Here is a 56,183-nt window from a genome sequence, read left to right as displayed (position 1 = left end):
GCCGGTGGTGGAATCGGCGTTCTCCGCCGATACCCAGTGGTCTTCCTCCGTCGGCGATGGCATCGGTGATTTCTACTCCCAGCTAAAGCCTGTGGTTGAAGAAGATCATATCTATGCCGCCGCCCGTGATGGTGATGTCACCGCCTTCGATCGCAAGAGTGGCAAGGTGCTGTGGAGCGTGGACTTGGCGGACTTGCCGGTCAACGTCGACAAGCGCAGTGCCCGTCTCTCCGGCGGTCTGGTGTCTCGCTACGGCAAGCTGTTCCTCGGCTCCGAGAACGGGGTAGTCTACGCCCTGAACGAAGCGGACGGGGAAGTGCTGTGGCAGACCAAGGTGCCGGGTGAAGTGGTCGCCAGTCCCGCCGTCGAAGATGGTCGGGTCGTGGTGTTGACCACCTCGGGTCGCCTGATCGCGCTCGATACCGACGAGGGCAAGCAGCAGTGGACCCTGTCTGAAGAGCAGCCGCCGCTGACCCTGCGCAGTGCTGGTGCGCCCGTCATCACCAACGGCGCCGTGCTGTACGGCCGCGCCGATGGCAAGGTCGGCATCGCTCTGCTGAGCAACGGTCAGCCGGTTCGTCAGTCCAAGGTGGCTGATCCACGGGGTGCGACCGAGCTGGATCGCATGGTGGATGTGGATGCCACGCCGCTGATCGCCGGTGATGAGCTCTATGCCATCGCCTACAATGGTCAGTTGATGGCGCGCAAGCTGATGACCGGAGACGAGGTGTGGAAGCGCAAGTATTCCGGCTATCGTGACCTGGCCGTCACCGGCAACGCCATCGTGCTGACCGACAGCCGCAGCCACCTGTTCGCGGTGGACAGGCGCAATGGACTGGAGCTGTGGTCCAATACCCAGCTGGAGAATCGCAGCGTTACCGCCCCGGTCATCTTCGGTGACTATGTGGTGGTGGGCGATGTGGAAGGTTACCTGTATTGGCTGGATCGTACCGACGGTACTATCAAGGCCATGCAGCAGCTCGACAGCAGTGGTCTCTATGCCGCCCCCCTGGTGGACGGTGACACCCTGTATGTGCAGAGCCGTGGTGGTAAGTTGTACGCCCTCGCGCGTCCCTGATCACCCTTCAATGTGAATATCCGGCTCCTGGTCTTCGGACCCGGAGCCTTTGTCGTCTTGAGAATGAGGCTTTTATGACTCCTGTAGTAGCCCTGGTGGGCCGCCCCAATGTGGGGAAATCCACCCTGTTTAACCGCCTGACCCGCACACGGGACGCCCTGGTTGCCGATTTCCCCGGTCTGACCCGCGACCGTAAATACGGCCAGGCGAAGTTGGGCGAGCTGGAATTTATCGTGGTCGATACCGGCGGTATCGATGGCACCGAGGAAGGGATCGAGCTGAAGATGGCGGAGCAATCCCTGCTGGCCATCGAAGAAGCCGATGTGGTGCTGTTCATGGTGGATGCCCGTGCCGGGCTGACCGCCGCGGATCAGGCCATCGCCGAGCACCTGCGCAAGACCCACAAGAAGGTATTCCTGGTCGCCAACAAGACCGACGGCATCGACGGTGATTCCGCCGTGTCCGAGTTCTATGCGCTGGCGCTGGGCGAGGTCTACCAGATCGCGGCGGCCCACGGTCGTGGCGTACTGAGCCTGCTGGAGCTGGCATTGGCTCCCCATCTGGAAGAGCTGGTCGAAGCCGCTGCCGGGGAAGATGCGCAAGAGGAACTGGAAGAGGACTTCGATGAAGAAGCCCTGCTGCGCATGGTAGCCGCCGGTGATCTGGATACCAAGGAAGACACCAAGGAGACCCCGTTCGCCGACTTGCCCATCAAGTTTGCCATCGTCGGTCGCCCCAACGTCGGCAAGTCGACCCTGACCAACCGCATGCTGGGTGAAGACCGGGTCATCGTCTATGACATGCCGGGTACCACCCGCGACTCCGTCTATATCCCGATGGAGCGTGACGAGCAGAAGTACGTGATCATCGATACCGCCGGTGTACGTCGTCGTGGCAAGGTGCATGAGACGGTGGAGAAGTTCTCCGTCATCAAGACCCTCAAGGCCATCGAGGATGCCAACGTCTGTCTGCTGGTGATCGACGCGCGCGAGACCATCACCGATCAGGACCTGAGCATTTTGGGCTTCGTGCTGCACAGTGGCCGCTCCGTGGTGCTGGTGGTGAACAAGTGGGACGGCCTGGATCAGAAGGTCAAAGAGGACGTGAAGAACGAGCTGGACCGACGTCTGGGCTTCATCGACTTCGCCCGGGTGCACTTCATCTCCGCCCTGCACGGCAGCGGTGTCGGCCACCTGTTCGAATCCATCCAGGAGGCTTACCAGTCCGCCACGCGCCGTACCAGCACCGCCATGCTGACCCGCATCATGCAGATGGCGCAGGAAGATCACCAGCCGCCCATGGTGAACGGTCGCCGGGTCAAGCTGAAGTACGCTCACGCCGGTGGTTACAACCCGCCGCGTATCGTGATCCACGGTAACCAGTTGAACGATCTGCCAGATTCCTATAAGCGGTATCTCATCAACTACTTCCGTAAGTCCCTGAAGATCATGGGTACTCCGATCCGGGTCGAATTCCAGGAGTCGGTCAACCCGTTCGAGGGCAGGAAGAATACCCTGACCCTGAGCCAGGAGCGGCAACGTGACCGCCTGCTCAAGGCGCGCACCAAGAGCAAGAAATAAGCCCGAACGGCTGCCCAGGTGGCAGCCGTTTTTTTCAGCTAAAAATGGGGAAGGTCAATGTGCCGTGGGGCCACTCATCGCAGATCGACTTTTGAGAGGAGACGAACATGAGCATGCCAATCTGCCCGACCTGCAGCGCTACGCTTGACAGCCGCAGCAGCGAGACGAGCTGCGCCCAGTGCCAGGCGCATTATCGGATCCGGGCACTGTGTCCGACCTGCCAGCATGAGCTTGAGCGCCTGCGAGCCTGCGGCGCCGTGGATTACTTCTGCAATCACTGCAACAGCCTGGTGTCGAAGCGAGGGGTGATCTTTGAGGTGAGTCCGGCTACGCCGGCATGAGGTATTAAAAAACCCGGCAATTGCCGGGTTTATTCTGTGTGCTCTGCAATCAGCAAGGTGTAGGAGCGATTGCGGCGCCAGATCTTGCGTTTCATGTCGTTGAGCTTGAGCTTGCGTCTGGGGCTCCAGGCACACTTGGTTTTCCTGGCCAGCGTGGCTCTTCTGCGTGTTCTCATTTTGTTTCCTCCCTGGTCATCCTGGCGCTGCTGATGGGCTGTCGCAAGTTGAGGAATAGATTGCGATAAACACCCTTCAGACAGGCTCAGGTCTGGTGGGATGGTAACAGAGAACTCACCCGAAAAACAAACGTGTGCCGGGCTCAGGGGGCGATGATCTGCTTGACCACCTCGGCGATGATGGTGGGGCGTTCCCCACTGGTGACAGGCGCATCATGGGGTTCGCTGCTGTCATCCTCATCCAGTGCCTCGCGACGTTGCGCCTTCTGTTGCTCGTTGTCGAGCCAGAGCAGGCTCTGGTAATACTGGCGCACGTTGTTGACGTAGTTGCGCGCCTCACCACCGCGGGCATAGCCGTAGCGCACCTTGCGGTGCCAGCGGGCCTGTTGCAGCAGCGGCAGCACTTCTTTCACGTCGCTCCAGGCATCGGGATTCTTGCCGAGTTGCTTGGTCAGGCGGCGGGCATCCATCATGTGGCCGTAGCCGATGTTGTAGGCGGTGAGAGCAAACCACACCTTCTCGTCCTCCGGTACCGAGTCCGGCACCTTCTCCATCATCTCCTGCAGGTAACGGGCACCGCCCTTGATGCTCTCCTCCGGATGGGTTCTGTCACTGACCCCCATCGCCTTGGCGGTGGGCTCGGTCAGCATCATCATGCCGCGCACCCCAGTGTAGGAGCGCGCTTCCGGATCCCAGTGGGATTCCTGATAGCTGATGGCTGCCAGCAGACGCCAGTCGATATCCTTGGCGTGGGTCTGGAACAGGTCCTGATATTTGGGCAACCGGCTCTTGGCGCGCTGTAAGAAGGTGCGGGTGTCGACGAAGTCGAAGTTCTGCACGTGGCCGAAATACTTCTCATCGAGCTTGGCGATGGAGCCATCCATGAAACGTTGGCCAAAGAAGTCGATGATGCTGGCATAGAGGCTGTCATCGGGCTGCTTGGTCATGGCCCAGGCGACGGCCTGCTTCTTGGCAAGGGTCATCCCCTCGGTGAGCTCGGGGTAGTAGCGCTGGGCACGAGCCAGCACCGTATCCTGCACCACCGTGTAGTCAATGGTGCCTTCGGCGACTTGCTTGAGCAGCTCTTCTACATCCGCATCCCGATTGGCGCTCCAGTCGAGATTGGGGTTTTGCTTGGCGAGTCGCTTCAGAAGATCTTCACCGGTGGAGCCGGCAGGTACCACGATGGATCCCTTGAGATCGCCGAGATCCTTGGGCTTGGGGGCACCATTGCGATAGACCAGTTTCGGGGCAACCTGATAGAAGCCAGGGCCGAAACGAAACAGCTCGCGCCGCTCCGGGGTCACCACGATGGCGGCTGCGGCGAGATCCAGCTTGCCTTTCTCCAGTAACTCCACCAGTTCGGCGGTGCTGTAGGCGGGAATGATGGTCAGCTTGACGCCGAGCCAGTCGGCATAGTGTTGTGCCAGCTCGTAATCGAACCCCTGCGCGGTGTCGTCGCGCTGGTAATAGGAAGTAGGGCCATAGATAGTGCCAACCCGGATCTCGCCCCGTTGGCGGATCTGTTCCAGTTGGCTGGAGGGGGAATAGAAGTCACAGCCGGCGAGGGCCAGCGTTAACATGATCCCGATAATCAGTCGAAAAATGCAGCGCAAGTAGGTGAGTACCCTTGTTGAAAAAATCGGCATTTGTCAAAAAAGAGGCTCCTTTATACCAGAGAGTGTGGAGCGAGTCACATCGCGCGGGATGAGAAAAACGTTTGTCCGTTGTGAGGCGGATCCCTATAATACGCGCGTCTCAAATCCCCCCACACTCTAAAACTTGGTGAGAAGGTATATGGAAATCTTGCGTGGTGCCCCTGCACTGTCTGAGTTTCGTGTCCACAAGCTGCTGCAAAGCTGCGTGCAGAGAGGAGTAGAGATAGAAAGTGTCTATGCCGAATACGTGCACTTTGCCGAGCTATCGAGCCCGCTGTCGCCCCCCGAGCGAGCGACCTTGGGCCAGCTTCTGCGCTACGGCCCGACCATCCCAGAACACACCCCCAGCGGTCAGCTGTTTCTCGTTACCCCCCGTCCCGGCACTATCTCCCCCTGGTCTTCCAAAGCAACCGACATCGCCCACAACTGCGGCCTGACCCAGGTCAAGCGGTTGGAGCGCGGTATTGCCTACTACCTGCAGCCCAAGCATGTCCTGAATGCCGCCCAGCGCGGCGAGCTGGCGGCCCTGCTGCACGATCGCATGATGGAAGTGGTGTTTGACGAGCTGACCCAGGCGAGTGCCCTGTTTGCGCACCACGCACCACGTCCCTTCACCCAGGTCGACGTACTGGGGGGCGGTCGTGCCGCGCTGGCCGAGGCCAACCTGGCATTGGGTCTGGCGCTGGCCGATGATGAAATCGACTATCTGGTGGAGAATTTCCAGAAACTCGGTCGCAATCCCAACGACATCGAGCTCTACATGTTTGCCCAAGCAAACTCCGAGCACTGCCGCCACAAGATCTTCAACGCCGACTGGACCATCGACGGCGAGCTGCAGCCCAAGTCGCTGTTCAAGATGATCAAGAACACCTTCGCGCAGACGCCGGATCATGTCCTGTCTGCCTATAAAGACAACGCCGCCGTGATGGAAGGCAGCGAGGGTGGCCGCTTCTTCCCAAGCCCCGCCAGCGGTGAATATCAGTATCACCAGGAGCGGGTCGATATCCTGATGAAGGTGGAGACTCACAACCACCCGACCGCCATCTCGCCCTTCCCGGGCGCCGCAACCGGCTCTGGCGGTGAAATTCGCGATGAGGGTGCCACCGGTCGTGGCGCCAAGCCCAAGGCGGGTCTGGTCGGTTTCTCCGTTTCCAACTTGCGCATCCCCGGTTTCGAGCAGCCCTGGGAGCAGGATTTCGGCAAACCGAGCCGTATCGTCAGCGCCTTTGACATCATGCAGGAGGGGCCGCTCGGCGGCGCCGCCTTCAACAACGAATTCGGCCGTCCGGCGATTCTCGGTTACTTCCGTACCTTCGAAGAGAAGGTGCCGAGCCACAATGGCGTCGAAGTGCGCGGCTATCACAAGCCCATCATGCTGGCGGGCGGTATCGGCAACATCCGCACCGAGCACGTCCAGAAGGGGGAGATCCCGGTAGGAGCCGCCCTCATCGTGCTCGGTGGCCCGGCCATGAACATCGGGCTAGGCGGCGGAGCGGCTTCCAGCATGGCCTCCGGCCAGTCTGCCGAGGATCTGGATTTTGCCTCGGTGCAGCGCGACAACCCCGAGATGGAGCGCCGCTGTCAGGAGGTGATCGATCGTTGCTGGCAGCTCGGCGATGACAACCCCATCGTCTTTATTCACGACGTGGGTGCCGGCGGCCTCTCCAACGCCATGCCGGAGCTGGTCAATGACGGCGAGCGCGGCGGCAAGTTCGACCTGCGTGCCATCGCGAGCGACGAGCCGGGCATGAGCCCGCTGGAGATCTGGTGCAACGAATCCCAGGAGCGTTACGTGCTGGCGGTGGCGCAAGACAAGCTGCCGCTGTTCAAGGCACTGTGCGAGCGTGAGCGCGCGCCCTATGCGGTGATTGGCCAGGCCACCGAAGAGAAACATCTGACCCTGTCTGACAGCCACTTCGACAACCAGCCCATCGACCTGCCGCTGGACGTGCTGCTCGGCAAGGCGCCCAAGATGCACCGCGACGTCGCCAGCCTGCCAGCCCAGGGCAAGGCGCTGCAACTGGACGGTGTCACCCTGAGTGAGGCGGCGATGCGCGTGCTGCGTCTGCCGACCGTGGCGGAAAAATCCTTCCTCATCACCATCGGCGATCGCTCCGTCACCGGTCTGGTCAATCGCGATCAGATGGTCGGCCCCTGGCAGATCCCGGTGGCCGATTGCGCCGTGACCGCCGCCACCTATGACGGCTACCACGGCGAGGCCATGTCCCTGGGCGAACGTACTCCGGTGGCACTGTTGTCTCATGCCGCCTCCGCCCGTATGGCGGTGGCCGAGGCGCTGACCAACCTGGCGCCGGTCCATATCGGCTCCCTGAAACGGGTCAAGCTCTCCGCCAACTGGATGGCCGCCGCTGGCCATCCGGGTGAAGATGCCGGTCTCTATGAAGCGGTCAAGGCGGTGGGCGAGGAGCTTTGCCCGGCCCTTGGCATCACCATCCCGGTCGGCAAGGACTCCATGTCCATGAAGACCCGCTGGCAACAAGAGGGTGAGGAGCGCAGCGTCACCTCGCCGCTCTCCCTGCTGATCACCGCCTTCGCCCGGGTGGAAGACGTGCGCAATACTGTCACCCCACAGTTGCGTACCGACTTGGGTGAGACCGATCTCATCCTGATCGATCTGGGTAACGGCAAGCAGCGCCTCGGCGCCTCGGCCCTGGCTCAGGTCTATCGTCAGCTCGGTAACAGCGCGCCGGATCTCGACAATCCGACTCAGCTCAAGGGCTTCTTCAACGCCATCCAGGCGCTGGTGGAAGATCGCAAACTCATCGCCTATCACGACAGATCCGACGGCGGCCTGTTCGTCACGCTGGTTGAGATGGCGTTTGCCGGTCACTGCGGCCTCGACATCCAGCTCGATCGCATCGGTGGCGAGCTGCTGCCGGCGCTGTTCAACGAAGAGCTCGGCGCCGTCATCCAGGTGCGCCGCGATGACAAGGAAGCGGTCATGACCCTGTTGGCTGGCCACGGTCTGGCGGCCTGCTCCCATGTGTTGGGAACCGTATGTGAGGGGGATCTCATCACCCTGCAGCGCGCAGGCTCAGAGGTCTATCGCGCCAGCCGCACTGCCCTTCGTACCGCCTGGGGCGAGACCAGCTGGCAGATGCAGCGCCTGCGTGACAACCCGGAGTGCGCCGATCAGGAACACGCCGCCCGTCAGGATGCGGCCGATCCGGGTCTGCATGCCTCGCTCCGCTTCAACCCGAGCGAAGACGTGGCTGCGCCTTACATCGCTCGTGGCGTGTCGCCGCGGGTGGCGGTGCTACGCGAGCAGGGCGTCAACTCCCACGTGGAGATGGCGGCGGCCTTCGACAGAGCCGGCTTTGCGGCGGTGGATGTGCATATGAGCGACATCCTCGAGGGGCGTATCAAGCTCGACGAGTTCCAGACGCTGGTGGCCTGTGGCGGCTTCTCTTACGGCGACGTGCTGGGGGCGGGGGAAGGCTGGGCCAAGTCCATCCTGTTCAACGACGGGGCCCGTGAGCAGTTCCAGCGCTTCTTCGAGCGGAGCGATACCCTCTCTCTTGGCGTCTGTAACGGCTGCCAGATGATGTCCAACCTGCGCACCCTGATCCCGGGCGCCGAGCTGTGGCCACGCTTCGTGCGCAACCGCTCCGAGCGCTTCGAGGCCCGTTTCAGCCTGGTACAGGTCCAGGAGTCGCCCTCTGCCTTCTTCGCGGGCATGAGCGGCTCGGTCATGCCCATCGCCGTCTCCCACGGGGAAGGGCTGGTGGAGGTGCGTGACGCCGCCCATCTGGCCGCCTTGCAACAGAGCACTCTGGTGGGACTGCGCTTCGTGGACAACCGCGGCCAGGTGACCGAGCAATATCCGGCCAACCCGAACGGCTCGCCGGATGGCATCTGCGCCGTGACGACACAGGACGGCCGCGCGACCATCATGATGCCGCACCCGGAGCGGGTGTTCCGCACCGTGGCGAACTCCTGGCACCCGGACAACTGGGGTGAGGATGGCGCCTGGATGCGGATGTTCCGCAACGCTCGCGTGCGTCTGGGGTAACCTCAGACCCACGCTTCGCAGCAATGAAAACCGGCCCTCGTGGCCGGTTTTTTTATGGATGCAGAAGAGGGGATGAATCATCCTGCCTTGCTGCCTTGCTGCCTTGCTGCCTTGCTGCCTTGCTGCCTTGCTGCCTTGCTGCCTTGCTGCCTTGCTGCCTTGCTACTTCATAGGCTCGCAGACTCATAGTGTCAGCATTCACTTACTCAATGTTTGGGAAGCCGGCAGCTTGATAAACAAGTAGAGGGCGGTGGTGGGAGGGAAGGGGAAGCACTGAGCCGCAGGTCTGCCCGGTCTAAGCAGGGTGAGAGCCCTTTATATCGGGGTATAAAAAAAACCGGCCACGAGGGCCGGTTTTGTATGTCGGGTGACTGCGCTTATCGCAATACCACGTTCTGGAAGCCCTGCACCAGGCTGATGACCGGCTGGGGATAGATACCCAGCGCCACCACCAGAATGGCGGAGAGCAGCACCACCAGGCCCCCGGAGGAGAAGGCCCAGTCGGCCTTGGCATCGCGCAGCTGCATGCCGGGTTCGCGCAGGTAGAGGGTGACCATGACCCGCAGGTAGTAGTAAAGCCCTAAGGCGCTGCCGAGAACTATGGCGCCAGAGAGCCACCACAGCTTGGCATCGACGGTGACGCCGATGAGGTAGAACTTGCCGATGAAGCCCAGGGTCATGGGGATACCAGCGAGAGAGAGCATCATCACCGTCATGACGGCGGTCAGGTAAGGACGGTGCCAGAACAGGCCGCGGTAGCTGTGCAGGGAATCCGCATCCTTGCCGCGGTAAGGGCTGGACATCATGCTGATGACGCCGAAGGCCCCCAGGCTGGTGAACAGGTACATCAGCAGGTAGACGCCGGCCGCTTCTACCGGCATCTGGCCGAGGCGACTCGCCACCACCACCGCCAGCAAGTAGCCGAAGTGGGAGATGGAGGAGTAACCCATCATCCGCTTGATGTTGGTCTGGATCAGCGCCAAGAGGTTGCCGATGACGATAGAAATGACTGCCATGGCCGCCAATAACCAGTGGATCATGGGGTCAGAGGTGGCCGGTACCGCCAGATAGAAGCGCAGCAGCACGCAGAATACGGCGATCTTGCTGACGGTCGCCAGGAAGGTCGCGACCGGTGCAGGGGCACCCTCGTACACGTCCGGGGTCCAGAGGTGGAAGGGAGCCAAGGAGAGCTTGAAGGCGAAGCCGACCAGCATCAGGCCGAGGCCGCCCATCAACAGCGGATGGTGAGCAGGGCTCTGGGCCAGGGTCAGACCGAGATCGCTGAAGCTCAGGCTTCCCGCCTGGGCGTAAAGCAGCGCCATGCCAAACAGCAGGAAGGCGGTGGCGGCGGCGGAGAGCACCATGTACTTGATGCTGGCTTCCAGCGAATGACGCTCGCGGTAGGCATAGCCCACCAGGCCGAACATCGGCAGGGTCAGCATCTCGATCCCGATGAAGAGCGATGCGAGGTGACGCGAGCCCGCCAGCACCAGGCCACCGGCGGTGGCGATCAGCAACAGCAGGTAGAACTCTTCCCGGTTGTCCGGATACCCTTTGAGCCAGGAGCGGCCAAAGGTACAGGTCGCCAGGGCACCGATAAGCACCAGCCCCATGTAGAAGACGGCGTAGCTGTCCACTTGCAGCAGGGGGGTGACCCCTTGGTCCCCTTGCGCCATCACGATGGGCAGGGAGAAGAGGGCCAGGTTCAGACCGGTGATGGTCACCGCGAAGGCGGTGTCATCACAGCGTTTCCAGGCGATGGCCAACATCAGGGCCACCATGGCCCCGGTGGTCAGCAGTAGGGGCAGCAGGGTCAGCAGTTGAGCTGCGGTAAACGTCATGACAGTGCTCCTGACGTGGACAAGGAAGGCGAAAGAGAAGGCATCATCACAGTGCTCCTGTGGCCGGCAGCGCATACCAGTGCAGCACGCTCAGCAGGCTGCTGCTGGCGGTGTCCAGTATGGGTTGGGGATAGAGGCCGAGCAGTACCAGCAGGCCTGCGATGGTCAGCATCATGACCAGCTCGCGGCCGTCCAGACCCTTGAGCACCTTCTCATCCTTGGGCTCACCGAAACAGGCGCGCTGCAACATGATGAGGGAGTAGACCGAGGCCAGTACCAGACCGAAGGTGGCGATGATGGTCATGATCGGCGCAACCTGGAAGCTGCCGATGAGGATCAGGAACTCGCCGATGAAGTTGCCGGTCCCCGGCATCCCCAATGAGGCCACCGAGAAGAACAGCATCACCCCCGGCAGGTAGCGCAGACGGCCCCACAGACCGCCCATCAGGCGCAGGTCCCGGGTGTGCAGGCGCTCGTAGAGCTGGCCACACAGGATGAACAGACCGGCTGCGGAGAGGCCGTGGGCGATCATCTGCACCACGGCGCCTTGCAGCGCCAGCTCGCTACCGGAGTAGATGGCGATCATCACGAAACCCATGTGGGAGATGCTGGTGTAGGCCACCAGTCTCTTGATGTCGGTCTGGGCGAAGGCCAGCAGGGCGCCATAGACGATGCCGATGAGGCCAAGACCCATGGCATAGGGGGCGAACTGGGCGGAGGCCTCGGGGAACAGCGGCAGGGTGAAGCGCAGCAGACCGTAGGCGGCGGTTTTCAGCAAGATCCCCGCCAAATCCACCGAGCCCGCGGTCGGTGCCTGACTGTGGGCATCCGGCAACCAGCCGTGCAAGGGCACCAGCGGCATCTTGACCGCGAAGGCGATGAAGAAGCCCAGCATCAGCAGCCACTGCACACCAATGCTCATCGGGGTGTTGAGCAGGTCGAGGTAGTTGAAGGTGAAGACGCCGGTGGCGGCGTGATGAGTCAGCACCAGCCCGAGGATGGCGACCAGCATGATGAGGCCGCTGGCCTGGGTGTAAATGAAGAACTTGGTGGCTGCGTTGATCCGGGATTTACCGTCGGTGACCGAGTGGCCCCAGAGCGCGATCAGGAAGTACATCGGGACCAGCATCATCTCCCAGAAGAAGAAGAACAGGAACAAGTCCACCGCCATGAAGACGCCGAGTACGCCGCCCAAAATCCACAGCAGGTTCAGGTGGAAGAAGCCGATGCGCTGCACGATCTCCTTCCAGGAACAGAGGATGGCCAGCACGCCAATGAAGCTGGTGAGCATCACCATCAGCAGGGAGAGACCGTCCACCGCAAGGTGCAGGGAGATGCCGAAGCGGGGGATCCAGGGCAACTGCCACTCGGCGGCCCAGACCGGCAGGCCGGGGTTGGCGAGGGAGAAGTCACCACCGAGCCAGATGGCGCCGGAGAGCAACAAGCAGGCACTCATGGACAGCAGGGCTACCCAGCGGACGAACTGTCCACCGAGGCGCTCCATCTGCCAGCAGAGCAAGCCGCCGATAAAAGGAATTAACAAGATCCAGAGTAAGGTCACGATATCAGCTCTCGTCTAGGTTCTAGTTCTAATGGGGCAGGCACCGGGCCTGCCACAGAGTTTGGACTCTCATGTTGAGAACACTCAGCCGAGCAGCAGCAGCGCCAGGATCAGGGCGGCGCCCATCCCCATGGAGGCGGCGTACCAGCGCAGCTTGCCGGTCACCGTCCAGGCCAGCAGCTGGTGGCCTGCCTGGGCCAGCACGGCGGGCAGGTTCATCATCCGATCCATCGGATCCTTGCCCAGCAGCCGGGTGGCCAGCAGGTAGGGCTTGACCCAGAGCTTGTCATACAGCCAGTCAAAGCCCCAGGCGTTGAACCAGAGGGTGCTGAGCAGGCGGCCAGGGGCGCTCTCTGCGATGCTCTTTGCCAGACGACGCTCACCGAGGAACAGGAAGGCGGCCAGCGCGATACCCGCCACGGCGATGAGGCCGGAGAGGATCTCGAGGCTGTGACGACCCTCTTCGATGTGATCGCCAGGGCCCGCCGGCAGCACACCCGCCAGGGGGGGCGTTATCCAGGCGCCGATGGCGGTGGAGAGCACCAGCAGCACCAGCAGCGGCAGCTTGTGAGCCAGGCCGTGACCGGCATGGGCCTCGGTTTGCGGCTTGCCGTGGAACACGATGAAGATCAGGCGGAAGGTGTAGAGGGAGGTCAGGAAGGCCCCCACCAGACCGGCCCACAGCAGGGTGTTCTGGCCACTGGCCTGCACCTGCCAGAGGATGGCGTCCTTACTGTAGAAACCGGCGGTCACCAGCGGCAGCGCGGCCAGTGCCGAGCCCCCGACCAGGAAGCAGGCATAGACCAGCGGCAGGCTCTTGCGCAGGCCCCCCATCTTGAAGATGTTCTGCTCGTGATGGGTCGCGACTATGACGGCACCGGCGGAGAGGAACAACAGCGCCTTGAAGAAGGCGTGGGTCATCAGATGGAAGATGGCCCCGTCCCAGGCACCGACCCCGAGGGCCAGGAACATGTAGCCAATCTGGCTCATGGTGGAGTAAGCCAAGATCCGCTTGATATCGGTCTGTACCAGGGCCGCAAAGCCCGCCAGCACCAGGGTGATGGCACCGACCAGCGCCACCAGATGCAGGATCTCGGGGGCAAGCAGGAACAGGCCGTGGGTACGGGCGATGAGGTAGACACCGGCGGTCACCATGGTGGCCGCGTGGATCAATGCCGAGACCGGGGTCGGGCCCGCCATGGCGTCAGCCAGCCAGGTCTGCAGCGGCAGCTGGGCGGATTTACCGACAGCGCCACCGAGCAGCATCAGGCAGGCGAACGACAGGGCAGGGGAGCCCTCTGCAAACATCGCCGGCGCACGCACCAGCAGCTCGTGGATGTTGAGGGTGCCAAGCTCCCGGTACAGGACGAACAGACCGATGGCGAGGAAGACGTCACCAACCCGGGTCACCACGAATGCCTTGAGGGCGGCGGCGCCGTTGGCCGGGTTGCGGTAGTAGAAGCCGATCAGCAGGTAGCTGCACAGGCCCACGCCTTCCCAGCCGAGGTAGACGAACAGCAAGTCATCGGCCAGCACCAGGAACACCATGCTGGCGATAAACAGGTTGGTGTAGGTGAAGAAGCGTGAATAGCCCTCTTCTCCGCGCATGTACCAGGAGGCGAACAGGTGGATGAAGAAACCCACCCCGGTCACCACGCCCAGCATGGTGAGCGACAGCCCATCCAGCGCCAGGCGGAAGGTGGGGGTGAATTCACCCACCGCCATCCACTGCCACAGGGTCTGGGTGTAGACGCCGCCCACCGGCATGTTGCCGAGAAAATCGATGCCGACCCAGATTGTGGTCAGGGCCGACAGGCCGATACTGCCGACACCGATGAACGCTGAGGTGCGTTCACTGAGGCGGCCAATGGAGAAGGCCAGCACCAGCCATCCCAGCAGCGGGAACAGGAAAGTCAGGAATAGGAGGCTCATCCGCGCATCTCGCTCACAGTGTCCACGTTGAGGGTGTGGTAACGACGATAGAGCAGCAGTAACAGGGCGAGGCCGATACTGGCCTCCGCTGCCGCCAGAGAAATCACCAGTATGTACATGATCTGGCCGTCGGCCTGGGCCCAGCGGCTACCAGCCACCACGAACGCCAGCGCGGACGCATTCATCATGATTTCAATACTCATGAGGATAAACAGCAAGTTACGACGGATCAGCAGGCCGCAAAGACCGATGCAGAACAGGATTGCCGCGAGCAGCAAACCATGTTCCATAGGAATACCACTCATTGCTGACCTCCTTCTTGGTTCGGACGAGGGGCGGTTTTGGGGACGGAGAGCACTTCCCCGCTCTTGTCCTCACGGCCGAGGTGATAGGCGGTGACCAGACCTGCCAGCAGCAGGATGGAGGCGAGCTCCACCGCCAGCACATAAGGACCGAACAGGGCGATGCCGACTTCCTTGGCACTGACGTCGGTCAGACCCAGTTCACCGCCGGTAACCCCGAGGATGCCATAGGCCAGGAAGCCGAGCAGGACGAGAGAGAGCAGGGCAGGGCCGCCCCAGGTGGTGGGGGTGAGCCAGTGACGTTCCTGATCCTGGGAAGAGCCCAGGTTCAGCATCATCACTACGAACACGAACAACACCATGATGGCGCCCGCGTAGACGATCACCTGCAGGGCGCCCGCGAACGAGGCTCCCAGACAGAAGAAGATCATGGCCACGGCGATGAGCGAGATGATGAGGTTGAGCAGCGCGTGCATCGGGTTGCTGGTGCTGATCACCCGCACAGTACTGTAAATGGCGACCAGGGCCGCGGCATAGAATGCCAGTTCCATGATTGACTCCTAGGGCAGCAGGCTCTTGACATCGATGGGCTTGGCTTCGTTCTCGGCATCCCCTTTCGGCTTGCCGTCGATGGCCATCCCGCTCATGCGGTAGAAGTTGTAGTCCGGGTATTTGCCGGGACCGCTGATCAGCAAGTCCTCTTTCTCGTACACCAGATCCTGGCGGCGATACTCGCCCATCTCGAAGTCCGGGGTGAGCTGGATGGCGGTGGTGGGACAGGCTTCCTCGCACAGGCCGCAGAAGATGCAGCGGGAGAAGTTGATGCGGAAAAACTCCGGATACCAGCGACCATCGTCTCGCTCCGCTTTTTGCAGCGAGATGCAACCGACCGGGCAGGCTACGGCGCACAGGTTGCACGCCACGCAGCGCTCGTCACCATCGGGATCCCGGGTCAGTATGATGCGACCGCGAAAACGGGGGGCGGCATAGACCGCCTGCTCCGGGTAGCTCAGGGTCTCGCGAGGGCGCCAGGCATGGGAGAACACCATCCCCAGGCTTCGCAACTGGGTGCCAACACCCTTGATAATGTTCGTAATTTTCATAGGTGCCTCACTGCACATTTATCAGCACTGGCGTCTTGCTGGATCCCGTTCGGGATGGGAGACGTCCTTACAATCTTCATATCCATATCGGCCTTGTTACACATTCATCAGCACCACGGCGCCGGTGACCAGCATATTGAGCAGGGTCAGCGGCAGGCAGACTTTCCAGCCAAAAGACATTACCTGGTCGAAACGCGGGCGGGGCAGGGAGGCCCGCAGCAGGATGAAGAACACCATGAAACAGGCGGTCTTCAGGGCGAACCAGATGAAGGGCGGCAGCCAGGGGCCGTGCCAGCCACCGAAGAACAGGGTCACGATGAGGGAGGAGACCAGCACGATGCCGATGTACTCGCCCACGAAGAACAGACCCCACTTCATGCCCGCATACTCGATGTGATAACCGTCGGCGAGTTCTTGCTCGGCCTCCGGCTGATCGAACGGGTGGCGGTGGGTGACGGCGACACCGGCAAACAGGAAGGTGATGAAGCCCAGGATCTGGGGTACCACGTTCCACAGATCTGCCTGGGCCTCGACGATCTCCCGCAGGTTGAAGCTGCCGGTCTGGATGACGATGCCCATCAATGACAGGCCGAGGAACACCTCATAGGAGAGGGTCTGAGCCGAGGCACGCAGGCTGCCGAGCAAGGAGTACTTGTTGTTGCTAGACCAGCCGGCGAATAGCACGGCGTAAACCGCCAGCCCTGCGATAGCCAGGATGTAGAGCAGGCCCACGTTGAGATCCGCCACGCCCCAGGTGGGGGTGATCGGCACCACCGCAAACGCCAGAATGAAGGCGGTAAAGGCGATGATGGGAGCCAGCACGAATATCCGGCGATCGGCGAACGGTGGGATCCAGTCCTCCTTGAAGAACATCTTGACCATGTCGGCCGCCAACTGCAGCAGGCCGAAGGGGCCCACCCGGTTGGGGCCGTAGCGATCCTGCCAGAGTGCCAGCAGACGGCGCTCGATGAAGCTCATGAAGGCACCGGCCCCCACTATGCCCACCAACACGATCAGGGCCTTGCCTACTTCCAGCAACAGGTCGATCAGCTCATCACTCATGCTATGGCCTCCTGCAGGTTATCGATAAAGGCGTGATGCAGCGCGGTCGGCAAGCCGTTGGCGCCAAGGGGCAGGCCGAGCAGGCCCTGGGCCAGTTGATCACTGACACGCAGGGTCAGCCGCCAGTGGTTGCCACCCCAGGAGAGAGCGACCTGACTGCCGGCACTGAGGGACAGGCGACTGGCGTCGGCCGGGTTCAGCACCAGGGTGGGGTCGCTCATCCGCGCCTGAATGACCGGGCTCTTGGCGGAGAGTTCCTCGCCGCCAAACAGCTGATCGTAACTCACCACCTGCAGCGCCTCCCGAGCCTGGAAGGGCGCGGGGATGCTGTCGAACCAACCCAGGCTATCTTCGCCCGGCTCCAGCAGACGGCGGCCGGGATCTCCGGCGCGCAGGTTGCCACCCACCTCGTCCTGGAACTTGTTCCAGGCAGAAGGGGAGTTCCAGCCCGGCGCCCAGGCAAAAGGCACCTGTTGCAGCGGTTGGCGGGCACCGGCGTAGCCTTCCATGGAGAAGTTGAACGGCGAGTCAGGATCTTGGGCGACCCTGGGCTCGCTCACGTTCTGATCCGCCAGCATGGAGGTGCGGCCGCTGTAGCGGTGCGGCTCGCGAGCGAGCTTCATGCCGCGGATGCGCAAACCCGCGTTGGGGGCGGCTTCGCGCATGGTGGCCAGCAGCGGCGCGCTGGCGGCGCAGGCACTGCTCACCTCATCGAAGTTGTTCCAGCGCAGGGGCTTGCGCTCCAGGGCGCCTTGCAGCGCGGCCAGCCAACGCCAGCTCTCACGCACCTGAATGTCGGCATCGTAGAAGGCGGGGGCATAGACCTGGAAGAAGCGCTGGGCGCGGCCTTCCATGTTGATGAGGGTGCCATCGGCTTCGGCGAAGCTGGCGGCGGGCAGTACCAGGCCGGCCTTCTTGGCGGTGCCGGTATCTTGATGGTCGACCACCAGCAGATGCTGCAGGCGTTCGATGACGGCATCGACCCGGCTACGCGGGGCGCGGCGGTAGAGATCGTTCTCCAGGGTGATGAGCGCGAGCTTTTCCTCCCCTTCGATACGCTCAAAGGCGGCTTCCAGCGGCGCGGCGCCGCCGGCCAGCATGGCCAGACCCAGGCTGTTGGTCTCTTGCGCTACCAGCGCCAGATCCACCGCCTGACCACGGCCCTTGAGGGCGCGGGCGATATTGCTGGCCGCGTCGAGCAAGGCCTGATTGCGGGCACCGGCGCCTGCGATGATGAGCGGCTTCTTGGCGTTGCCAAGCAACTCGGCCCATTGAGCGGCCAGGGCTTGCTGTTCGCTTGAGAGATCAGTCAGGGCTGGGGCCGAGCCATCGAGCAGATGGGCGATGGCGAAACCGAGACGCGCCTGATCGGCATGAGGGGCGTGCAGGGTGCCGCTCGCCACGTCGTCAAGACGGGTGGCGTCCAGGCTGGTGATCAGCAGCGGGTAGCGCTCGTTCTGAGCCAGGGTCTGCACGGCGGCGACCTGCCAGAGATCGACCTTCATCTTGCGGGCGATTTCGCGGCCTTTGCCCTTGACCGCCTGGCGCAGGGCCAGGGCGATGCGGGCGGCAGTCTGGGTGACATCTTCGCCCAGTACCAGCACGGCGTCGGCTTCTTCCATGTCGCGCAGGCTCGGGGTGCGCACGCCGCCATGCTGCAGGATCTGCAGCATTTTTTGCAGGCATTCCCATTCGCTCTTCTCAACACCGCTGTAGAAGTTGGCGGCGCCAACCAGCTCGCGCAGGGCGAAGTTACTCTCAAGCGAGGCGCGGGGCGAGCCGATACCGATGACGCCGGAGGCGGTGCGCAGGGCGTCGGCAGCGCGGTTCAGGGCACCGTCCACCGTGATGGCGAGGCGATCGTTGCCATCCTGGAGCAGAGGTTGGCGCGGGCGCTCGGCCAGATTGACATAGCCATAGCCGAAGCGGCCGCGGTCACACAGGAAGTAGTGGTTCAGGGCGCCGTGGTAGCGGTTTTCGATGCGGCGCAGCTCGCCGTAACGCTCACCCGGGCTGATGTTGCAGCCGACCGAGCACTGCTGGCAGACGCTGGGGGCGAACTGCATGTCCCATTTGCGGTTGTAGCGCTCGGAGTGAGTCTTGTCGGTGAACACACCGGTGGGGCAAACCTCCACCAGATTGCCGGAGAACTCGCTCTCGAGAGTGCCATCCTCGACCCGGCCGAAGTAGACGTTGTCGTGGGCGCCGTAGACGCCGAGATCCTCGCCACCGGCGTAATCCTTGTAGTAGCGCACGCAGCGATAGCAGGCGATACAGCGGTTCATCTCATGATTGATGAAGGGGCCGAGATCCTGATTCTGGTGGGTACGCTTGGTGAAGCGGTAGCGACGGCTGTTGTGGCCGGTCATTACCGTCATGTCTTGCAGGTGGCAGGCGCCGCCCTCTTCACACACCGGGCAGTCGTGGGGGTGGTTGGTCATCTGCCACTCCACCACGCTCTTGCGAAACTCCTTCGCCTCTTCATCCTCGATGGAGATATAGCTGCCATCGGTGGAGGGCGCCATGCAGGACATGACCAGGCGGCCCCGCTTGTCATCGGCGTTTTGATACTGCTTCACCGCACACTGGCGGCAGGCACCGACGCTCCCGAGCGCCGGATGCCAGCAAAAATAGGGGATATCGAGGCCCAGCGACAGACAGGCTTGCAGCAGGTTGTCTGCCCCGTCTACCTCGTACTCTTTACCGTCTACATATATGGTGGCCATACAACTTCCCTGACTTCAATTAGATAAAATCTTTGGCTCGCGCTAGTTCAGACCGACCAGCTGCGGACGCACAGTCGCGTCTTACCAGCGTTCGCCCAGCAGATTGGGCTGGATCCCTTTGAGTAACTTGCGATTATCCTGTGGCCCCTTGATACCGGCCTCGAACTCGGATCTGAAATACTTCATCGCACTGCCAAGGGGCTCGACGGCGCCAGGGGCGTGAGCGCAGAAGGTCTTGCCCGGGCCGAGGAAGTTGCACAGCTGTTCAAGGGTCGCGAGATCGCCGGGCTGGCCTTCGCCACGCTCCAGTGCTCGCAATAGCTTGACGCTCCAGGGCAGGCCATCGCGACAGGGAGTACACCAGCCGCAGGATTCGCGGGCGAAGAACTCTTCCATGTTGCGCAGCAGGGAGACCATGTTGATGCTGTCATCCACCGCCATGGCGAGGCCGGTGCCCATGCGGGTGCCGACCTTGCCGATGCCTCCGGCGTACATCTGGGCATCCAGATGTTCTGGCAGCAGGAAGCCGGTACCGGCGCCGCCCGGCTGCCAGGCCTTCAGGCGATAACCTGGCTTCATGCCGCCGGCATAGTTTTCAAACAGCTCGCGGGCGGTGATGCCAAAGGGCAGCTCCCACAGACCCGGGTTGTTGACCTTGCCGGAGAAGCCCATCAGCTTGGTGCCGTGATCTTCCGAGCCCGGCAGCGCCAGTCCCTTGTACCATTCGACGCCACTGCCGATGATGGCGGGGACGTTGCACAGGGTCTCGACGTTGTTGACGCAAGTCGGTTTGCCCCAGACGCCGGAGACGGCAGGGAAGGGGGGCTTGGCGCGCGGGTTGGCGCGGCGCCCTTCCAGGGAGTTGATGAGCGCTGTCTCTTCGCCGCAGATGTAGCGACCCGCGCCGGTGTGAACGAACAGCTCAAAATCAAAGCCAGAGCCCAAGATGTTCTTGCCGAGCAAACCGGCGGCCTTGGCTTCTTCCACCGCACGGCGCAGGTTGACGGCGGCGTCCACGTACTCGCCGCGCAGGAAGATGTAACCGCGATAGGCCTTGAGCGCGCGGGCCGAGATGATCATCCCCTCGATCAGCAGGTGGGGCAGTTGCTCCATCAGCAGCCGATCCTTCCAGGTATTCGGCTCCATCTCGTCGGCGTTGCAGAGCAGGTAACGGATGTTCATGCTCTCGTCTTTGGGCATCAGCCCCCACTTGACCCCGGTGGAGAAACCGGCGCCGCCGCGGCCCTTGAGACCGGCGTCCTTGACGGTGTTGACGATCTCGTCCGGGGTCATCTGACCCAGCGCCTTGCGGGCCGCATCATAGCCCTGCTTGGCCTGATATTCCTCAAGCCAGACCGGCTGGCCGTCGTCGCGCAGTCGCCAGGTCAGCGGGTGGGTTTCGGCCGCGCGCGGGGTGCGGTTGGCGGTGCCAAGGGATGCCAGGCTCATGGATAAGCCTCCAAAGTCTTGAGCAGGTTGACGGCATCGAGTCCGCCGTAGGTGTCGTCGTCGATCATCAACGCCGGACCCTTGTCGCAGTTGCCGAGGCAGCAGACCGGCAGCAGGGTGAAGCGGCCATCGGCCGAGGTTTGGCCGGGGGCGAGATCCATCACCTCTTTCAGGCCGGCCAACAGCTGCTCGTGGCCGTTGATGTAGCAGACCATGCTGTCACAGACCCGGATGATGTGACGACCCACTGGTTGGCGGAAGATCTGGCTATAGAAAGTCGCGACCCCCTCCACGTCGCTGGCGGGGATGCCGAGCAGGCCGGCGATGGCGTGGATGGCACCATCCGGTACCCAGCCATGGGTCTGCTGCACTATCTTGAGTGCTTCGATGCTGGCGGCGCGGGGATCTTCGTAGTGGTGCGTCTCATGCAGGATGGCGTCGTGTTCGGCCTGACTCAGGACGAACTCCTCTTTCAGTCCTGGGACGAGTCCATCCCCCTTGCCCTGACATGCACTCTGTCCCGCTGGAGACCCTGTGTTCTTGCACTGACATTGCTGGCTCATGACTTAAACCTTTTGTCGCTTATTCTCTTGTCGCGCCGCCGGTCGCGGCGGGGCGATGACTCAACGATCCACATCCGACATAACGAAATCGATACTGCCCAGGTAGGCGATGAGATCCGACACCATCTGGCCACGGATCACCGAGGGGATCTGCTGCAGGTGGGCAAAGCTCGGGGTCCGGATCCGGGTCCGGTAGCTCATGGTGGAGCCGTCGCTGGTCAGGTAGTAGCTGTTGATCCCCTTGGTCGCCTCTATCATCTGGAAGGATTCTGCGGCCGGCATGACCGGGCCCCAGGAGACTTGCAGGAAGTGGGTGATCAGGGTCTCGATGTCTTGCAGGGTGCGCTCTTTGGGCGGCGGCGTGGTGAGCGGGTGATCCGCCTTGAACGGCCCCTCCGGCATGTTTTTCATGCACTGCTCGATGATGCGCAGGCTCTGGCGCATCTCCTCGAGGCGCATCATGCCACGGTCGTACACGTCGCCATTGGCACCGACGGGAACCTCGAACTCGAACTGATCATAGCCCGAATAAGGACGCCATTTGCGCACGTCGAAGTTGAGGCCGGTGGCGCGCAGACCGCCGCCGGTGACGCCCCAGGCCAAGGCCTGTTCGGTGGTGTAGGGGGCAACGCCGATGGTGCGGCCACGCAAGATGCTGTTGCGCATAGCGGCTTTTTCGTACTCCATCAGTCGCTTGGGCAGCCAGCTCAGCAGGTTGTCCTGAATGAGGCGGGCCCAACCCTGGGGCAGATCGTGCGCCACCCCGCCGATGCGGAACCAGGCCGGGTGCATGCGGGCGCCCGTGATGGCTTCGATGATGGTGTAGATCTTCTGGCGATCGGTGAAGGTGAAGAAGACCGGGGTCATGGCACCCACGTCCTGGATGTAGGTACCGAGGAACAGCAGGTGACTCTGGATGCGGAACAGTTCCGCCATCATCACCCGGATCACGTCGACCCGGTTCGGGACCTTGATCCCCGCCAGCTTCTCGACCGCCAGCACATAGGGTAGGTTGTTCATCACGCCGCCCAGGTACTCGACCCGGTCGGTGTAGGGGATGTAACTGTGCCAGGACTGGCGCTCGCCCATCTTCTCGGCGCCACGGTGGTGGTAGCCGATGTCGGGCACGCAGTCGCGGATCTCTTCGCCATCGAGCTGCAGCACCAGACGGAAGGCGCCGTGGGCGGAAGGGTGGTTGGGCCCCAAGTTCAAGAACATGTAGTCCTCGTTCTCGTTGCCGCGGTTCATGCCCCACTCTTCGGGCTTGAACAGCAGGTTATCCTGCTCCTGATCCTGTTTGACCGCATCGAGCATGAAGGGATCGAATTCGGTGGCGCGCGCCGGGTAATCCTTGCGCAGCGGGTGACCCTGCCAGCTCTTGGGCATCATGATGCGCGTCAGGTGCGGGTGACCGGCGAAGGTAATGCCCAGCAGATCCCAGACTTCCCGCTCGTACCAGTTGGCGTTCGGGAAGTGCTTGCTGATGGTCGGCAGGTTGAGATCGCTCTCCATCAGGGGCACCTTCAGCATCACATCGGCGTTACGGTCGATGGAGATGAGGTGATAGAAGACGGTGAAGTCGCTCTCGGGCAGGCCGTGGCGATGGCTGCGCATCCGCTCGTCGGTGGCGCTCAAGTCAAACAGCATCACGAACGGGGAGGGGAGCTTGCGCAGGAAGGCGATGACATCCACCAGCAGATCGCGCGACAGCCAGATGACCGGTACCCCGGTGCGGGTGCTTTGCACGGTGAAACGCTCAGCGCCGAAATGGGCAAACAGTTCGCCGACCACCTGGGCATCCCGGTGATCGGAGGATTGCCATTGGGCCATGGCGTAGTTACTGGGAAACTCTCGAGTCAATTTCATGATCAGATCTCATCCGGCGTGCGCAGGTTGGTGACGTTGATCCGCTCACCGCGCTTGCGATCCTTCTCCGCCGGCATCTCGGGGCGGTAGATCCCCTGATCGCCGACCACCCAGGAGAGGGGGCGACGTTCCTTGCCGATGGAGTCTTGCAGCAGCATTAACGCCTGCAAAAATGCCTCTGGACGGGGCGGACATCCTGGAATATAGACGTCAACTGGCAGGAACTTGTCCACACCCTGCACGACGGAGTAGATGTCGTACATGCCGCCCGAGTTGGCGCAGGCCCCCATGGAGATGACCCACTTGGGTTCGAGCAACTGTTCATACAGGCGCTGGATGACGGGGGCCATCTTGATGAAGGGGGTGCCGGCGATCACCATGAAATCCGCCTGACGAGGCGAGGCCCGGATGACTTCGGCGCCGAAACGGGCCACGTCATGGGGGGAGGTGAAGGCGGTACACATCTCCACATAGCAGCAGGAGATGCCGAAGTTGTAGGGCCAGAGCGAATTCTTGCGACCCCAGTTGACGGTGTCTTGCAGCACCTCCTCGAGACGCCCAATCATGATGCCGCGTCCCGCCTCTTGGGCTAGGGGATCCTCGACAGTCTGGCGTTGTTCCTGGGGGTAGCGCTCAACCGGCGCATCCGGGTCAATCCGGGTCAGGGTGTACTTCATGGTGCAACCTCAAAGGGATAATCGGTAATTCAGTCTGGCTTCTTGTCCGTCAGGACGCGCTTTTTCGGAGCCCAGTCGAGGGCACCAATACGCCACAGGTAGATAAGGCCTACCAGCAGCAAGGTGATAAAGATGGTGGCTTCAATAAAGCCGACCCAACCACTTTCCCGAACGGAAACGGACCAGGCGAAGAGATAGAGCGCCTCGACGTCGAAGATGACGAAGAACATGGCGACCAGGTAAAACTTGGCGGAGAAGCGCAGGCGGGCGTTGCCGACGGACTCGATGCCCGATTCGAAGGGTTTGTTTTTGGCTCGTCCGTAAGCACGACCCCCGAGCAGGGCTGCCAGGCCGATCATGGTCAGGCAGATACAAATAGCCCCAATGACATAGACAGCAAAAGCCCAATGCTGGACAGCAATATCAGCAAACATATAGGTTTTCCCTAACCGAATTAATCATGTGACTTAACAAGGGTGCTACGTATTATGCCAGCTTCGTACTGATTTACATGTCATTTCAAAGGATTAATTATTAATCAATGGGAGGAAAGTCGCTTTTTGCTAGCGGGGTCAATTTTCTCATTTGAGAATCATTTTCAATCGCTTTTACGACGTTCAAAATATGACTGGATCGTTTGGAAAATAAACTAATCAGAAAAGGGAAAGGCCCCGCATTGCGGGGCCTTTCATTCAAGAGTTGATCACATCCTGATCACAAGTGGTTAGCCCGTTGATCAGGGGCTGAGCACGGGGAGCGATTGTTCGGCTGCCTTGCCCTGGGAGAGCACTATCTCCACCCGCCGGTTGGCTTGTCGATGAGCAGGGGTGTCGTTGGCAAAGCGGGGCTGGGTGTCGGCCGCCCCTTGCGCCACTATCCGTGTGGCATCCAGTTTGGGGTTGGTGAGCAGGGTGTGCACTATGGTGGCCGCCCGCAGTACCGACAGCTCCCAGTTGTTGCGATAGAGCTCCACCGGCGCCTGTGAATTGTCGGTGTGGCCGGTGACGACCACCATGCCCGGGATATCAGCCAACACGTCGGACACCTTGTTGACCAGCGGGATGAACTGGGGCTGCAGGAAGGCAGAATCGGCCGGGAACAGGGTCTTCTCGCCGATGCGGATCACCAGCTGGCTGCCGAGCTGCTCTACCTCGATCTCCTTGGACTCGATCTGGCTCTTGAGCTGCTGCTCCAGCTTGGGTTTGGTGACGGCGGCCCAATCCTGCTCCTTGGTCTTGTGGGGCCAGGCTTCCGTTGCGCTCGGTTTCTCCGAGGCGCCGATAGTCTCGTTGAACGGATCCGAAGCGGCTGCCGGCGTCTGGGTATCCAGCACCTGCTCTTTTTGGGAGGTGCCCGGGGTGGTCTTGGACTCGGGCTCCAGAATGCCGGTGCCTCCCTGCATCACGGGAGAGCCGGCGGGCATGGAGATGAGGCCAATCTTGCCCAGTGACTCGATGAAGCCCTGGATCAGCACCCGGGTCTCCGACTGCTTGGCCATGGCGAAGGAGTAGAGCACCACGAACAGGGCAAACAGCAGGGTCATGAAGTCGGCGTAGGAGACCAGCCAGCGCTCATGGTTCTCCGGCGCTTCAGCCTTTTTCTTTTTGGCCACCGTGACCTCCGAGGTAAGGTTCGAGGGTGACTTGCAGTCGCTGCTGGGATTCGCCGTCCACGATGCAGAGGATGCCGGTCAGGGTCATCTCCTTGTAATGACGGATCTGGTGGGCGAAACCCTTGTAGCGGTTGCCAAACGGCAGGAAGATGAGGTTTGCGGCGCCCACGCCGTAGATGGTGGCGATGAAGGCAACCGCGATGGCGCCCCCCAGCTTGTCGGGTTGATCGAGCAGTCCCATGGCGTGGATCAGGCCGAACACGGCGCCGACTATCCCCATGGTCGGGCAGTAACCGCCCATGGCTTCGTAAAATTTGACGGTCTGTTCGAGATCCTCTTGCTCGAATTCGATCTCGTTTTCCAGCACCTCGTGGATCTTGGTCTTCTCGTAACCGTCGACCATCATCTGCACTCCCTTTTGCAGGAAGGGATCCTTGATGTCATCGATCATGCCTTCCAGCGCCAGCATGCCGCTGCGCCGTGCATTGCCCGCCAGGGTTTCCAGCAACTGGGCTTGCTCCAGCATGTCGAGACGCAGGGGAGAGATGAGCCATTTGAAGCGCTTCAGGGTTTTCCCCACCACGGCGAAGGGGAACTGGGTCAGCGCTGCCCCCACGGTTCCCCCGATCACGATGAGGAAGGCGGGCAAGTCGAGCAGCGCGCTCGGATGCCCGCCCTCAATCATGTTGCCACCCAATATGGCTGCCAAGGCTAACAGCAAACCGATCAGACTCATTTATCCATGTCCCTCTGCGAAAAATGTAGCTAGTGTAGCCATTTAACTATCAGTTTTTCAAAAGGATATCCAATCGGCGAGCAATATCTGGAGCGCCAGGCCGAGCGGATCCTCTCCTTGTGTCGGCCTGAGCGGCAAAATCATGAGGGTATAAGGGATGTACCGTGTTGGTTCGATGCAAAGCGCGAACAGGTGACGGTGATGCGACGGGAGAAGAGGAAATGCTCAGCGCGCTGGTTGATGGCTGAAGGAGGGAGAAGAGATCACATCGTTCATGGCCCAACGACGGTGGTAAACACCAAAAAGCAAAAAACCGACCCTGAGGTCGGCTTTTTTTATTTGGCGATGAGGGATTGACTCGCGCCATCCCTGGCGCTCGCCCTGCGGGCAGCCTGCGGCTGTCCAGAAGGGCTATCCTGCCCTCCTGTCGAACCAGGGTCCAAACCGAGCCGCCCATCATCGGATAAAACTAAAGGGCCTGTCTTGCGACAGGCCCTTTAGTTTTATTTGGCGGTGAGGGAGGGATTCGAACCCTCGATACGTTGCCGTATACACACTTTCCAGGCGTGCTCCTTCAGCCACTCGGACACCTCACCAAATTTTCGACTGCGGTTTAACGTGTCCAATCACCACGTCGTTCGCCGCGCTGTTGCGCTGGAACGGGGCGTAAGATAGGGGAAAGCGGACCTTGGGTCAAACACTTTTCCCCTTATTTTTCATCATCTTTATCGAATGCTTATCCCTTGAACAGAGTGCCGGTTTTTTAAACCGGTTCAGGGCTTGTCCAGGATGACCAGGCTGTCGGGCAGCTCGTTCTGATCCCGGGTGGCCGGAAACGCATCGGTCAGGATGGCGCTGGTGCGTTCGACGCACTCGAGGAAGCCCTGCTCGACCTCCTTGTTGCGTACCCGAACCACGAAGTCATCGATGATCTGTTGCCACTGCGCATTGTCGATGTGCTGGGCGATGCCATCGTCCACCAGGATCTCCACATAATGTTCGGCCACCGAGACGAAGATCAGCACCCCGAGCCTGTCCCGGGTGCGGTGCAGCCCCTGCTCAATAAATTGCAGTCGGGCCATCAGGGCCGCCCTGTGCTGGCGTACCTTCTTCGGGATCAGCCGCATCTTGATCGGGGTCCAGTGGAACAGCAGGCTGAGCAGCAACCAGACCGACCACTGTACCAGCAGGATCTCGTACCAGCCGAGCCAGAAGCCGAGCTGGAACACCAGAAGCGGGGTGAGCATGGCCAGGAGGGCAGCCCAGAGGGTCGGGATGTAGCGATAGCCGTCGCTGGCCGGGGCCAGCACGGTGACCAACTCGGCGTCCGTCGCCTGCTCTGCCTGTCGCACCTTGGCCTGCAAGGTGTGATAAAACTGTTTCGAAATCATTATGTTGTCTCTGTCTTCCTGATTACCAGCCACCGGAGGCGCCGCCGCCACCGAAACTGCCGCCACCGCCGCTAAAACCGCCGCCACCAAAGCCTCCGCCGATACGCCCGGCGCCAAAGCCGCCAGCCAGATAGGCAGCCCGGCGACGACCACCGGAGCCACCGCCACCGCCTCCGCGCAGGTTGTGCAGCACGATCATCACTATCACCATCAGGATGAACAACCAGGGGCCGCCCCCTTTGTCTTCCTTGGCGACATCCACCGGTTTGTACTCGCCAGCCAGGGCCTGCATGATGCCCTTACTGCCAGAGACGATGCCGGCCACCATGTCGCCGCGCTTGAAGGCGGGCAGGATCCGGGTCTGGATGATGTTGGCGGCGATGGCGTCGGGCAGGGCGCCCTCCAGCCCATAACCCACCTCGATGCGCACCTTGCGCTCATCTTGTGCGATCAGCAGCAGCACGCCGTTGTTCTTGTCCTTCTGGCCAATGCCCCAGTGGCGGCCGAGTTGATAGCCGTACTCTTCGATGGTGTCGCCATTCAGGCTGTCGATGGACACCACCACCAGCTGAATGCCACTGCGTTTTTCAAAGGCCGCCAGTTGCTGGGTCAGTTGGTGGGCCTGCTTGCGGGACATCAGGTTTGCCTGGTCCACCACCCGACCGCTGAGGGCGGGGAACTCGGGAGCAGCCTGCGAGGCCGTTGTCCACAATAGCAGGCAGCAGAGCAGCGCCAGAAGCCACGGCTGTGTCGTGCCCCTGTGCCAGGCCGCGGGCCTAAGCCTGCGGGTCATCTGGTTCATTGGAAGCTCACCTTGGGCGCCTCATCGGCACCTGGCTTGGCGCTGAAGCTGGGCTTGGCGGTGAGATCCGAGTAGAGCAGCTTGGACCAGATGACGCCGGGGAAGGTGCGGATCTCGGTATTGAACTGGCGCACCGCTTCTATGTAGTCGCGTCGGGCCACCGAAATACGGTTCTCGGTACCTTCCAGCTGGGCCTGCAGGGTGAGAAATTGCTGATCCGCTTTCAGATCCGGGTAGCGCTCGACCACTACCATCAGCCGGGAGAGGGCGCTGGAGAGTTGATCCTGCGCGGCTTCAAATGCCTTGAGCTGGGAGGGATCGCTCACCTGCAGGCTACCGACCCGGGCGCGGGCATCGGTCACCGCCTTGAGGGTCTCCTGCTCGTGGGTGGCATAACCCTTGACGGTCGCCACCAGGTTGGGAATGAGATCGGCGCGGCGTTGGTACTGGTTCTCGACCTGGCCCCAGCTCGCCTTGACCTGCTCGTCCAGGGTCGGAATGTTGTTCATGCCGCATCCGGTCAGCCCCAGCAGCAGGGTCAACATCAACAGGCTCTGCGTGGTCTTGTGCCAGAGAGAAGTGGCCATCTTGTTGTCTCCATTGGATGTATTTAATTCGGCGTAGACACCATACCAGCTTGTGGTCAGCCGCCACAACGGCTCGGTAGGGTGGGGGCCTGGTAGCTCATCGACACCTTGGGTAGCTGGGGTTTGTCTTTGAGCCAGGACGCCAGCTCGGCGCCGCAGCCATTGCCGGGCGGGATCGGCGCCTGGGGCTGGCAATCCGGGCTGCCTGCCGGACAGCGCAACCGGACGTGGAAGTGGCTGAAGTGACCGACCCAGGGCCGCAGCTTGGCGACCCAGGGCTCGTCTCCCGCGCGTTTGCAGACTTCGGCCTTGAGCACCGGGTTGATAAAGATCCGGGTCACCTCGGGCTGGTTGGCGGCCAGTCTCAGCAGGGTGAGTTGCTGGGGGCCGAAGCGACCCGGCAAGACGCGATAACTGGGCTCATCGATGAGGGCCCACTCCTTGGGCGCATCCTGCTCCCATTTGCTGATGGGCCGGTTGGCCATCCGAAACCAGATGTCGGCGTCGAGGCCGGTCTGGTGGCTGCGGTGACCCGAGCTGAAAGGGCCGCCCCGCGCCATGGCGAGATCAGCAATATAGAGATCCGGCATGCCGGCCATCTTGGTGCGACTCGCCAGCCCCTGCAGGTAGTGAATGAGATCGGGGTGCCCGTAGTAGCGCAGTCGCTTGCTGCGAATGACCTGATAGCCAGGGCCAGACAGCGGCAGGGCCATGGCATTGGTCAGGCAGCCGGCGGAGTAGCCGCCGATGGCCTCGGCATAGAGGGCACTGGTCATAAACAGCAGGCTGGTGGCAAACATGAGACTCCCGGCAGTAACGCCCCGAAGGCGGGCTTGAGTGTGGGCTCAGATAACCTCAATCATATCAACAGACTCCCCCGGTCGTCATCCGCCCTGCCAAGCGAGTTGCAACGAGCGGGGGGCTTGCGCACAATGCGCGGCAACAAGTATGCGGCAACCCAAATACAGTCTGGTTGCGACAATTGAGTAAAGGAGTGAAAGATGAGGGTCAGTGAACTGGCAGCGCAGGCGGACATATGCTGGTTGATGCCCCCGGCAGGGCGCTTCTATGGGGTCATGGCCAGCCTGCTGCTGGCGAGTCTGGGGACAGTGGTGGCTGCTATTGCGCTGGGTTATCCCGAGATGGGGCTACTGCCCTGGGTCGGTCTGGTGTTTGGCGGCATAGTGCTGCTGATGATGGTGTTGCCGCGCAATTGGCAGCGCTGGCGGTTGGCCGAGCTTGCCTGGGATGAGCAACATATCTATCTGCTCAACGGCGGCAATGACCAGGCGCTGGCATTGCCCAGAGCGGCGCTCGTTGGCATCGAGCGAGATCGCAAGGTGGGGCACGATGGCCAATGGCTCGACTTCAGTCTGGATCTGGCGCTGGATGCCGATACCCTGGCCAAGACCACGGCGTTGCTAGGCCTGGCCCGGGAAGGCACTCATGAGGTGGCGCCCGGCATCTACCGTTTCGGCTTTAAGCGAGCCTGGCACAGTCGCCGTGCCCTCAACGGGATCCTGGCTGCGCTGCAACCCGCCTGATCTGACTATTTTCTCGACAACTTGCCATAAAGCTCGGATACTGCCTCTGATTCGAATTGATCTTTCCTGCTCGGTTAGTCCAAGAGATCAAGGACTTGGGTTACGGGGTGGGGAGTGCCACGGCATGATGCCATGGCAGGTCCGGCATGGGGGTTGTGCCCTTACTTCCAGGCTGGTGGATGCATAGATAAGGCACCTTGAATCGAGAGTGGATGGCATGAAGATTTACGTAGGTAATCTGTCGTACCGGATGACGGCCGACGAACTGACAAATGTGTTCAGCCAATTTGGAGAGGTAGAGAAGGTCGATATCATCATCGACCGCGATACCGGTCAGTCCAAGGGATTTGGCTTCATTGAAATGCCTGTCAACGGGGATGCCGAGAAGGCCATCGCCGGGTTGCATGGCACCGAAATAGGCGGCCGCACCATCACAGTCAATCAGGCCAAACCGAAGACAGATGCACCTCGTGGTCGCCCCCAGCGCCATCGTTGAGTCGTCTCGATAACGTAAAACGGCATGGATAACTCCATGCCGTTTTTGTTTGTGTGCTGCGATGCCGGCGAGATGGGGCTGGCGATGAGGCGTTAGCTCTCACATACAAAAAGCGGTATGGATGACGCCACACCGCCTTGTTGTCACTGCTCGTCAGCGCATGCCGGGATCAGGGTACGTCGTAGCCAAGCGCGGCCTTGCGGATGCGGAACCACTGTTGACGGTTGAGCACGATGGACTCGGCGGCCACGGCGGCGGCGATCCGCTCGCGCTTGCCGGAGCCGATGAGCGGCAGCGGCTGGCTCGGCAACATCATCACCCAGGCGTATACAATCTGCTCTATGGTCTGGGCCCCCACTTCCTGGCGGATCTGCTCGAGTTCGGCGCGCAGCACGCCAAAGGCGGGATCGTTGAACAACCGGCCACCGCCGAGGCAGGACCAGGCCATCGGCTTGATGCGCAGTTGCTGGCATTGATCCAGAGTGCCATCCAGGGTGCTGTCTTGATGAAGCGGCGAGATCTCCAGCTGGTTGGTGACCAGCGGGAAGGAGAGGCGCGATTGCAGCAGCTCGAACTGGCGGGGGGTGAAGTTGGAGACGCCGGCGTGCTTGATCTTGCCCGCCTGCTTCAAGGTGATGAAGGCATCGGCGACCTCATCGGCATCGAGCAAGGGATCTGGGCGGTGGATTAGCAGCAAGTCCAGATGGTCGGTGCCGAGTTTTTGCAAGGAGGCCTCGGCGCTGGCGATGATGTGCGCCTTGCCGGTGTTGTAGTGATTGAGCGCATGCTCCGGCTTGGCGGTGAGGGCGATGCCGCACTTGCTGACGAGCTCCATCCGATTGCGCAGGGAGGGCTCGAGACGCAGGGCCTGGCCGAATGCTGCTTCACACTGATAGCCGCCATAGATGTCGGCGTGATCGATGGTGGTCACCCCCAAATCCAGGTGGTACTTCATCAGATCCAGCAGGGCGGCCGGGGAGAGTTGCCACTCCATCAGACGCCAGTAGCCCATGATGAGGCGGGAGAAGGTCGGGCCTTCGGCGTGCAGGGCAAGACGAGATACGGACATGATGACTCCTAGGCAGATAAAGGCAGAATAAATGCTGCCAGCATCTTGGTCTCTTCTGCCGGACATGGCAATAATGCGCGCCTCGCTAATTCGAACTCTGGTTCGGGAAATAGAGACAGGAGAGTGTTTGATGGACGGATTTGCCGCCAGGCTGCAGAGCCTGATCGGGGAGGGCAGCGTCAGTGCCTTCGCCCGCAAGGTCGGGTTGAGCGAGGCGCTGCTGCGTAAATATTTGAAGGGGGCCGAGCCCGGTCTTGGCAAGGCCAACCAGATTGCCATGGGGGCCAACTGCTCGCTGGAGTGGCTCGCAACAGGTTGCGGCTATCTCTATCGTCAGGCCGAGGTGGTCGACAGGGAAGCGTTGGCTGCAGCCAGTCTGCTGCTGCAGGAGCGGAATCCCGAACAGGCATTACCCGATGAGGATCAGCTCGTTACCCTGCTCGCCTATTATCAGTTTTTGCGCAGCCACAAGCAGGCAGACGGCTTTCTGGACCTGGCGCGGGCACGTGAATTTGGTCGCCATCTGGACGAAGCTTGAGTGCGACGAGCGGTGGCCTGGCCTGCGGCAGGCCATTATTCTGATACCCTCTAAACAAACAGCAAATCCAAGGACATGGAGATGGGCTATCTGATCCTGGGCAGTGGTGGATTGGGCACGGCGCTCGCGCGGGAGCTGGCCGCCCGTGGCGAGGAGTGGCAGTTGGCGGGCAGGCAGTTGCCAAAGGGGCTGGATCCGGTTCGTTTTTTCCCGCTGCAGGAGGTGGATCCGCTCTCCTTCGAGGCTCTGTTCACCCTTTATGATGGGGACACCCTGCCGCACGTGGTGATCAACACCATCGGCCTCCTGCACGATCTCAGCAGCATGCCGGAACGGTGGGTGGAGGAGGTCAATCCCCAGTGGCTGGCAGAGAGCCTGCAGGCCAACGCCTGGCCGCACCTGGCGCTCGGTGCCAATCTCAGTCGGCGGATGAGCCCGGATTCCCGCCTGTGGCTATGCTCTATTTCCGATCTGGCGGGCAGTCTGGGGAACCATGAAGCCGGTCATCACCACTCGGCCAGCCGCTATAGCTACCGGATGAGCAAGGCCGCCCTCAACATGGGGGCCAGGATCCTGGCCGCCGAGTGGACCGGGCGCTTCCCCTTGGCGGGTGTGGTCACCGTCCACCCCGGGCCCATGAATACCCCCATGCAACAACCCTTCCTGCACGAGATAGAGCCGGGCCGCCTGCAGGATCCCGCCCTGGTCGCCCCCCGACTGCTGGATCTCATCGCAGGCTTGTCGCTGGCGCAATCTGGCACCTTTATGGATTTGCAGGGGCGCGCACTGCCCTGGTGAGCCGTCACCGGGCTCACATTCCAGAAAGACCTCGCTTGCCAAGCCCGTCTCGGCTGGCTAACGTCATCCTCCTGCCTCAGGAGGGATCTCATGCGCTATATCGATTTACGAAGTGATACCGTCACCCAACCCACGGATGCCATGCGCCAGAGCATGTTGCACGCCGAGGTTGGCGATGATGTTTATGGGGAAGACCCCAGTGTCAACGCGCTGGAACGCCGTGCTGCCGAGCTGCTCGGCAAGGACGCAGCGCTGTTTGTGCCATCGGGCACCATGTCCAACCTGCTGGCGGTGATGAGCCATTGCCAGCGCGGGGAAGGGGCCGTGCTCGGCAACGCCGCCCACATCTACCGCTATGAGGCGCAAGGCAGTGCCGTGCTGGGCTCGGTGGCCCTGCAACCAGTGGCCATGCAGGCCGATGGCACCCTGGCGCTGGCCGATGTAAAGGCGGCGATTGCACCCGATGATGCTCACTTCGCCCAGACCCGGCTTATCTGCCTCGAGAACACCCACAACGGCAAGGTGCTGCCACTGCCTTATCTGTACGAGATGCGTGCTTTCGCCGACAGTCAGGGCCTGCAACTGCATCTGGATGGTGCCCGCCTGTTCAATGCGGTGGTGGCGAGTGGTCAGACGGTGGCGGCGATCGCCGCGCCTTTCGACAGCGTCTCCATCTGCCTCTCCAAGGGGCTGGGGGCACCGGTCGGATCGCTGCTGGTGGGGGCGCACCATGTTATCGCCCGGGCCAGGCGGCTGCGCAAGATGCTGGGGGGCGGCATGCGCCAGGCGGGTGTTTTGGCGCAGGCGGGTCTGTTTGCGCTGGAACAGCACGTGGCGAGGCTGGCAGATGATCATCGCCGGGCCAAACGGCTGGCCGAGGCACTGGCGGCGCTGCCAGGCATAGCGCTGGATCTCGCTCAGGTGCAGACCAATATGGTGTTCCTACGGCTGACATCGGGTGAGAGCGCCCCCTTGCTTGCCTTTATGAAGGAGCGCGGCATCCTCTTCTCGGGTTATGGCGAACTGCGGCTGGTGACCCACCTGCAGATCAATGATGACGACATCGAAGAGGTGATCGATGCCTTCACTGAGTATCTGGGGCGCTAAGCCTGGCCACGACGACAGATGAAAGAAGGGCGCTCATAAGCGCCCTTCTTTTTGCATCAGGATACATCAGGCAGCCGATTCAACCCTGGCGTTGACCCATCATCAACATGGCTTCGTCGGTCGCGTCGTAGATCATGATGGCCAGATGGGTCACTTGACCGCTGAAATCGGCAAGGGGCACCAGCGTCAGGTTCTGATACATGTGGGGCGCCGAGCCGGTGATGGGGCGGTAGTTGGAGAAGCGCAGCAGGTAGGGGCGCTGCTCCCAGGTGCTGAAGGCGCGGTTGTTGAGCTTGAACACCATGTTGGCCTTGCGTTCCAGCCAGGCCCTGTCGACGTCCGGGAAGAGATCGAACAGTACCTGATCGCGCACCTCACCGGCCAAGCGACTGCTATGGCTCTCCATGAAGCCATTCCACACCTGCACCCTGTACTCCTTGTCGAGCACCACCAGCCCCACGTCCAGGTTCTGGACTATGTTCATCAGCCAATGAAATTCACGGATTTCCATGGTCACTCCTAGGGCATGTGCATGATTTTGTTGTTTTATAGATGTTGGCGATGGCATCGACAGCAAATCGCTAGAGCATATGCATGATCTTGTTGTTCATGGTGGCAATGGAATCTTCGGTAAACAGCAGCAGCAGGTCGCACTGCACCGCGTATCCCTGGATCCGGTAGTTGATCTCGATGGCCAAGGTGCGGCGCCAGCGGCTCTTGTTGGTGTGGATGAGATCCTCGATGGGTCTGTGCTGGCCGAGCACCACGGGGTGGCCTTGGCTGAAGGGGGTATCGAGCTGGCTGGCGTAGCCGCGCAGGAAGGCGCCGATCAGCACGTTGGCGGTATCCATCAGCAGCTCCAGCTCGGCGTTGTGATCCAGCGGGCCCTGGTGATCCATCAGCCGGGCCAAGTCCTGGAAGCTGGCGTCGTGGAACAAGATGAGCGCCTCGCCGGCGATGCCGGCGCCGATGAAGCCCTGACAGACGGCGGAGCGAGTGCCCGACTCGGCGGCGGCCGAGAGCGCCATGTGCAGCTCGGAAACCTCCAGCACATTGGCGTTCGGGATGGGCAGCAGCACGAAGGCATCGAGCAGGCGGGCTAGCAGATCGGCGGCCTGGCCCATGGCGACGTTGGCGAGCTCCTGATAGACGTCACGCAGCTCAGGTGTAAACAGCAGGGGGCTCTCGGCCGGGGGCTGGCCAAGGGTGGGGACGGCGGTGTGGCTGGTTGGCGGCGTTGCCCCCTGCCACAGACCGTGTTGGCTGAGGAGCGCCCGCAGCGTCTCGGGGGCGGCTGGCTTTTTTATGAAATCCAGTGCACCCAGCGCCATGACACGTTGATAGGCTTCCGGCTGGATATCGCCGGAGACCACGATCACCTTGTTGCGCAATCCCTCTCGCTGGAGGGTCTCCAGTACCCCGTAGCCATCCATTTCTGGCATGGTCAGATCCAGAAAGATCAGATCGCCATGCCCCATCAGGATCTGCTCAACCCCTTCCAGACCATCGGCCGCCTGGTGCAGGGTGATGTTCCAACCGGCAGGCAGCGCCCTTGCCAACTGCTTTCGAGCAAACCCCGAGTCATCACATATCAATACATTCATAGTGTTAGCTGGCCTGTGCAACGAGCGTAGCGCTAAGTGTGAGCCACCAACCGTCAGATGCAATGGGGCAGGGCAGTTGCCGGTGAAAATTGGTAGTCCCATTGATGACTGCGGTAACGCGCGGAATATTTCTCGACGAATTCGGCAAACATCTTAACACGCAATGGGGTGAACTGGGGTTGGCAGCGCAGCATGTAGAAGGGGCGCTGGCCGGAGCGCCAGTCAGGCAAGACGGCGACCAGCTGCTCATCTTGCAGGAAGGGATACACGTAGTGCAGCGGGGCGTTGACGATGCCGAGGTGGCGGCGCGCGGCGCGCACAGCCGCCTGGGTCTGATTCACGGTCAGCCGGGCGGCGCGCTTGATCGGCACCATCTGTTCATCCCGTCCCAGCAGCTGCCAGTGCTGGTGTGGCCAGCAATAGATGAGATCATGTTCTTCCAGCTGGGTCGGGTGGGAGGGGATCCCCATCTTCTCCAGATAGAGCGGCGAGGCGAACAGGCCATATTCGATGTGACCCAGGCAGAGCGCATTGGGCAGGGCCTGGGGCAGTTCGCCGTTGAAGAACACCAGATCCCGGTCCTGATCGTTGAGCAGATGGTGATCATTGGTCTGGCTGATGTCGAACTGTACCCCGGGATAGCGCAAGCCGAAGTCGGCCAGCATGTCGATCAATATGGTGTTGGAGAGCGCGATGGGGGCTGCGAGGCGGATCACCCCGCAGATGTCGGCGTCCTGACCCTGGATCTCGCCGGTCGCCTGCTCTATGTCGGCCAGCGGGGTGCACAGGCGTTCGTAGTAGCGCAGACCCTCGTCGGTGAGGCGCAGCTTGCGGGTGGATCTGTGCAGCAAGGTGCAGCCAAGCTGCTCTTCCAGCTGAGAAATACGTCGACTGATGGTGCCGGTCGGCATGCCCAGCGCGGCTGCGGCGTGGGAGAAACCGCCCTCTTGCACCACCTTGACGAACAGATAGAACTCTTCGATGTACTTCATAAGCGGTATAAGGGGTGTTCTGAATGTAACAAGCCAGCGACCTTATGAAGAGTCGCCTGGCTTGGCAAGCGCAATCCGGCGTTTAATTGATCTGGATTAGATTCGACTCCCGTCGATATTGGTTCAATAAACGGATAAATTCGGCAGGCTCCCTGTCCAGGCTGTTATCGGGCACCAGCAGATCATACCCCAGCAAGTCGCGCAGACGCGCCATGCGATTGCCCAGCATGGCGATGACGCCCTCATAGCGCTGGCCGGAGGGGGAGCGAAAACGACTCTCCTCCAGCAAGCCCCCCTCCAGCAGGCTGGCGCCACAACTGCCACTCAGGCAGGCGGGTTGTTCGCTCTTCATCGCCTGCAGCAGCACGGCCCGCTGCTCGGTGAGCAGGCGCACGGCCAGCCTGGGTGTGATCAACGTCAAAAAATCGTCGTAATCCTTAATTTTCAAACCGATATAGGGCAGGGCAACCAGATCCCACCCTAAATGGATACGAGGCTGGTCAATTCGCTGGATATTTCCCCATTTCAGGATCCAACCCCCGTATTTATGGTGATATTGCAGACAATCGTGACAAAGGGAGAGACTTAATCGAGGCTCTGCTAACTTTGATATACCGATAAAAGCCATCATCAAGCCAGCCAACAGACCGATGACGGCCGGGATTAGTGGTTGTTCACGGAGTAAAAAAAGTATAAAAATCATAGTAATGGTTACGGCCATACCCAGCCATACCAGCGTGAGTCCATTTTTCCTGACCATGGGTATCACATGTAGCGTTTTCATATGAAGTCGGCCCTCTCTTCGCGTGCTTTTTTCCAGATTATGGGCTGGATCTGATTTTGTACCAGCAGGAGGTTCCGCTCAGGGGACCGTCGTGACTGGTGTTGCTAAGAGTCCTCATCATGAATCACTTCCTACGATGAACACGCTAGACGAACGACTACTGAATGCGATGGACGTGCTGCACACGCCTATCTGGATCTATGACATCCAGCATCATCACATCTATTGGGCCAACAGTGCCGCACTGGTGCTGTGGGAGGCAAGCTCCCTTGGCGAGTTGCAATCCCGCGATTTCTCGGCCGACATGGCCGCCGCCATCGATCTGCTACTGCAGCGTTATCTCGGCGATTTTCAACAGGGCCGCAGCTACAACGAGTGGTGGACCATCTCTCCGAAAGGCGTCAGGAAGCAGGTCTATTTACGCCTCTCCGGGGTCGAAATCGCCGGCCGGTTGATGATGATGACCGAGGCGGTGATCGATGCCGATACCCTCTATCAGGAGTCCTCCCTCGCCACCGGCGACACCCTGGCCTGTCTGTTTGACAACCAGGGGAACCTCGAGAGCGGCAATCACCATTTTGACACCTGCTTTGGCACGGCCATCACCGCACTGCCCCAGATCTTCTCCGGTTGCGATGAAGTGTTCTACCAACGCCTGTCCCAGCTCGACGAGGTGGTGACCGAGGGGGAGTGCCGTACCCTCAAGGGGATGCGCTGGTTCCAATACCAGTTTCGCCACATCCAGCAAGGGGCCCGGATCCTGCTCACCATGCGCGACATCACGGATCGCAAGCTCGAAGAGCTGGAGCACCGCCACCTGGCCTGGCACGATTCCCTCACCGGCCTGCTCAACCGCTATGGCCTGATGAAATCCCTTGAGGCCTACTGTGGCCTGGGGGGGCGTTTTGCGTTGGTGTTCATGGACTTGGACAACTTCAAGCTGGTCAATGACAACTACGGCCACAAGGCGGGGGATCGCCTGCTGGAGCGGGTGGCGGGTCGGCTCAAGCAGATCTGCCCACGGGATGTGGAGCTGGCGCGCCTCGGGGGCGACGAGTTCACCGCCCTGGTGCCGCTCAGCCAATCCAGCGAGCGGGCCCAGGAGGTGGCGGATCTCATGCTGTCCCAGATGAGCAAGCCGCTGCAACTGAGCGGCGTGCCCGAGGTGACCATCGGCGGCAGCATCGGCATCGCCATCTATCCGGACGACGCCGATGATGGCGACAACCTGATCACTCGCGCCGACATGGCCATGTACCAGGCCAAGCAGATGGGGCGCCTGCGCTGGCAGCGATTCACCCCCAGCATGCAGCAGAGCCTGCACCGCAAGCTGACCCTGAAACAGTTTTTGGCCAAGGCCATCGGGCGGGGGGAGTTGAGCCTCTGCTACCAGCCTCAGATCGATGTAGCACAGGGCAAGCTGATCGGCTTCGAAGCCTTGCTGCGCTGGCACAACCCCGTGCTGGGTCAGGTCTCGCCAGGGGAGTTTATTCCGCTGGCCGAAGACATGGGGCTGATCCGCGAGATAGGGGGCTGGGTGCTCTCCACCGCCTTGGCTCAGATGGGGGAGTGGCAGCGCCAATGGCAACTGCGGGTGCCGGTGTCGGTCAATCTGTCCGGTTTTCAGCTCTCCGCTGCGCTGCCGGAGCTGGTGGCGCAGCAGCTCAAGGAGTTTGGGGTCGATGCCAGTCTGCTGACCCTGGAGCTGACCGAAACCGTGCTGATGCTGGACATGAAGGGCTGCATCGAGATCCTCGACGCCCTGAGTGAACAGGGGATCAAGATTGCCATCGATGACTTCGGTACCGGCTACTCGTCGCTCGCTTACCTCAACCGGCTGCCCATCGATACCATCAAGCTGGATCGCTCCTTCGTGGTCGGTCTGAACCTGCCGGTGATCCGGGCCACCGTGGCGATGGCCACCAGTCTCGGGCTCGGTATCCTGGCCGAGGGGGTGGAGGAGGAACACGAGCTGGCGGCGCTACGTGCCCAGGGCTGTCACGTGTTCCAGGGCTTCCTGTTCAGCAAACCCATGAGGGCGGAGCAGGTGACGGCGGCGGGTTTCGGGATCCACTGCAAGATGGGTCATTACCCCTTGGTAACAGCCTGAGATCACAGTCAATAATGTGCGACATGTCCCGTTTATGAAGCGCGACATGTCAAATTAAACATAATTAATCGAATTTTTGTCTTGTATCATGGGTTTTCTTGGACGTTATCGCTAGTATGCGCGCTCATTCCTTGGTCATGGAGTATCACCATAATGAGTCAGGCTACTACCAACGAGCGCACCGTCAACCCGTCCAAGGGCTGGCTGAACCGCTTCCTCAACGGGGTCGAGAAAGCGGGCAACAAGCTGCCCGATCCCGCCATGCTCTTCCTCTACGCCCTGCTGATCGTCTGGGTCGGCTCCTGGATCCTCTCCCAATTCGCCTTTGACTTGGTCAATCCCCGCACCGGCGAGGCCGTGGTGGTCAACAACCTGTTGACCGGGGCCGGCCTTGCCGAGTTCCTCGCCAGCATGGTCACTACCTTCACCAGTTTTGCGCCCCTGGGCATCGTGCTGGTGGCCATGCTGGGGGTGGGCGTCGCCGAGCAGTCCGGCTTCATCAACACCGGCCTCAAGAAGCTGCTGAAAGTGACCCCGGCGCGTTTCCTTACCCCCATGCTCATTCTGGTGGCCATCGTCAGCCACACGGCGGCGGATGCGGGCTACGTGCTGGTCATCCCCATCGGCGGCATCATCTTCCACGCCGCCGGGCGCCATCCGCTGGCCGGGATCGCCGCGGCCTTCGCCGGGGTCTCCGGTGGCTTTGCCGCCAACTTCCTGCCCTCGGGCGGTGATGCCTTGCTGCAGGGCTTTACCCAGTCGGCGGCTCAGCTGCTCGATCCCGACTACATGGTCAACACCCTGTGCAACATCTTCTTCACCGGTGCCTCCTCCCTGCTGATCATCTGCGTGGGCTGGTTTGTCACCGAGAAGGTGGTGGAGCCGCGCCTCAAGCACATTCCTCTCAACGAGGAGCTGGAAAGCGCCGACGAGATGGGTCGCTACAGCGCGCAGGAGAGCCGGGCCTTCAACTGGGCCGGGTTTGCCATGCTGGCGGCCATAGTGCTGCTCGGGCTGGCCCTGTCACCGAGCGACTCACCGATGCGGGCGGAAGACGGTTCACTGACCACCTTCGCCGCTCCGGTGATGAAATCCATCGTGCCGCTGATCTTCTTGCTGTTCATCCTGCCTGGCATCGTCTATGGCTTCGTGGCGGGCAACTTCAAGAGCGGCAAGGACGTGATTGACGCCATGTCGGCCACCATGAACAAGATGGGCTCCTACATGGTGATGGCCTTCTTCTGCGCCCTCTTCATCAAGGCGTTCGGCGACTCCAACCTCGGCACCCTGCTGGCGCTGTCTGGCGCCGAGGTGCTGCATGCCCTGGCGCTGCCGGGGGAGGTGACCATCGTCGGGATCATCTTGCTGACCGCCAGCGTCAACCTGGTGGTGGGTTCGGCCTCTGCCAAGTGGGCGCTGATAAGCCCGATCCTGGTGCCCATGCTGATGGCGGTGGGGATCTCCCCCGAGCTGACCCAGGCCGCTTATCGGGTGGGGGATTCCGCCTCCAACATCATCACCCCGCTGATGGTGTTCTTCCCGCTGGTGGTGGTCTATTGCCAGCAGTATGTGAAGAGCACCGGCATCGGCACTCTGGTCTCCATGATGCTGCCGTACTCCCTGGCCTTCCTGGTGAGCTGGAGCCTGTTCCTGCTGCTCTACTGGGGCATGGACTTCCCCCTCGGGCTGCAAGCCCCCTATGTCTATCCTTCCCCTTAAGGGCGACGAGGGGCCTTGGGCCCCTCGCTTTTTTTGGGTAAAGTGAGGCCTTCATCCTGGAGGCATCATGAACCCGACCATCGATCTCATTCTTTCCCATCGCTCCATTCGTCAATTCACCGCGGATCCCATCACGGCCGCGCAGCTCGATCAGATCCTGAGCGCCGCCCAGTCTGCCTCCAGCTCCAGCTTCCTGCAGGCCAACAGCATCATCCGGGTCACCGACAAGGCGCTGCGCGCCACCCTGGCCGAGCTCGCCGGCCACCAGACCTATGTGGCCGAGGCGGCGGAGTTCCTGCTGTTTTGCGCCGACTATCAGCGCCACAGCCAGATAGTGCCCGATGCTCAGACCGGCTATGCGGAGCAACTCCTGATTGGCGCCATCGACGGCGCCTTGATGGCCCAGAATGCCTTGCTGGCGGCCCAGTCCCTGGGGCTCGGCGGCGTTTACATCGGCGGCATTCGCAACAACGTGGCGGCGGTGAGCGAGGCGGTTGGGCTGCCCCATCTGGTGATCCCGCTGTTTGGTCTGTGCCTCGGTCATCCCGCCCAGCAGCCCGAGCAGAAACCGCGCCTGCCGAGGGGCTTGGTGGTCCATGAGAACCGCTATCCAGAGACCCTGGACCGCGAGCTACTGGCCCAATATGACAACCAGATCCACGACTACTACCTGGCGCGCAGCGGCAACAACAAGCAACAGACCTGGAGCGCCCAGATCAAGGCCATCCTCGGCAAAGAGGCGCGCCCCTTCATGCTGGGCTTCCTGCATTCCAGGGGTTTTTGCCTCAAGTAATGGGGGCCGGGGGCGATACCCCTATGGCGGCGTGATCTGCACGGGCGGTGGTGATACGAGCTTGCGTTGTTGTGGGGCCAGGTCACACTGCGCGCTACCTTATGCGGGTAAGCTGTTGTAGGATCACGCAATTGGATTGGGACAGGAGTTTGGACACCCTATGATTTTAACCTTGATATTGCTGTCAATCGGCGCACTCCTGTTTCTGGTCATCGCCTATAACGTGGTGCAGCAATATAAGCAGAAGGCGGAAGCCGACAAGCGCCAGACCATCGCCCGTCACAAGGCCGTGGCGGACGAGACCGAAGAGGTGCTGCTGAACGTCAACCTGGTGCCCTTTTCCAAGAATATGGTGCTGCTGTTGCAGCACAGGATCCTGGATGCCTATCGCGCCATAGCACAAGTGATGCCCAGCAATCAGATCAAGCAGCGCATTATCGACGTCCAGACCCAGATCAAGAATGTGCAGGAGAACTACAGCAGCCAGGACGAGGGCCACTTCAAGACCCCGGAGTCCGACCGCCAGGCCATCCAGATGTTGCAGCTGGCCAAGAAGATGCGCGCTGTGCTGCGGGTCGAGCACAACAAGGGCAAGATCGATCCCCACGGCTTTGCCCAGGAGGATCGTCGCCTCGAGCTGATGCAGCTCAAGATCAACATCGCCAACCTGATCAAGCGGGCCATGGATGCCCAGATCCAGGGGCAGTTCGGTACCTGCCGTCAGCTCTACACCAAGGGGTTGGGGGCGCTGGTCAATATTACCGACAAGGATGCCTACCTGCTGGCGCGGGAAGAAGACATGCGCCAGGGCATGCGCCAACTGGAAGAGCATCTGCAGCAGCACAGCGAGAAAGAGCTGCAAAGCATCAAAGACAAAGAGGCGGACGAGCTGGACGTCCTGTTCCAACCCAAGAAGAAATGGTGATCATGTCTCATCCACTGGATACCGCACTGGGGCCCATGGCCCCATTTGTTTGCCAACTGCTGACCGAATTGCGTGCCTCGCTGGGGGAGTGTGACTCGCCCCAGGTGGATCACCTCTGTTACCGCGCCGCCACCTTGCCGGAATACCTCGAATTGAAGGAGGTGCTGGCGCGCCACGGCGTCTTGCTGGTGGAGGGCATGATTGGGGGCCGCCCCATCGCCACCTACCGCCTGCATCAACCGGTCTGCGCCAGCGAGGCGAGCGTGCCCTGCATCGAGCTGGCCGCCCCCAAACCGGGTCGCAGCCATCAGGCGGGGCTTGAGCACATCGAACTGGTGGTGCCCTCTCTGCACGCCCTGGTGGCGGCGCACCCGGCAGTGGCGTTCAAGACCGGCAATATCGAGGATGGGCGTAACCCGGATGTGGGGCTGATGCTGCCCTCGGGTCAGGTGAAATTCCACCTGCGACCCTTAAGCGAGGTGATCGACGAGGAGCTGCTAACCGGCGCCGTGGTGCCGGTCCCGGTGGATTATTACGACGGGCTCTGAACCCAGATGAGCGAATGCCGCAGGGGGAGAGATGCTGGATCCCCCTGCGGTAAATCAAGCTGTTAGCTGCTGGCCCATCACTAGGATGAACGACAGGAGAGGGGAATCGTGGTGCGCCCTTTCAGCTGGCCGAGCCAGACACTCAAGGCGGCGGTGACACAGAGCACCAGCTCGATGCCTAGCACCAATCCCCCAAGCCCCCCGCGCTCCCAGAAGGGATGCAGATAGAGCCCCCCCAGACTGGCCCCCAGATAGTACCCCACCAGATAGAGCGATGAGGCCAAGGCCCGGTTGTGCTCCACATGCTGGCCGACCCAGGCGCTGGCACAGGCGTGAGCGAGGAAGAAACCAAAACTCGAGATGAGCAGGCCGGTGAGGATCGCGGCGAGGGATCCTTGCAGCAGCGCCAGACTGCCGATGGCCATCAGCGAGATCCCGGCCAGCAGCAGCCGTTGGGCCCCCCAGCGCTGGGCGCAGCGCCCGCTTAAGGAGGAGGCGACGGTACCGGTGAGGTAGGTCAGAAACAGCATGCCCAACCACTGGGTCGGTAGGGAGAACGGCGCCTCGGCCAGCAGGAAGGTGAGGTAGCTGTACTGGTTCAGGAACACCATAAAATTGAGGCCGCCGATGAGGTAGGCGCCGACCAGCAGCGGATTGCTGAGGTGGCTGGCGATGGCGCGGCGCAGCTGGCCGGGGGCCGCCACCACGGCCACGAAACGGGTCTGGGCCGGCAGCAGCCAGACAACCAGCGGCAGCAAGGTCAGGCTGATGAGGCCGATGCCAAGGAAGGTGTGCTGCCAATCGCCGAACCAGCCCGCCAAGAGGCCGCCGACCACCCGTCCCGCGATGCCTCCGAGCGAGTTGGCGGCGATATAGACCCCGACCGCGGAAAGCAGGGCGCGTTTGCTGAACTCTTCCCCCATGTAGGCGATGGCGGTGGCGGGCAAGCCCGCCAGCAGCACCCCCTGCAGGATGCGCAGTGTCACCAGCTGATCAAACTGGGTCACCAGCGGAATGCACAAGGAGAGCAGGATGGCGCCGGTCAGACTCCACAGCATGATCCGGCGCCGTCCGAAGCGATCCGCTAGCCGGGCGCAGATCAGCAAGGAGGCCGCGAGTCCGGCGGTACAACCCGCCAGGGTCCAGCCGGCCGACAAGGAGCTCACGGAGAACACCTTTGCCAGCAGCGGCAACAGGGGGTGGGTCTGATAGAGATTGAGAAACACCAGGAAGGAGCCCAGGCTCAGGGCCAGGGTGGCGCGTATCCACTCGCGACTGCCTACTTCGATCATATGCGGTTGTCCTGACAGCATTTTTTGCAGAGATATCTGCGATATAACCGCAGACTAGTGCGCCGCTTGATATAAATATAATATATTTATGTTATCAGCCTGATAAACGAAATTGATATGGACCTGAAACAGCTCAGTTATTTGTTAGCGGTACGGGACGCCGGCTCTTTTACCAAGGCCGCCAACGGGCTGCACGTGGCGCAGCCCGCGGTCAGCATGGCCATCGCCAAGTTGGAGAGCCAACTCGATCTGCGCCTGTTCGATCGCCAGGATCGCAACGTGCGGCTCACCCCGGAGGGGGAGGTGCTCTGTCGCCATGCCGAGCGGCTGCTGCTGCAGATGCATCAGGCCGAGGCGGAGATGGCCGAGCTGAAAGGGTTGGAGCGAGGGGAGGTGCGCATCGGCATTCCCTACATGATGGGTTCTTACTACTTCCCCCCGATCCTGATGGCGTTCAAGCATCGCTATCCCGGCCTCAAGATCCGGGTGGAGGAGGCGGGCAGCCGGGAGCTGCTCAGCCGCATGGTGGATGGCAGCCTGGACTTGGCCATCCTGATCACCAGCGATCTGCCGCCAGGGCTTGAGGGGGCGCAGTTGCTGCGCGAAGAGATGCTGATGGTGGTGGGGGAGGAGCATCCCCTGCGCCAGGCCAGCGCCGTGACATTGCCGCAATTTTTCAGCCAGGAGCTCGCCATGTTCAGGCGCGGTTTCTATCACCGCGAGCACATGGAGGCGCTGGCGCAGGGGCTGGGGCTCGATCCCAATATCGGCTTCGAGAGCAACCTCATCCCCTTGCTCAAGGCCGTGGTGCGCCAAGGGTTCGCCGTGACCACCTTCCTGCGCATGGTGCTGGACGACGAGACGGCGCTGACCGGCGTGCCCTTCGAGCCACCCATCTTCCTCGATCTCTGCGTGGCCTGGCGCCGGGGGGATCCGCTCTCCATGGCTAACCGGGCGCTGAGGGATTTCCTGCTATCACAGGCAATCAAGGCAGCATAGCGCATTGTTAAATGCTACTTCAGCAAAACAAAACGCCTCCCGATGGGAGGCGTTTTTCAAGGGTCGAAACAGAAGACTCACGTCTTCTTGAACAGGTGATCCAGCTTGTTCGCCTTGGTGGAGAGGTAGAACTCGTTGTGAGGATTGCGCCCCTCCTGCAAGGGAACCCGCTCCGCCACCGGAATGCCGAAGCTCTCCATGGCCTTGAGTTTGCGCGGGTTGTTGGTCATCAAACGCAGGCTCTTGACCTCCAGCGCTTTGAGCATATCGGCGCAGATGGTGTAATCGCGCATGTCGGCGGCAAAGCCCAAGGCGACGTTGGCCTCGACGGTGTCGGCGCCCTGATCCTGCAGGTGATAGGCCCGGATCTTGTTGAGCAGACCGATGCCACGCCCTTCCTGGCGGACATACAACAAGACGCCACAGCCGGCCTTGGCGATGTTCTGCATGGCGGCCTGCAGCTGGAAGCCGCAGTCACAGCGCAGGCTGAACAGGGCATCCCCGGTCAGACACTCGGAGTGAATACGCCCCAACACGGGCTCGTCCGTGGTGATATCACCCATCACCAGCGCGGCGTGATCCTTGCCTGTGCCAGTCTCCTGAAAACCTACCAGCGTGAAGGTGCCCCAAGGGGTCGGCAACTTGGATTTGGCCACGAGGCTAATGCTGCTCATAGGGTTGCTCCTGACTACAGCTGCTTAAAAATGGCGGATAGTCTAGCGCGCCTTGCCCATAACAACCATAAGAACAAAACCTTGTATTGAGGAATGCTTTGCCGGATTGGTCATAAAGAGGGCGGTTGCGACGACTTCTGTGCAAATGTGCAGTTTGACAACTGCAAGGCTCCGAGCATTTGGGTATAATCGGCGCCCATTAGCCCATCCCGACAGGATGTGTGCAACCCGTTCATATGCCGAGTGCGCAGGAGAAAAATATGCTTCAAATGGCCCCCGTGATGACAATCGATGGCCCAAGCGGTGCCGGTAAAGGCACCCTGTGCCAACTGCTGGCCGAGAAGCTGGGTTGGCACCTGCTCGATTCCGGCGCCATCTACCGGGTACTGGCCCTGGCCGCCCTGCATCACGATGTGGAGCTCGATGCCGAAGCCGCCCTGGTGCCTTTGGCCGCCAATCTGGATGTGCAATTCCAGGTCGAAGGCGAGCAAGTCAAGGTGGTGCTGGAAGGGGAAGATGTCTCCCGCACCATCCGCTCCCAGGAAGTGAGCGACGCCGCCAGCAAGATTGCCGTCTTCCCCCGGGTGCGTGAAGCCTTGCTGCGCCGCCAACGCGCTTTTCGCCAGTTGCCAGGTCTCATCGCCGACGGTCGCGACATGGGCACCGTGGTTTTCCCTGAGGCCGAAGTGAAGATTTTCCTCGACGCCAGCGCCGAGGAGCGGGCACAGCGCCGCTATAAGCAGTTGCAAGATAAGGGCTTTGATGTTAACTTTGAGCGTCTTTTAACCGAGATTCGGGAACGTGACGATCGCGACAGAAATCGCGCCGTAGCCCCCCTGAAACCCGCAGAAGATGCTCTTGTGGTAGACTCAACGTCTATGACCATAGACGAAGTGCTGGTAACGGTACTTGCCTATGCAGAGCAACAACTTGGTGATGTCAGCACCAGCTGACATCAGTCGTCTGCACTATGGATGGCGCAGATAATTTCAAACAACCCCGCTTGTGCCGGATTGCGAGTGGATGTTTCATTTGTGACACAAACAATGATCGAATCTTTTGCTCAACTCTTTGAAGAGTCCCTGAACGCCGTTGAAACCCGTCAAGGTTCCATCGTCAAGGGTACCGTCGTTGCTATCGAGAACGGTTTTGTACTGGTTGATGCCGGTCTGAAATCCGAGTCTGCCATTCCTGCTGAAGAATTCAAGAACGCCCTGGGCGAACTGGAAATCAACGTAGGCGACACCGTTGACGTGGCTCTGGACTCTATCGAAGATGGTTTCGGCGAAACCAAGCTGTCCCGCGAAAAAGCCAAGCGCCACGAAGCCTGGCTGCAGCTTGAGAAGGCATACGAAGAGCAAGCTACCGTTATCGGTATCATCAACGGCAAGGTCAAGGGTGGTTTCACCGTTGAACTGAACGGCATCCGTGCCTTCCTGCCGGGTTCTCTGGTTGACGTGCGTCCGATCCGTGACACCGCTCACCTGGAAAACAAAGAACTCGAGTTCAAAGTCATCAAGCTGGACCAGAAGCGCAACAACGTTGTTGTTTCCCGTCGTGCCGTGATCGAAACCGAGAACACCTCCGAGCGCGAAAGCCTGCTGGCCAACCTGCAAGAAGGTCAAGAAGTTAAGGGTATCGTTAAGAACCTGACCGACTACGGTGCATTCGTAGATCTGGGCGGTGTTGACGGCCTGCTGCACATCACCGACATGGCGTGGAAGCGCGTTAAGCATCCTTCCGAAATCGTCAACGTTGGCGACGAGATCGCTGTCAAGGTTCTGAAGTTCGACCGCGAGCGTACCCGTGTATCCCTGGGTCTGAAGCAGCTGGGCGAAGATCCCTGGGTTGCTATCGCCAAGCGTTACCCGGAGACCACCCGTCTGTCTGGCCGCGTGACCAACCTGACCGACTACGGCTGCTTCGTTGAAATCGAAGAAGGCGTTGAAGGCCTGGTACACGTATCCGAGATGGATTGGACCAACAAGAACATCCACCCGTCCAAGGTTGTTAACGTTGGCGACGTGGTTGACGTGATGGTTCTGGACATCGACGAAGAACGTCGTCGTATCTCCCTGGGTCTGAAGCAGTGCAAATCCAACCCGTGGCAGCTGTTTGCCGAAACTCACGCCAAGGGCGACCGTGTTTCCGGTAAAATCAAGTCTATCACTGACTTTGGTATCTTCATCGGTCTGGACGGCGGCATCGACGGCCTGGTTCACCTGTCTGACATCTCCTGGAACAACCAGGGCGAAGAAGCAGTACGTGAATTCAAGAAAGGCGACGAGATCGAAGCCGTTGTTCTGCAAGTGGACCCGGAGCGCGAGCGCATCTCCCTGGGTGTCAAGCAGATCGAAGAAGACCCGTTCAACAAGTACCTGTCTGATAACAAGAAAGGTGCTATCGTGAAGGGTAAGGTTACCGAGGTTGATGCCAAGGGTGCCGTGATCGAACTGGCTGACGGTGTTGAAGGCTACCTGCGTGCCTCCGATGCTGCTCGTGACCGTGTAGAAGACGCGACTCTGGTTCTGTCTGTTGGTGACGAAGTTGAAGCTAAATTCATGGGCGTTGATCGTAAGAACCGCACCGTAAGCCTGTCTGTCCGTGCTAAGGACGAAGCTGACGAGCGTGTTGCTATCGATAGCCTGAACCAACAAGAAGAAGTTGTGTTCAGCAATGCTATGATGGAAGCGTTCAAAGCCGCCAAGGGTGAGTAATCCTTGATGCAAGAAAAGGGCGGCTTTACGCCGCCCTTTTTTATCTTGGCACAATGAATATTGCATGTGATCGGGGAAGGAGATTTAACCTTATGACCAAATCAGATCTCATCGAACAATTGGCTGCCAGCCGCATGCATATGCCGGCCAAAGATGTCGAAGCCGCCATCAAGGAGATCCTTGAGCAGATGGCGTCGACCTTGCAAAACGGCGACCGGATTGAAATCCGAGGATTTGGAAGTTTTTCACTGCACTATCGTGCTCCCCGTGTGGGTCGCAATCCCAAGACCGGGGACAAGGTTGAACTGACCGGGAAATATGTCCCGCATTTCAAGCCTGGGAAAGAGTTACGCGAACGCGTGAACATCATCGAATAATGCAGAAAACGGCATACCTGGGTATGCCTTTTTTATTTTTGTGATATTGGTTACGCCAATTGTCTGGTTTCTCGAAGTCTTTTCCCATTCGCTCTAGAGTCTGCCGGTGATTTTAAGGATAATCAGTCTCTCATTAGCTACAGACAGGGAGCTCCTATGAAGCGTATCTTGGCCCTCATCCCATTGGTGCTGGTGTTTGTACTGACCCTTGCCGTCGGTTCACAAAACGGGCAGCTGGTACAGTTCAATTATCTGATAGCCCAGGGCGAATTCTCGCTCTCCATGTTGCTGGGATTCTTCTTCGCCGGTGGCTTCTTGCTAGGCTGGCTGGTATTCGGTCTGCTCTTCCTGCGCCTCAAACTGCAAAATCGAACCCTCAATCGCACCATGCGTCGTCAATCCCGCGAATTGGAGCTGGCCAGGACGGCAGCCAAGGAATAATGTCCCTCGATGCTTGAACTGCTTTTCCTGCTGTTACCGATTGCCGCTGGTTATGGCTGGTACATGGGGCGCAGGAGTGTTCGCCAGGACACCCAGCAACAGAGTAACCAGTTTTCCCGCCAGTATGTGGCGGGCCTCAACTATTTGCTGTCTGACGAGTCTGACAAGGCGGTGGATCTCTTCATCCAGTTGCTGGAAGTCGACAGCGAAACCATCGAAACCCACCTCTCTCTCGGCAACCTGTTTCGCCAGCGCGGCGAAGTCGATCGTGCCATCAAGATCCACCAGAATCTGGTCGCTCGCCAACTGACCAGAGAGCAACGGCAACTGGCGCTGCAGGAGCTGGCCCGCGACTTCCTCGCCGCCGGCCTGCTGGACAGGGCCGAGGCTATCTGGAATGAGCTGTGCGAGGACAGCGATTTTGAAGAGACGGCGCTGGCACAGCTGTTGATCATCCATCAGCAATTGCGCGACTGGGACAAGGCCATTGACGCCGCGGTCCGGCTGCAGAAATTCCAGGGCAAGAAGCTGGCCGAGCCCATCTCTCACTTCTATTGCGAGCAGGCAGAGAGTGCGCTGCGTGACGGCGACAAGCCGGCGGGGCGCGCCAAGCTGAAACGGGCACTCGGCGTCAATGCCGCCTGTGCTCGCGCCAGCTTGCGGCTAGGGGATCTCGCGATGGAGGAGGGCAAATTTGAAGACGCCAGCAAGGAGCTGTTGCGGGTGTTCGAACAGGACATGGATTTTGCCTCCGAGGCCATGCCTAAGTTGCTCAGCTGCTACCAACAGATGGGGCGTAGTCAGGAGTTAATTCCGTTGCTGGAGAAAGCAGTGGAAGATCATGCTGGTGTCAGCGTGACGCTGGCCCTGGCCAACCTGGTGGAGGCCCGCGATGGCCTGAGTCAGGCTCGCGCCCTGGTGCTGCGTCAGCTGCGCCGCCACCCTTCCATGAAGGGTTTCTATCAGCTGGTTGGCTTCCAGCTGGCCAGCGCCGAAGAGGGGCCCGCCAAGGAGAGCCTGGAGCTGCTGCAGCAGTTGGTGGGTGAGCAGATCAAGATCAAGTCGACCCACAAGTGCCGCCAGTGTGGCTTTGCCACCCATTCCTTGTTCTGGCAATGCCCCTCTTGCCGGCAGTGGGGCTCCATCAAGCCAATTCGCGGCTTGGATGGCGAATAAAACATCCCATCAGCAATGCAATGTCAGCAGCCAAGCGACCAGACTCACCGGCAGGCTGAGCCAGGCCCTGGCTGCAAAATAACCACCCATAGGACGTGAAATGCTAGATCCCAAAGTACTGGTTGCGCTGGATTACCAGCACGAGGCCGATGCCTTCGCCTTCATTGAACAGATCTCTCCGGCCCAGTGCCGCCTCAAGGTCGGCAAGGAGATGTTTACCCTGTTTGGCCCCCAGTTTGTGCGTCAGCTGGTCGCCAAAGGGTTCGATGTCTTCCTGGATCTGAAGTTTCACGACATTCCCAACACGGTTGCCAAGGCGGTCGCGGCCAGCGCCGAGCTCGGGGTCTGGATGGTGAACGTGCACGCCAGCGGCGGCGAGCGCATGATGCGGGCCGCCAAAGAGGCGCTCGTACCCTACGGTGACAAGGCCCCCTTGCTGATCGCCGTGACGGTGTTGACCAGCATGGAGCAGTCCGACATGGCGCCGCTGGGGCTCAGCGTCGGCCCGGCCGAGCAGGTGATCCGGCTGGCAACGCTGACGAAAGAGGCAGGGCTGGACGGGGTGGTTTGCTCCGCCGAAGAGGCTCACCAATTGAAAACTTTGCTCGGCGCCGAGTTCAAGCTGGTGACGCCGGGTATTCGCCCGACCGGATCGGCCGCCGGGGATCAGCGCCGGGTCATGACGCCACGGGCGGCAGTGGAGGCGGGGGCCGATTACCTGGTGATAGGGCGTCCCATCACCCAGGCTGCCGATCCGGCCGCCATGCTGGCCGGGATCAACGCCGAGCTGAGTTGATAAGGCGCGCAACCCTCAACAAAAACAGGCCGGATTATCAATCCGGCCTGTTTTTTTGAATATCAGCCAAACATGGTATTCATTGGCCGCAATGGGATTTGGCTGAGAGAGGGCTCAGGATTTGGCGCTCTGAGTCTCGAAGCTTAAGGGGAGCAGGGCGAGCAAGAGACCGGCACCCGAGCCAATTAGATGGGATTCTATGTGGACCCGTGCACCGATCAGCGCAGCCACCGGACTCTCACCTGCGCTGTAAAAGTCCAGCCCAAGCTTGATGGCCACCCCCAGCAGCATCAGCCAGCCAGAATGACGGCGATGACGGATGTCCTGCACCGCGCCCCACACGAACAGGCCGTGCAAGGCACCGGACAGCCCCATGTACCACTGAGTCTGTGGGCACCACCACCAGATGCCCAGACCGACCGCGCTGCACAGCAGCAACAGCAGCACCGGCAGGCGCCAGCCAGTCAGATATTCGCGAAACAGGCTGTAGAGCACGGCCAGGCCACTCAGGTTGAGCAGCAGGTGCCATCCATTGGTGTGGGCCAGATTGCCTGTTATGATGCGCCACCCTTCGCCTTGGGCGATCAGCGGGCGATCGAAGGAGATTAGGTGATTTGGCACGGTGATGAAGAGCAAGGCAGTGACGAGCGAAAACGTGATGACCCAGAGCAAACCCGATTTTTCTGACAGCATGAAACAGCCCAACGACAAAGAGAGCCGCTACTGTACACGTTGCACCCGAGCCCTCAAAGCCTGTCTGTGTGATTCTATTCGGCGGGTCTCCCATCTTGCCCCGCTGCATATCCTGCAGCACCCAAGCGAAGTCGCGCACCCCAAGGGGACGGCCGTCCTGCTGGCCGAGTCCCTGACGCAGGCCAGCCTCCATGTGGGGGAGAACTTCGCCGAGGCCCACTGGCTCAATGTTCTGCTCGGGGATCCCAAGGTGCAATGCTACCTGCTGTGGCCAGATGAGCACGCCTTGAGCCTTGCCGAGGTGCACGAGCGTACCCGCTTGGCCGGCGAGCCCCATCAGGTGCACTTTATTCTGCTCGATGGCACTTGGCGCAAGGCGTATCGCATGTTGCACAGCAACCCCGCCCTGCTGCGGCTGCCGAGGATCAAGCTCGGCGCCATCCCGGGCCAATATTCCATGCGCAAGAAGCCGTTTCCCGAGGCGCTGTCGACCCTGGAGGCAGGCTACCATCTGTTATCCCAGTGGGAGGGCGATGGAGATCGCTTCGCCCCGCTGATGCAGCTTTTTACCCATTTGAACCAGCAGTGGCATGACTTTGCCCAAGGTCGCCGCGCTTGAATCGACATACAGGAGTGATAAACGTGAAAAAAGCCGTCGTGGTTTTCAGTGGTGGTCAAGACAGCACCACCTGCCTGGTGCAGGCACTGGCGCAGTATGACGAAGTACACGCCATCACCTTCGATTACGGTCAGCGTCATCGGGAAGAGATAGACACCGCGCGTCGCCTAGCCAAATCATTTGGCATTGCCGCCCACAAGGTGATGGATGTGACTATGCTGGGGGAGCTGGCGGTCTCGGCCCTGACCCGCGACGAGATCCTGGTCAGCGGTGAGCTGCAGGACAACGGTCTGCCCAACACCTTCGTGCCGGGTCGCAACATCCTGTTCCTGACCCTGGCCTCCATCTACGCCTATCAGGTCGGTGCCGAGACGGTGATCACCGGGGTATGCGAGACCGACTTCTCCGGCTACCCGGATTGCCGCGACGAGTTTGTGAAAGCCCTCAATCAGGCGGTTGCTTTGGGGCTGGATCGCGGCATCCGCTTCGAGACGCCGCTGATGTGGCTGGACAAGGCCGAGACCTGGGCACTGGCGGATCACTATGGTCAGCTCGACACCGTGCGCCAGCAGACGCTCACTTGCTATAACGGCATCCAGGGCGATGGCTGCGGTACTTGCCCCGCCTGCGAGCTGCGCAGTCGCGGCCTGAACCACTACCTGGCCGACCGGGTTGGTGTCATGGCTCGGCTGCACGAGAAAACCGGGCTGGGTGAGAAAAGCGGATCGTGATCCTGCGTCTTCTCCCTGTTTGGGGTATAATCCGCGCCTTTTGCAACAAGTCGTGACCAGCATGCACTACCCAATCAACGAGATCTTCCAGACCATCCAGGGGGAGGGCGTCTTCACCGGCGTGCCCGCCATCTTCGTTCGCCTGCAGGGCTGCCCTGTGGGCTGCCCCTGGTGCGACACTCGCCATACCTGGGTGGTGGATCCCGCGCGTGAGGTAGCGCCTCGTGAGGTGCTGGACAGCTCCAACGAATCCGATGGCTGGAGCAAGATGAGCAAGGATGACATCCTGGCCAGCTTCGAGACTCTGGGCTACAAGGCGCGCCACGTGGTGCTGACCGGCGGTGAGCCCTGTCTCTATGATCTGTCCGAGCTCTCGGCGGCCTTGCTGGCCGCGGGCTATCAGGTGCAGATCGAAACCAGCGGCACTAGTGAAATCAAGACTCACGACAGCACCTGGGTCACCGTCTCCCCCAAGATTGGGATGAAGGGCGGCATGCCGGTGCTGGTGTCGGCGCTGGAGCGCGCCAACGAGATCAAGCACCCGGTGGCCACCGAGCGTCATATTGAGGAGCTCGATGCGCTGCTGGCGACGGCCAGCTTGCGCAGCGACGTGGTCATTGCGCTGCAGCCAATCAGCCAGAAGCCGCGGGCCACCGAGCTCGCCATGGCGACCTGTATCGCCCGCAATTGGCGGCTCTCCATCCAGACCCATAAATACCTGAATATCGATTAATATGGATAATTTATCCGATGAGCGGGTATTACTTACCCTGGCCAGCAAGATGCCTTACGGTAAATATCAGGGGCGGCGCATCATCGATATTCCAGAGCCCTATCTGGTGTGGATGGCGCGAACCGGTTTTCCGGCAGGGGCACTCGGTCAGTCATTGGCGTTGGCGTATGAGATAAAACTCAATGGGCTGGAGTCCATGATTATTCCCATCATTAACAGGATGTCAGTATGAGAATATATACCCGGCAAGGCGACAAGGGACTCACCCGTTTGGCAGATGGTGCCCAGCTTGCCAAAGATGATATGCGGGTCGAGACCTATGGCGCCGTGGATGAATTGAATTCCCAGATAGGTCTGCTTATTGCCGAAATACCCGAGCAGGAAGCCGGTTTATTGGCCGAGCTGATACAGTTGCAGCAGGAGTTGTTTGACTTGGGGGGGGAGCTGGCATTTTCCAGCGCCGCCCAAAATGCGGCCCTGTGGCAAGTCAATGAAGGCTGGACGGCGCGACTCGAACAACAAATAGATACCTATAGCGCCCAGTTGCCGGTATTGCGCAATTTCATTTTGCCGAGCGGATCCCGGGCAGCGGCGCAGGCCCATGTGGTGCGTACCCTGACTCGCCGCTGTGAGCGCCTGCTGCTGGGGTTGAGCCGTATCGAGCAGGTCAATCCGGCTATCCTGCCTTATTTGAACCGGCTGAGTGACTGGTTCTTCACGGTGGCCAGGTACCTGCTGGCCTGCACCCATACCCCTGAGGTACTCTGGGTCAAGGCCGCCGATCGGGGCTAAGTGCCCAGCCGGGTTGCGCCGTAATTTGCGGCAATAAAAA

Annotated in this window: 55 protein-coding genes and 1 tRNA gene (1 of these 56 running past the window's edge); 26 read left to right on the top strand and 30 right to left on the bottom strand. The window is 60.8% G+C overall.

Going from position 1 to position 56,183, the window contains the following annotated elements; all coding sequences use genetic code 11:
* The 3 genes from bamB to BN1137_RS17660 form a co-directional block, all read left to right on the top strand.
* Nucleotides 1–1,078: the 3' portion of an outer membrane protein assembly factor BamB gene (bamB, locus tag BN1137_RS17670; protein WP_050719848.1), read on the top strand. Its footprint begins 107 nt before the window's first position; only the last 1,078 of its 1,185 coding nucleotides appear in the window; its start codon lies off the left edge, out of view; its stop codon occupies nt 1,076–1,078.
* A gap of 74 nt (nt 1,079–1,152) precedes the next feature.
* A complete protein-coding gene (gene der / locus BN1137_RS17665) occupies nt 1,153–2,658 on the top strand; it encodes a ribosome biogenesis GTPase Der (protein WP_050719847.1) in 1,506 nt (501 codons plus the stop codon).
* A gap of 107 nt (nt 2,659–2,765) precedes the next feature.
* Nucleotides 2,766–2,999, top strand: coding sequence for a zinc ribbon domain-containing protein (locus BN1137_RS17660; protein ID WP_050719846.1), 234 nt, complete (start codon nt 2,766–2,768; stop codon nt 2,997–2,999).
* A gap of 29 nt (nt 3,000–3,028) precedes the next feature.
* On the opposite strand, the gene BN1137_RS22560 is transcribed toward BN1137_RS17660, so the two are convergent.
* On the bottom strand, nt 3,029–3,175 hold the full coding sequence (locus tag BN1137_RS22560) for a hypothetical protein (protein ID WP_157433818.1): 147 nt from the start codon (nt 3,173–3,175) through the stop codon (nt 3,029–3,031).
* A 143-nt stretch (nt 3,176–3,318) separates the two neighbouring features.
* A complete protein-coding gene (gene mltF, locus BN1137_RS17655; protein WP_050719845.1) occupies nt 3,319–4,824 on the bottom strand; it encodes a membrane-bound lytic murein transglycosylase MltF in 1,506 nt (501 codons plus the stop codon).
* Nucleotides 4,825–4,972: 148 nt separating this feature from the next.
* Between mltF and purL the strand changes: the two genes are divergently transcribed.
* Nucleotides 4,973–8,866 carry a phosphoribosylformylglycinamidine synthase gene (gene purL / locus BN1137_RS17650; protein ID WP_050719844.1) on the top strand — a complete coding sequence of 1,298 codons (3,894 nt, stop codon included), beginning with the start codon at nt 4,973–4,975 and terminating at the stop codon, nt 8,864–8,866.
* A gap of 377 nt (nt 8,867–9,243) precedes the next feature.
* Here the strand turns inward: purL and nuoN are convergent, their stop codons facing one another.
* The 20 genes from nuoN to mepA form a co-directional block, all read right to left on the bottom strand.
* Entirely contained in the window at nt 9,244–10,707 is a 1,464-nt protein-coding gene (gene nuoN, locus BN1137_RS17645; RefSeq protein ID WP_050719843.1) for an NADH-quinone oxidoreductase subunit NuoN, read from the bottom strand.
* Nucleotides 10,708–10,753: 46 nt separating this feature from the next.
* Nucleotides 10,754–12,268, bottom strand: a complete 1,515-nt coding sequence (gene nuoM, locus BN1137_RS17640; protein ID WP_050719842.1) for an NADH-quinone oxidoreductase subunit M — start codon at nt 12,266–12,268, stop codon at nt 10,754–10,756.
* An 84-nt stretch (nt 12,269–12,352) separates the two neighbouring features.
* Nucleotides 12,353–14,200 carry an NADH-quinone oxidoreductase subunit L gene (nuoL, locus tag BN1137_RS17635; RefSeq protein WP_050719841.1) on the bottom strand — a complete coding sequence of 616 codons (1,848 nt, stop codon included), beginning with the start codon at nt 14,198–14,200 and terminating at the stop codon, nt 12,353–12,355.
* Nucleotides 14,197–14,505 (bottom strand): NADH-quinone oxidoreductase subunit NuoK, encoded by a 309-nt coding sequence (nuoK, locus tag BN1137_RS17630; protein ID WP_041205926.1) that lies wholly within the window; start codon nt 14,503–14,505, stop codon nt 14,197–14,199. The genes nuoL and nuoK overlap by 4 nt, the downstream gene beginning before the upstream one ends.
* Complete coding sequence (nuoJ, locus tag BN1137_RS17625; protein ID WP_050719840.1) at nt 14,502–15,053, bottom strand: NADH-quinone oxidoreductase subunit J; 552 nt, start codon at nt 15,051–15,053, stop codon at nt 14,502–14,504. The genes nuoK and nuoJ overlap by 4 nt, the downstream gene beginning before the upstream one ends.
* Before the next feature lie 9 nt (nt 15,054–15,062).
* Nucleotides 15,063–15,605, bottom strand: a complete 543-nt coding sequence (gene nuoI, locus BN1137_RS17620; protein WP_050719839.1) for an NADH-quinone oxidoreductase subunit NuoI — start codon at nt 15,603–15,605, stop codon at nt 15,063–15,065.
* A gap of 96 nt (nt 15,606–15,701) precedes the next feature.
* Nucleotides 15,702–16,667, bottom strand: a complete 966-nt coding sequence (nuoH, locus tag BN1137_RS17615; protein ID WP_050719838.1) for an NADH-quinone oxidoreductase subunit NuoH — start codon at nt 16,665–16,667, stop codon at nt 15,702–15,704.
* The gene (gene nuoG, locus BN1137_RS17610) at nt 16,664–19,393 is read right to left on the bottom strand and encodes an NADH-quinone oxidoreductase subunit NuoG (protein WP_050719837.1); all 2,730 of its coding nucleotides are present in this window, start codon (nt 19,391–19,393) and stop codon (nt 16,664–16,666) included. The genes nuoH and nuoG overlap by 4 nt, the downstream gene beginning before the upstream one ends.
* 81 nt (nt 19,394–19,474) lie before the next feature.
* Complete coding sequence (nuoF, locus tag BN1137_RS17605; protein ID WP_050719836.1) at nt 19,475–20,842, bottom strand: NADH-quinone oxidoreductase subunit NuoF; 1,368 nt, start codon at nt 20,840–20,842, stop codon at nt 19,475–19,477.
* Nucleotides 20,839–21,405 (bottom strand): NADH-quinone oxidoreductase subunit NuoE, encoded by a 567-nt coding sequence (nuoE, locus tag BN1137_RS17600; RefSeq protein WP_157433817.1) that lies wholly within the window; start codon nt 21,403–21,405, stop codon nt 20,839–20,841. The genes nuoF and nuoE overlap by 4 nt, the downstream gene beginning before the upstream one ends.
* Before the next feature lie 60 nt (nt 21,406–21,465).
* Nucleotides 21,466–23,271: an NADH-quinone oxidoreductase subunit C/D gene (nuoC, locus tag BN1137_RS17595; RefSeq protein WP_050719835.1), complete on the bottom strand. Its 1,806-nt coding sequence runs from the start codon at nt 23,269–23,271 to the stop codon at nt 21,466–21,468.
* A 2-nt stretch (nt 23,272–23,273) separates the two neighbouring features.
* On the bottom strand, nt 23,274–23,948 hold the full coding sequence (locus BN1137_RS17590) for a NuoB/complex I 20 kDa subunit family protein (RefSeq protein WP_050719834.1): 675 nt from the start codon (nt 23,946–23,948) through the stop codon (nt 23,274–23,276).
* A 29-nt stretch (nt 23,949–23,977) separates the two neighbouring features.
* Nucleotides 23,978–24,382 carry an NADH-quinone oxidoreductase subunit A gene (locus tag BN1137_RS17585; protein WP_050719833.1) on the bottom strand — a complete coding sequence of 135 codons (405 nt, stop codon included), beginning with the start codon at nt 24,380–24,382 and terminating at the stop codon, nt 23,978–23,980.
* A 302-nt stretch (nt 24,383–24,684) separates the two neighbouring features.
* Nucleotides 24,685–25,560: a flagellar motor protein MotB gene (locus tag BN1137_RS17580; protein ID WP_050719832.1), complete on the bottom strand. Its 876-nt coding sequence runs from the start codon at nt 25,558–25,560 to the stop codon at nt 24,685–24,687.
* Nucleotides 25,538–26,296: a flagellar motor protein gene (locus BN1137_RS17575; RefSeq protein ID WP_050719831.1), complete on the bottom strand. Its 759-nt coding sequence runs from the start codon at nt 26,294–26,296 to the stop codon at nt 25,538–25,540. Before BN1137_RS17575 ends, BN1137_RS17580 begins: the two co-directional genes overlap by 23 nt.
* Nucleotides 26,297–26,804: 508 nt before the next feature.
* Nucleotides 26,805–26,892, bottom strand: a tRNA-Ser gene (locus BN1137_RS17570).
* 177 nt (nt 26,893–27,069) lie between these two features.
* Nucleotides 27,070–27,687, bottom strand: a complete 618-nt coding sequence (locus BN1137_RS17565) for a TPM domain-containing protein (protein ID WP_050719830.1) — start codon at nt 27,685–27,687, stop codon at nt 27,070–27,072.
* A 22-nt stretch (nt 27,688–27,709) separates the two neighbouring features.
* Nucleotides 27,710–28,480, bottom strand: coding sequence for a TPM domain-containing protein (locus BN1137_RS17560; protein WP_157433830.1), 771 nt, complete (start codon nt 28,478–28,480; stop codon nt 27,710–27,712).
* A 5-nt stretch (nt 28,481–28,485) separates the two neighbouring features.
* Complete coding sequence (locus BN1137_RS17555) at nt 28,486–29,076, bottom strand: LemA family protein (RefSeq protein WP_050719829.1); 591 nt, start codon at nt 29,074–29,076, stop codon at nt 28,486–28,488.
* Between the two features lie 56 nt (nt 29,077–29,132).
* The gene (mepA, locus tag BN1137_RS17550; RefSeq protein WP_050719828.1) at nt 29,133–29,876 is read right to left on the bottom strand and encodes a penicillin-insensitive murein endopeptidase; all 744 of its coding nucleotides are present in this window, start codon (nt 29,874–29,876) and stop codon (nt 29,133–29,135) included.
* A 201-nt stretch (nt 29,877–30,077) separates the two neighbouring features.
* On the opposite strand from mepA, the gene BN1137_RS17545 reads away from it, so the two are divergent.
* Together BN1137_RS17545 and BN1137_RS17540 are read left to right on the top strand one after the other, a co-directional pair.
* Nucleotides 30,078–30,620 (top strand): hypothetical protein, encoded by a 543-nt coding sequence (locus tag BN1137_RS17545; RefSeq protein WP_050719827.1) that lies wholly within the window; start codon nt 30,078–30,080, stop codon nt 30,618–30,620.
* Between the two features lie 217 nt (nt 30,621–30,837).
* A complete protein-coding gene (locus tag BN1137_RS17540; RefSeq protein WP_081965963.1) occupies nt 30,838–31,116 on the top strand; it encodes an RNA recognition motif domain-containing protein in 279 nt (92 codons plus the stop codon).
* Between the two features lie 169 nt (nt 31,117–31,285).
* Here the strand turns inward: BN1137_RS17540 and BN1137_RS17535 are convergent, their stop codons facing one another.
* Nucleotides 31,286–32,185 carry an aldo/keto reductase gene (locus BN1137_RS17535; protein WP_050719826.1) on the bottom strand — a complete coding sequence of 300 codons (900 nt, stop codon included), beginning with the start codon at nt 32,183–32,185 and terminating at the stop codon, nt 31,286–31,288.
* Nucleotides 32,186–32,315: 130 nt separating this feature from the next.
* On the opposite strand from BN1137_RS17535, the gene BN1137_RS17530 reads away from it, so the two are divergent.
* The 3 genes from BN1137_RS17530 (at nt 32,316) to ltaE (ending at nt 34,628) form a co-directional block, all read left to right on the top strand.
* Entirely contained in the window at nt 32,316–32,723 is a 408-nt protein-coding gene (locus BN1137_RS17530; protein WP_050719825.1) for a hypothetical protein, read from the top strand.
* Nucleotides 32,724–32,804: 81 nt separating this feature from the next.
* On the top strand, nt 32,805–33,521 hold the full coding sequence (locus BN1137_RS17525; protein ID WP_050719824.1) for a Rossmann-fold NAD(P)-binding domain-containing protein: 717 nt from the start codon (nt 32,805–32,807) through the stop codon (nt 33,519–33,521).
* Nucleotides 33,522–33,611: 90 nt separating this feature from the next.
* Complete coding sequence (gene ltaE / locus BN1137_RS17520; protein ID WP_050719823.1) at nt 33,612–34,628, top strand: low-specificity L-threonine aldolase; 1,017 nt, start codon at nt 33,612–33,614, stop codon at nt 34,626–34,628.
* Between the two features lie 79 nt (nt 34,629–34,707).
* Here the strand turns inward: ltaE and BN1137_RS17515 are convergent, their stop codons facing one another.
* From BN1137_RS17515 to BN1137_RS17500, 4 genes are all read right to left on the bottom strand, one after another.
* Nucleotides 34,708–35,139, bottom strand: a complete 432-nt coding sequence (locus tag BN1137_RS17515; protein ID WP_050719822.1) for a PAS domain-containing protein — start codon at nt 35,137–35,139, stop codon at nt 34,708–34,710.
* 70 nt (nt 35,140–35,209) lie between these two features.
* Complete coding sequence (locus BN1137_RS17510; protein ID WP_050719821.1) at nt 35,210–36,232, bottom strand: response regulator; 1,023 nt, start codon at nt 36,230–36,232, stop codon at nt 35,210–35,212.
* A gap of 53 nt (nt 36,233–36,285) precedes the next feature.
* Nucleotides 36,286–37,224 (bottom strand): LysR family transcriptional regulator, encoded by a 939-nt coding sequence (locus BN1137_RS17505; RefSeq protein ID WP_050719820.1) that lies wholly within the window; start codon nt 37,222–37,224, stop codon nt 36,286–36,288.
* Between the two features lie 82 nt (nt 37,225–37,306).
* Nucleotides 37,307–38,008, bottom strand: a complete 702-nt coding sequence (locus tag BN1137_RS17500) for a DUF2982 domain-containing protein (RefSeq protein ID WP_050719819.1) — start codon at nt 38,006–38,008, stop codon at nt 37,307–37,309.
* A 169-nt stretch (nt 38,009–38,177) separates the two neighbouring features.
* Here BN1137_RS17500 and BN1137_RS17495 point away from each other — a divergent pair, with 169 nt between their 5' ends.
* From BN1137_RS17495 to BN1137_RS17475, 5 genes are all read left to right on the top strand, one after another.
* On the top strand, nt 38,178–40,118 hold the full coding sequence (locus BN1137_RS17495; RefSeq protein ID WP_050719818.1) for a putative bifunctional diguanylate cyclase/phosphodiesterase: 1,941 nt from the start codon (nt 38,178–38,180) through the stop codon (nt 40,116–40,118).
* Between the two features lie 153 nt (nt 40,119–40,271).
* Nucleotides 40,272–41,837, top strand: coding sequence for an AbgT family transporter (locus BN1137_RS17490; protein ID WP_050719817.1), 1,566 nt, complete (start codon nt 40,272–40,274; stop codon nt 41,835–41,837).
* Between the two features lie 67 nt (nt 41,838–41,904).
* Nucleotides 41,905–42,630 carry an oxygen-insensitive NADPH nitroreductase gene (gene nfsA, locus BN1137_RS17485; protein WP_050719816.1) on the top strand — a complete coding sequence of 242 codons (726 nt, stop codon included), beginning with the start codon at nt 41,905–41,907 and terminating at the stop codon, nt 42,628–42,630.
* A 160-nt stretch (nt 42,631–42,790) separates the two neighbouring features.
* Nucleotides 42,791–43,555 (top strand): hypothetical protein, encoded by a 765-nt coding sequence (locus BN1137_RS17480; RefSeq protein ID WP_050719815.1) that lies wholly within the window; start codon nt 42,791–42,793, stop codon nt 43,553–43,555.
* Complete coding sequence (locus tag BN1137_RS17475) at nt 43,549–44,103, top strand: VOC family protein (protein WP_050719814.1); 555 nt, start codon at nt 43,549–43,551, stop codon at nt 44,101–44,103. The genes BN1137_RS17480 and BN1137_RS17475 overlap by 7 nt, the downstream gene beginning before the upstream one ends.
* A gap of 80 nt (nt 44,104–44,183) precedes the next feature.
* On the opposite strand, the gene BN1137_RS17470 is transcribed toward BN1137_RS17475, so the two are convergent.
* Entirely contained in the window at nt 44,184–45,395 is a 1,212-nt protein-coding gene (locus BN1137_RS17470; RefSeq protein WP_050719813.1) for an MFS transporter, read from the bottom strand.
* Between the two features lie 117 nt (nt 45,396–45,512).
* Between BN1137_RS17470 and BN1137_RS17465 the strand changes: the two genes are divergently transcribed.
* Entirely contained in the window at nt 45,513–46,394 is an 882-nt protein-coding gene (locus BN1137_RS17465; protein ID WP_050719812.1) for a LysR family transcriptional regulator, read from the top strand.
* 77 nt (nt 46,395–46,471) lie between these two features.
* On the opposite strand, the gene ribA is transcribed toward BN1137_RS17465, so the two are convergent.
* Entirely contained in the window at nt 46,472–47,068 is a 597-nt protein-coding gene (ribA, locus tag BN1137_RS17460) for a GTP cyclohydrolase II (RefSeq protein WP_050719811.1), read from the bottom strand.
* Nucleotides 47,069–47,328: 260 nt separating this feature from the next.
* Here ribA and cmk point away from each other — a divergent pair, with 260 nt between their 5' ends.
* The 6 genes from cmk (at nt 47,329) to pyrF (ending at nt 52,575) form a co-directional block, all read left to right on the top strand.
* Nucleotides 47,329–48,021, top strand: a complete 693-nt coding sequence (gene cmk / locus BN1137_RS17455; protein WP_050719810.1) for a (d)CMP kinase — start codon at nt 47,329–47,331, stop codon at nt 48,019–48,021.
* 93 nt (nt 48,022–48,114) lie between these two features.
* Nucleotides 48,115–49,785, top strand: coding sequence for a 30S ribosomal protein S1 (rpsA, locus tag BN1137_RS17450; RefSeq protein ID WP_005327816.1), 1,671 nt, complete (start codon nt 48,115–48,117; stop codon nt 49,783–49,785).
* A 92-nt stretch (nt 49,786–49,877) separates the two neighbouring features.
* Nucleotides 49,878–50,162: an integration host factor subunit beta gene (gene ihfB / locus BN1137_RS17445; protein ID WP_005299934.1), complete on the top strand. Its 285-nt coding sequence runs from the start codon at nt 49,878–49,880 to the stop codon at nt 50,160–50,162.
* 156 nt (nt 50,163–50,318) lie between these two features.
* Nucleotides 50,319–50,603 carry a LapA family protein gene (locus BN1137_RS17440; protein WP_050719809.1) on the top strand — a complete coding sequence of 95 codons (285 nt, stop codon included), beginning with the start codon at nt 50,319–50,321 and terminating at the stop codon, nt 50,601–50,603.
* A 9-nt stretch (nt 50,604–50,612) separates the two neighbouring features.
* Nucleotides 50,613–51,779 (top strand): lipopolysaccharide assembly protein LapB, encoded by a 1,167-nt coding sequence (lapB, locus tag BN1137_RS17435; protein WP_050719808.1) that lies wholly within the window; start codon nt 50,613–50,615, stop codon nt 51,777–51,779.
* A 100-nt stretch (nt 51,780–51,879) separates the two neighbouring features.
* The gene (gene pyrF, locus BN1137_RS17430) at nt 51,880–52,575 is read left to right on the top strand and encodes an orotidine-5'-phosphate decarboxylase (protein WP_050719807.1); all 696 of its coding nucleotides are present in this window, start codon (nt 51,880–51,882) and stop codon (nt 52,573–52,575) included.
* A gap of 114 nt (nt 52,576–52,689) precedes the next feature.
* Here the strand turns inward: pyrF and rrtA are convergent, their stop codons facing one another.
* Nucleotides 52,690–53,268: a rhombosortase gene (rrtA, locus tag BN1137_RS17425; protein WP_332309863.1), complete on the bottom strand. Its 579-nt coding sequence runs from the start codon at nt 53,266–53,268 to the stop codon at nt 52,690–52,692.
* Here rrtA and BN1137_RS17420 point away from each other — a divergent pair.
* The 5 genes from BN1137_RS17420 (at nt 53,234) to BN1137_RS17400 (ending at nt 56,143) form a co-directional block, all read left to right on the top strand.
* Entirely contained in the window at nt 53,234–53,887 is a 654-nt protein-coding gene (locus BN1137_RS17420) for a tRNA-uridine aminocarboxypropyltransferase (protein ID WP_198150664.1), read from the top strand. The two genes, rrtA and BN1137_RS17420, sit on opposite strands and share 35 nt — an antisense overlap.
* A 23-nt stretch (nt 53,888–53,910) precedes the next feature.
* A complete protein-coding gene (gene queC, locus BN1137_RS17415) occupies nt 53,911–54,618 on the top strand; it encodes a 7-cyano-7-deazaguanine synthase QueC (protein ID WP_050719805.1) in 708 nt (235 codons plus the stop codon).
* Nucleotides 54,619–54,679: 61 nt separating this feature from the next.
* Nucleotides 54,680–55,351, top strand: coding sequence for a 7-carboxy-7-deazaguanine synthase QueE (queE, locus tag BN1137_RS17410; RefSeq protein ID WP_050719804.1), 672 nt, complete (start codon nt 54,680–54,682; stop codon nt 55,349–55,351).
* 1 nt (nt 55,352) lies between these two features.
* Complete coding sequence (locus tag BN1137_RS17405) at nt 55,353–55,583, top strand: DUF3820 family protein (RefSeq protein ID WP_050719803.1); 231 nt, start codon at nt 55,353–55,355, stop codon at nt 55,581–55,583.
* On the top strand, nt 55,580–56,143 hold the full coding sequence (locus tag BN1137_RS17400; protein ID WP_050719802.1) for a cob(I)yrinic acid a,c-diamide adenosyltransferase: 564 nt from the start codon (nt 55,580–55,582) through the stop codon (nt 56,141–56,143). The genes BN1137_RS17405 and BN1137_RS17400 overlap by 4 nt, the downstream gene beginning before the upstream one ends.
* Nucleotides 56,144–56,183: the final 40 nt, after the last annotated feature.

Origin of the sequence: Aeromonas tecta (assembly GCF_000820185.1) — a bacterium.
In the GTDB taxonomy this organism is placed as follows: domain Bacteria; phylum Pseudomonadota; class Gammaproteobacteria; order Enterobacterales; family Aeromonadaceae; genus Aeromonas; species Aeromonas tecta.
This window is presented reverse-complemented; position numbering and strand designations above follow the sequence as displayed.

Coding starts and splice junctions, on each gene's coding strand:
- BN1137_RS17515 (WP_050719822.1), bottom strand. CDS start 35,139: ATGGAAATCCGTGAATTTCATTGGCTGATGAACATAGTCCAGAACCTG.
- BN1137_RS17540 (WP_081965963.1), top strand. CDS start 30,838: ATGAAGATTTACGTAGGTAATCTGTCGTACCGGATGACGGCCGACGAA.
- nuoH (WP_050719838.1), bottom strand. CDS start 16,667: ATGAGTGATGAGCTGATCGACCTGTTGCTGGAAGTAGGCAAGGCCCTG.
- BN1137_RS17440 (WP_050719809.1), top strand. CDS start 50,319: ATGAAGCGTATCTTGGCCCTCATCCCATTGGTGCTGGTGTTTGTACTG.
- pyrF (WP_050719807.1), top strand. CDS start 51,880: ATGCTAGATCCCAAAGTACTGGTTGCGCTGGATTACCAGCACGAGGCC.
- mepA (WP_050719828.1), bottom strand. CDS start 29,876: ATGTTTGCCACCAGCCTGCTGTTTATGACCAGTGCCCTCTATGCCGAG.
- BN1137_RS17400 (WP_050719802.1), top strand. CDS start 55,580: ATGAGAATATATACCCGGCAAGGCGACAAGGGACTCACCCGTTTGGCA.
- nuoK (WP_041205926.1), bottom strand. CDS start 14,505: ATGAGTGGTATTCCTATGGAACATGGTTTGCTGCTCGCGGCAATCCTG.
- BN1137_RS22560 (WP_157433818.1), bottom strand. CDS start 3,175: ATGAGAACACGCAGAAGAGCCACGCTGGCCAGGAAAACCAAGTGTGCC.
- ihfB (WP_005299934.1), top strand. CDS start 49,878: ATGACCAAATCAGATCTCATCGAACAATTGGCTGCCAGCCGCATGCAT.
- ltaE (WP_050719823.1), top strand. CDS start 33,612: ATGCGCTATATCGATTTACGAAGTGATACCGTCACCCAACCCACGGAT.
- BN1137_RS17585 (WP_050719833.1), bottom strand. CDS start 24,382: ATGTTTGCTGATATTGCTGTCCAGCATTGGGCTTTTGCTGTCTATGTC.
- BN1137_RS17560 (WP_157433830.1), bottom strand. CDS start 28,480: ATGACCCGCAGGCTTAGGCCCGCGGCCTGGCACAGGGGCACGACACAG.
- BN1137_RS17590 (WP_050719834.1), bottom strand. CDS start 23,948: ATGAAGTACACCCTGACCCGGATTGACCCGGATGCGCCGGTTGAGCGC.
- BN1137_RS17555 (WP_050719829.1), bottom strand. CDS start 29,076: ATGGCCACTTCTCTCTGGCACAAGACCACGCAGAGCCTGTTGATGTTG.
- nuoF (WP_050719836.1), bottom strand. CDS start 20,842: ATGAGCCTGGCATCCCTTGGCACCGCCAACCGCACCCCGCGCGCGGCC.
- ribA (WP_050719811.1), bottom strand. CDS start 47,068: ATGAGCAGCATTAGCCTCGTGGCCAAATCCAAGTTGCCGACCCCTTGG.
- mltF (WP_050719845.1), bottom strand. CDS start 4,824: ATGCCGATTTTTTCAACAAGGGTACTCACCTACTTGCGCTGCATTTTT.
- BN1137_RS17535 (WP_050719826.1), bottom strand. CDS start 32,185: ATGTCCGTATCTCGTCTTGCCCTGCACGCCGAAGGCCCGACCTTCTCC.
- BN1137_RS17470 (WP_050719813.1), bottom strand. CDS start 45,395: ATGATCGAAGTAGGCAGTCGCGAGTGGATACGCGCCACCCTGGCCCTG.
- nuoE (WP_157433817.1), bottom strand. CDS start 21,405: ATGAGCCAGCAATGTCAGTGCAAGAACACAGGGTCTCCAGCGGGACAG.
- BN1137_RS17660 (WP_050719846.1), top strand. CDS start 2,766: ATGAGCATGCCAATCTGCCCGACCTGCAGCGCTACGCTTGACAGCCGC.
- BN1137_RS17495 (WP_050719818.1), top strand. CDS start 38,178: ATGGACGTGCTGCACACGCCTATCTGGATCTATGACATCCAGCATCAT.
- BN1137_RS17510 (WP_050719821.1), bottom strand. CDS start 36,232: ATGAATGTATTGATATGTGATGACTCGGGGTTTGCTCGAAAGCAGTTG.
- BN1137_RS17565 (WP_050719830.1), bottom strand. CDS start 27,687: ATGATTTCGAAACAGTTTTATCACACCTTGCAGGCCAAGGTGCGACAG.
- BN1137_RS17480 (WP_050719815.1), top strand. CDS start 42,791: ATGATTTTAACCTTGATATTGCTGTCAATCGGCGCACTCCTGTTTCTG.
- nfsA (WP_050719816.1), top strand. CDS start 41,905: ATGAACCCGACCATCGATCTCATTCTTTCCCATCGCTCCATTCGTCAA.
- BN1137_RS17505 (WP_050719820.1), bottom strand. CDS start 37,224: ATGAAGTACATCGAAGAGTTCTATCTGTTCGTCAAGGTGGTGCAAGAG.
- nuoI (WP_050719839.1), bottom strand. CDS start 15,605: ATGAAAATTACGAACATTATCAAGGGTGTTGGCACCCAGTTGCGAAGC.
- rrtA (WP_332309863.1), bottom strand. CDS start 53,268: ATGCTGTCAGAAAAATCGGGTTTGCTCTGGGTCATCACGTTTTCGCTC.
- lapB (WP_050719808.1), top strand. CDS start 50,613: ATGCTTGAACTGCTTTTCCTGCTGTTACCGATTGCCGCTGGTTATGGC.
- purL (WP_050719844.1), top strand. CDS start 4,973: ATGGAAATCTTGCGTGGTGCCCCTGCACTGTCTGAGTTTCGTGTCCAC.
- rpsA (WP_005327816.1), top strand. CDS start 48,115: ATGATCGAATCTTTTGCTCAACTCTTTGAAGAGTCCCTGAACGCCGTT.
- nuoG (WP_050719837.1), bottom strand. CDS start 19,393: ATGGCCACCATATATGTAGACGGTAAAGAGTACGAGGTAGACGGGGCA.
- nuoC (WP_050719835.1), bottom strand. CDS start 23,271: ATGAAATTGACTCGAGAGTTTCCCAGTAACTACGCCATGGCCCAATGG.
- BN1137_RS17420 (WP_198150664.1), top strand. CDS start 53,234: ATGACCCAGAGCAAACCCGATTTTTCTGACAGCATGAAACAGCCCAAC.
- nuoN (WP_050719843.1), bottom strand. CDS start 10,707: ATGACGTTTACCGCAGCTCAACTGCTGACCCTGCTGCCCCTACTGCTG.
- BN1137_RS17500 (WP_050719819.1), bottom strand. CDS start 38,008: ATGAAAACGCTACATGTGATACCCATGGTCAGGAAAAATGGACTCACG.
- nuoL (WP_050719841.1), bottom strand. CDS start 14,200: ATGAGCCTCCTATTCCTGACTTTCCTGTTCCCGCTGCTGGGATGGCTG.
- BN1137_RS17465 (WP_050719812.1), top strand. CDS start 45,513: ATGGACCTGAAACAGCTCAGTTATTTGTTAGCGGTACGGGACGCCGGC.
- BN1137_RS17545 (WP_050719827.1), top strand. CDS start 30,078: ATGAGGGTCAGTGAACTGGCAGCGCAGGCGGACATATGCTGGTTGATG.
- nuoJ (WP_050719840.1), bottom strand. CDS start 15,053: ATGGAACTGGCATTCTATGCCGCGGCCCTGGTCGCCATTTACAGTACT.
- BN1137_RS17490 (WP_050719817.1), top strand. CDS start 40,272: ATGAGTCAGGCTACTACCAACGAGCGCACCGTCAACCCGTCCAAGGGC.
- BN1137_RS17530 (WP_050719825.1), top strand. CDS start 32,316: ATGGACGGATTTGCCGCCAGGCTGCAGAGCCTGATCGGGGAGGGCAGC.
- cmk (WP_050719810.1), top strand. CDS start 47,329: ATGCTTCAAATGGCCCCCGTGATGACAATCGATGGCCCAAGCGGTGCC.
- BN1137_RS17475 (WP_050719814.1), top strand. CDS start 43,549: ATGGTGATCATGTCTCATCCACTGGATACCGCACTGGGGCCCATGGCC.
- BN1137_RS17575 (WP_050719831.1), bottom strand. CDS start 26,296: ATGAGTCTGATCGGTTTGCTGTTAGCCTTGGCAGCCATATTGGGTGGC.
- queE (WP_050719804.1), top strand. CDS start 54,680: ATGCACTACCCAATCAACGAGATCTTCCAGACCATCCAGGGGGAGGGC.
- BN1137_RS17405 (WP_050719803.1), top strand. CDS start 55,353: ATGGATAATTTATCCGATGAGCGGGTATTACTTACCCTGGCCAGCAAG.
- der (WP_050719847.1), top strand. CDS start 1,153: ATGACTCCTGTAGTAGCCCTGGTGGGCCGCCCCAATGTGGGGAAATCC.
- BN1137_RS17525 (WP_050719824.1), top strand. CDS start 32,805: ATGGGCTATCTGATCCTGGGCAGTGGTGGATTGGGCACGGCGCTCGCG.